General features: G+C 38.9%; 53 protein-coding genes and 1 tRNA gene (2 of these 54 only partly in view). 36 read left to right on the top strand and 18 right to left on the bottom strand.

The annotated features are described in order from the left end of the window. Both LU635_RS07300 and LU635_RS07295 read right to left on the bottom strand, forming a co-directional pair. Positions 1-525, bottom strand: the start of a protein-coding gene (locus LU635_RS07300) for a beta-N-acetylhexosaminidase (protein ID WP_240097691.1). Its footprint begins 1,044 nt before the window's first position; only the first 525 of its 1,569 coding nucleotides appear in the window; the start codon lies at positions 523-525; the stop codon falls past the left edge of the window. Positions 526-536: 11 nt separating this feature from the next. Continuing rightward, the gene (locus LU635_RS07295) at positions 537-1,787 is read right to left on the bottom strand and encodes a sugar MFS transporter (RefSeq protein WP_240097689.1); all 1,251 of its coding nucleotides are present in this window, start codon (positions 1,785-1,787) and stop codon (positions 537-539) included. A 289-nt stretch (positions 1,788-2,076) separates the two neighbouring features. Between LU635_RS07295 and lepA the strand changes: the two genes are divergently transcribed. After that, positions 2,077-3,873 carry a translation elongation factor 4 gene (lepA, locus tag LU635_RS07290; RefSeq protein ID WP_240097687.1) on the top strand — a complete coding sequence of 599 codons (1,797 nt, stop codon included), beginning with the start codon at positions 2,077-2,079 and terminating at the stop codon, positions 3,871-3,873. A 126-nt stretch (positions 3,874-3,999) separates the two neighbouring features. Next, entirely contained in the window at positions 4,000-4,758 is a 759-nt protein-coding gene (locus LU635_RS07285; protein WP_240097685.1) for a YebC/PmpR family DNA-binding transcriptional regulator, read from the top strand. Positions 4,759-4,760: 2 nt separating this feature from the next. On the opposite strand, the gene LU635_RS07280 is transcribed toward LU635_RS07285, so the two are convergent. Then, positions 4,761-6,629, bottom strand: coding sequence for a cation:proton antiporter (locus LU635_RS07280; RefSeq protein WP_240097683.1), 1,869 nt, complete (start codon positions 6,627-6,629; stop codon positions 4,761-4,763). 165 nt (positions 6,630-6,794) lie between these two features. On the opposite strand from LU635_RS07280, the gene LU635_RS07275 reads away from it, so the two are divergent. The 6 genes from LU635_RS07275 to LU635_RS07250 all read left to right on the top strand — a co-directional run bounded on the left by LU635_RS07275 (position 6,795) and on the right by LU635_RS07250 (position 14,162). Beyond that, on the top strand, positions 6,795-7,658 hold the full coding sequence (locus tag LU635_RS07275; protein ID WP_240097681.1) for an MBL fold metallo-hydrolase: 864 nt from the start codon (positions 6,795-6,797) through the stop codon (positions 7,656-7,658). 7 nt (positions 7,659-7,665) lie between these two features. Beyond that, a complete protein-coding gene (locus tag LU635_RS07270; protein WP_240097679.1) occupies positions 7,666-9,351 on the top strand; it encodes a S8 family peptidase in 1,686 nt (561 codons plus the stop codon). Between the two features lie 7 nt (positions 9,352-9,358). Further along, a complete protein-coding gene (locus LU635_RS07265; RefSeq protein WP_240097677.1) occupies positions 9,359-11,245 on the top strand; it encodes a M1 family metallopeptidase in 1,887 nt (628 codons plus the stop codon). A gap of 80 nt (positions 11,246-11,325) precedes the next feature. Beyond that, the gene (rnpA, locus tag LU635_RS07260; protein WP_240097675.1) at positions 11,326-11,694 is read left to right on the top strand and encodes a ribonuclease P protein component; all 369 of its coding nucleotides are present in this window, start codon (positions 11,326-11,328) and stop codon (positions 11,692-11,694) included. Between the two features lie 3 nt (positions 11,695-11,697). Beyond that, positions 11,698-13,332: a S41 family peptidase gene (locus LU635_RS07255; protein WP_240097673.1), complete on the top strand. Its 1,635-nt coding sequence runs from the start codon at positions 11,698-11,700 to the stop codon at positions 13,330-13,332. 11 nt (positions 13,333-13,343) lie between these two features. Then, on the top strand, positions 13,344-14,162 hold the full coding sequence (locus tag LU635_RS07250) for a sterol desaturase family protein (RefSeq protein WP_240097671.1): 819 nt from the start codon (positions 13,344-13,346) through the stop codon (positions 14,160-14,162). Here the strand turns inward: LU635_RS07250 and LU635_RS07245 are convergent. From LU635_RS07245 to LU635_RS07235, 3 genes are all read right to left on the bottom strand, one after another. Then, positions 14,159-14,608 (bottom strand): GNAT family N-acetyltransferase, encoded by a 450-nt coding sequence (locus tag LU635_RS07245; RefSeq protein ID WP_240097669.1) that lies wholly within the window; start codon positions 14,606-14,608, stop codon positions 14,159-14,161. The two genes, LU635_RS07250 and LU635_RS07245, sit on opposite strands and share 4 nt — an antisense overlap. 7 nt (positions 14,609-14,615) lie before the next feature. Then, the gene (gene rpiB / locus LU635_RS07240) at positions 14,616-15,056 is read right to left on the bottom strand and encodes a ribose 5-phosphate isomerase B (RefSeq protein ID WP_240097667.1); all 441 of its coding nucleotides are present in this window, start codon (positions 15,054-15,056) and stop codon (positions 14,616-14,618) included. A gap of 515 nt (positions 15,057-15,571) precedes the next feature. Further along, the gene (locus LU635_RS07235) at positions 15,572-15,814 is read right to left on the bottom strand and encodes a DUF2007 domain-containing protein (protein ID WP_240097665.1); all 243 of its coding nucleotides are present in this window, start codon (positions 15,812-15,814) and stop codon (positions 15,572-15,574) included. 421 nt (positions 15,815-16,235) lie between these two features. Between LU635_RS07235 and rnr the strand changes: the two genes are divergently transcribed. Together rnr and LU635_RS07225 are read left to right on the top strand one after the other, a co-directional pair. Continuing rightward, positions 16,236-18,434, top strand: coding sequence for a ribonuclease R (gene rnr / locus LU635_RS07230; protein ID WP_240097663.1), 2,199 nt, complete (start codon positions 16,236-16,238; stop codon positions 18,432-18,434). A gap of 105 nt (positions 18,435-18,539) precedes the next feature. Continuing rightward, complete coding sequence (locus LU635_RS07225; RefSeq protein ID WP_240097662.1) at positions 18,540-19,286, top strand: LysE family translocator; 747 nt, start codon at positions 18,540-18,542, stop codon at positions 19,284-19,286. Positions 19,287-19,320: 34 nt separating this feature from the next. Here LU635_RS07225 and LU635_RS07220 read toward each other — a convergent pair. From LU635_RS07220 to LU635_RS07205, 4 genes are all read right to left on the bottom strand, one after another. Further along, a tRNA-Cys gene (locus tag LU635_RS07220) sits at positions 19,321-19,391 on the bottom strand. A gap of 51 nt (positions 19,392-19,442) precedes the next feature. After that, on the bottom strand, positions 19,443-19,799 hold the full coding sequence (gene folB / locus LU635_RS07215; RefSeq protein WP_240097661.1) for a dihydroneopterin aldolase: 357 nt from the start codon (positions 19,797-19,799) through the stop codon (positions 19,443-19,445). Between the two features lie 25 nt (positions 19,800-19,824). After that, positions 19,825-20,583: a DUF4397 domain-containing protein gene (locus LU635_RS07210; RefSeq protein WP_240097660.1), complete on the bottom strand. Its 759-nt coding sequence runs from the start codon at positions 20,581-20,583 to the stop codon at positions 19,825-19,827. Beyond that, entirely contained in the window at positions 20,573-21,865 is a 1,293-nt protein-coding gene (locus LU635_RS07205; protein ID WP_240097659.1) for an APC family permease, read from the bottom strand. The genes LU635_RS07210 and LU635_RS07205 overlap by 11 nt, the downstream gene beginning before the upstream one ends. 228 nt (positions 21,866-22,093) lie before the next feature. Here LU635_RS07205 and LU635_RS07200 point away from each other — a divergent pair, with 228 nt between their 5' ends. The 4 genes from LU635_RS07200 to LU635_RS07185 all read left to right on the top strand — a co-directional run bounded on the left by LU635_RS07200 (position 22,094) and on the right by LU635_RS07185 (position 24,868). After that, positions 22,094-23,773 (top strand): glutamine--tRNA ligase/YqeY domain fusion protein, encoded by a 1,680-nt coding sequence (locus LU635_RS07200; RefSeq protein WP_240097658.1) that lies wholly within the window; start codon positions 22,094-22,096, stop codon positions 23,771-23,773. 126 nt (positions 23,774-23,899) lie between these two features. After that, the gene (locus tag LU635_RS07195) at positions 23,900-24,274 is read left to right on the top strand and encodes a YtxH domain-containing protein (protein WP_240097657.1); all 375 of its coding nucleotides are present in this window, start codon (positions 23,900-23,902) and stop codon (positions 24,272-24,274) included. Between the two features lie 7 nt (positions 24,275-24,281). Then, complete coding sequence (locus LU635_RS07190) at positions 24,282-24,641, top strand: phage holin family protein (protein ID WP_240097656.1); 360 nt, start codon at positions 24,282-24,284, stop codon at positions 24,639-24,641. Then, positions 24,641-24,868, top strand: a complete 228-nt coding sequence (locus LU635_RS07185) for a DUF6327 family protein (RefSeq protein WP_240097655.1) — start codon at positions 24,641-24,643, stop codon at positions 24,866-24,868. The genes LU635_RS07190 and LU635_RS07185 overlap by 1 nt, the downstream gene beginning before the upstream one ends. Positions 24,869-24,918: 50 nt before the next feature. Here LU635_RS07185 and LU635_RS07180 read toward each other — a convergent pair whose 3' ends face one another. Further along, on the bottom strand, positions 24,919-25,881 hold the full coding sequence (locus tag LU635_RS07180) for an SPFH domain-containing protein (protein WP_240097653.1): 963 nt from the start codon (positions 25,879-25,881) through the stop codon (positions 24,919-24,921). A gap of 109 nt (positions 25,882-25,990) precedes the next feature. After that, positions 25,991-27,508 carry a glutamate--tRNA ligase gene (gene gltX, locus LU635_RS07175; RefSeq protein ID WP_240097651.1) on the bottom strand — a complete coding sequence of 506 codons (1,518 nt, stop codon included), beginning with the start codon at positions 27,506-27,508 and terminating at the stop codon, positions 25,991-25,993. A gap of 119 nt (positions 27,509-27,627) precedes the next feature. Here gltX and LU635_RS07170 point away from each other — a divergent pair, with 119 nt between their 5' ends. From LU635_RS07170 to LU635_RS07150, 5 genes are all read left to right on the top strand, one after another. Then, the gene (locus tag LU635_RS07170; protein ID WP_240097649.1) at positions 27,628-30,873 is read left to right on the top strand and encodes a DUF4175 family protein; all 3,246 of its coding nucleotides are present in this window, start codon (positions 27,628-27,630) and stop codon (positions 30,871-30,873) included. After that, positions 30,854-31,285: an rRNA maturation RNase YbeY gene (gene ybeY / locus LU635_RS07165; protein WP_240097647.1), complete on the top strand. Its 432-nt coding sequence runs from the start codon at positions 30,854-30,856 to the stop codon at positions 31,283-31,285. Before LU635_RS07170 ends, ybeY begins: the two co-directional genes overlap by 20 nt. A gap of 18 nt (positions 31,286-31,303) precedes the next feature. Beyond that, the gene (gene mnmG / locus LU635_RS07160; protein ID WP_240097644.1) at positions 31,304-33,175 is read left to right on the top strand and encodes a tRNA uridine-5-carboxymethylaminomethyl(34) synthesis enzyme MnmG; all 1,872 of its coding nucleotides are present in this window, start codon (positions 31,304-31,306) and stop codon (positions 33,173-33,175) included. Between the two features lie 87 nt (positions 33,176-33,262). Continuing rightward, entirely contained in the window at positions 33,263-34,078 is an 816-nt protein-coding gene (locus LU635_RS07155; RefSeq protein WP_240097642.1) for a class I SAM-dependent methyltransferase, read from the top strand. 213 nt (positions 34,079-34,291) lie between these two features. Then, entirely contained in the window at positions 34,292-34,855 is a 564-nt protein-coding gene (locus LU635_RS07150) for an OmpH/Skp family outer membrane protein (protein WP_240097640.1), read from the top strand. Between the two features lie 68 nt (positions 34,856-34,923). Here the strand turns inward: LU635_RS07150 and LU635_RS07145 are convergent, their stop codons facing one another. Beyond that, positions 34,924-35,319 carry a DoxX family protein gene (locus tag LU635_RS07145; protein ID WP_240097638.1) on the bottom strand — a complete coding sequence of 132 codons (396 nt, stop codon included), beginning with the start codon at positions 35,317-35,319 and terminating at the stop codon, positions 34,924-34,926. Between the two features lie 2 nt (positions 35,320-35,321). Next, on the bottom strand, positions 35,322-36,479 hold the full coding sequence (locus LU635_RS07140) for a DNA polymerase III subunit (RefSeq protein ID WP_240097636.1): 1,158 nt from the start codon (positions 36,477-36,479) through the stop codon (positions 35,322-35,324). A gap of 68 nt (positions 36,480-36,547) precedes the next feature. Here LU635_RS07140 and LU635_RS07135 point away from each other — a divergent pair, with 68 nt between their 5' ends. The 3 genes from LU635_RS07135 to LU635_RS07125 are packed head-to-tail and all read left to right on the top strand — an operon-like array spanning position 36,548 to position 40,369. Then, the gene (locus tag LU635_RS07135; protein WP_240097634.1) at positions 36,548-37,732 is read left to right on the top strand and encodes a phosphoglycerate kinase; all 1,185 of its coding nucleotides are present in this window, start codon (positions 36,548-36,550) and stop codon (positions 37,730-37,732) included. A 50-nt stretch (positions 37,733-37,782) separates the two neighbouring features. Then, positions 37,783-39,369 (top strand): lytic transglycosylase domain-containing protein, encoded by a 1,587-nt coding sequence (locus tag LU635_RS07130; RefSeq protein ID WP_240097632.1) that lies wholly within the window; start codon positions 37,783-37,785, stop codon positions 39,367-39,369. 22 nt (positions 39,370-39,391) lie between these two features. Then, complete coding sequence (locus LU635_RS07125) at positions 39,392-40,369, top strand: DUF4837 family protein (protein ID WP_240097630.1); 978 nt, start codon at positions 39,392-39,394, stop codon at positions 40,367-40,369. Positions 40,370-40,421: 52 nt separating this feature from the next. Here LU635_RS07125 and LU635_RS07120 read toward each other — a convergent pair whose 3' ends face one another. Further along, a complete protein-coding gene (locus LU635_RS07120; protein ID WP_240097628.1) occupies positions 40,422-40,631 on the bottom strand; it encodes a twin-arginine translocase TatA/TatE family subunit in 210 nt (69 codons plus the stop codon). 156 nt (positions 40,632-40,787) lie between these two features. Between LU635_RS07120 and LU635_RS07115 the strand changes: the two genes are divergently transcribed. The 7 genes from LU635_RS07115 to LU635_RS07085 are packed head-to-tail and all read left to right on the top strand — an operon-like array spanning position 40,788 to position 48,054. Next, the gene (locus LU635_RS07115) at positions 40,788-41,657 is read left to right on the top strand and encodes a M23 family metallopeptidase (RefSeq protein WP_240097626.1); all 870 of its coding nucleotides are present in this window, start codon (positions 40,788-40,790) and stop codon (positions 41,655-41,657) included. 3 nt (positions 41,658-41,660) lie between these two features. Then, positions 41,661-43,154: a GH3 auxin-responsive promoter family protein gene (locus tag LU635_RS07110; RefSeq protein ID WP_240097624.1), complete on the top strand. Its 1,494-nt coding sequence runs from the start codon at positions 41,661-41,663 to the stop codon at positions 43,152-43,154. A gap of 9 nt (positions 43,155-43,163) precedes the next feature. After that, a complete protein-coding gene (locus LU635_RS07105) occupies positions 43,164-44,849 on the top strand; it encodes a DUF6909 family protein (RefSeq protein ID WP_240097623.1) in 1,686 nt (561 codons plus the stop codon). 9 nt (positions 44,850-44,858) lie between these two features. Beyond that, a complete protein-coding gene (rfbC, locus tag LU635_RS07100) occupies positions 44,859-45,404 on the top strand; it encodes a dTDP-4-dehydrorhamnose 3,5-epimerase (protein WP_240097621.1) in 546 nt (181 codons plus the stop codon). Continuing rightward, positions 45,401-46,252 (top strand): dTDP-4-dehydrorhamnose reductase, encoded by an 852-nt coding sequence (gene rfbD / locus LU635_RS07095; protein ID WP_240097619.1) that lies wholly within the window; start codon positions 45,401-45,403, stop codon positions 46,250-46,252. The genes rfbC and rfbD overlap by 4 nt, the downstream gene beginning before the upstream one ends. A gap of 25 nt (positions 46,253-46,277) precedes the next feature. Then, a complete protein-coding gene (locus tag LU635_RS07090) occupies positions 46,278-47,267 on the top strand; it encodes a UDP-glucuronic acid decarboxylase family protein (RefSeq protein ID WP_240097617.1) in 990 nt (329 codons plus the stop codon). Position 47,268: 1 nt separating this feature from the next. Further along, positions 47,269-48,054, top strand: coding sequence for a glycosyltransferase family 2 protein (locus LU635_RS07085; RefSeq protein ID WP_240097615.1), 786 nt, complete (start codon positions 47,269-47,271; stop codon positions 48,052-48,054). Here the strand turns inward: LU635_RS07085 and LU635_RS07080 are convergent. Beyond that, positions 48,035-49,345, bottom strand: a complete 1,311-nt coding sequence (locus tag LU635_RS07080) for a phenylacetate--CoA ligase family protein (protein ID WP_240097613.1) — start codon at positions 49,343-49,345, stop codon at positions 48,035-48,037. The genes LU635_RS07085 and LU635_RS07080 overlap by 20 nt on opposite strands. Before the next feature lie 85 nt (positions 49,346-49,430). Here LU635_RS07080 and purD point away from each other — a divergent pair, with 85 nt between their 5' ends. Continuing rightward, entirely contained in the window at positions 49,431-50,705 is a 1,275-nt protein-coding gene (purD, locus tag LU635_RS07075; RefSeq protein WP_240097611.1) for a phosphoribosylamine--glycine ligase, read from the top strand. Here purD and LU635_RS07070 read toward each other — a convergent pair. Continuing rightward, positions 50,697-50,927 (bottom strand): DUF6341 family protein, encoded by a 231-nt coding sequence (locus tag LU635_RS07070; protein ID WP_240097609.1) that lies wholly within the window; start codon positions 50,925-50,927, stop codon positions 50,697-50,699. The two genes, purD and LU635_RS07070, sit on opposite strands and share 9 nt — an antisense overlap. Positions 50,928-50,970: 43 nt before the next feature. Here LU635_RS07070 and LU635_RS07065 point away from each other — a divergent pair, with 43 nt between their 5' ends. The 3 genes from LU635_RS07065 (at position 50,971) to LU635_RS07055 (ending at position 53,704) form a co-directional block, all read left to right on the top strand. Continuing rightward, positions 50,971-51,894, top strand: a complete 924-nt coding sequence (locus LU635_RS07065; protein ID WP_240097607.1) for a DUF6427 family protein — start codon at positions 50,971-50,973, stop codon at positions 51,892-51,894. 121 nt (positions 51,895-52,015) lie between these two features. Beyond that, on the top strand, positions 52,016-52,624 hold the full coding sequence (locus LU635_RS07060) for a DUF4254 domain-containing protein (protein WP_240097605.1): 609 nt from the start codon (positions 52,016-52,018) through the stop codon (positions 52,622-52,624). Positions 52,625-52,630: 6 nt separating this feature from the next. Beyond that, positions 52,631-53,704 carry a glycosyltransferase family 9 protein gene (locus tag LU635_RS07055; protein ID WP_240097602.1) on the top strand — a complete coding sequence of 358 codons (1,074 nt, stop codon included), beginning with the start codon at positions 52,631-52,633 and terminating at the stop codon, positions 53,702-53,704. Positions 53,705-53,718: 14 nt separating this feature from the next. Here LU635_RS07055 and LU635_RS07050 read toward each other — a convergent pair whose 3' ends face one another. Continuing rightward, the gene (locus LU635_RS07050) at positions 53,719-54,768 is read right to left on the bottom strand and encodes a ferredoxin--NADP reductase (RefSeq protein ID WP_240097600.1); all 1,050 of its coding nucleotides are present in this window, start codon (positions 54,766-54,768) and stop codon (positions 53,719-53,721) included. A gap of 95 nt (positions 54,769-54,863) precedes the next feature. On the opposite strand from LU635_RS07050, the gene LU635_RS07045 reads away from it, so the two are divergent. From LU635_RS07045 to porW, 3 genes are all read left to right on the top strand, one after another. Further along, a complete protein-coding gene (locus LU635_RS07045; protein ID WP_240097598.1) occupies positions 54,864-56,348 on the top strand; it encodes a DUF5687 family protein in 1,485 nt (494 codons plus the stop codon). Positions 56,349-56,357: 9 nt separating this feature from the next. Beyond that, the gene (locus tag LU635_RS07040) at positions 56,358-57,065 is read left to right on the top strand and encodes an ABC transporter ATP-binding protein (protein ID WP_240097596.1); all 708 of its coding nucleotides are present in this window, start codon (positions 56,358-56,360) and stop codon (positions 57,063-57,065) included. Between the two features lie 95 nt (positions 57,066-57,160). Then, positions 57,161-57,671 carry the beginning of a type IX secretion system periplasmic lipoprotein PorW/SprE gene (gene porW / locus LU635_RS07035; RefSeq protein ID WP_240097594.1) on the top strand. 2,033 nt of this gene lie beyond the right edge of the window, so only the first 511 of its 2,544 coding nucleotides appear in the window; its start codon is at positions 57,161-57,163; its stop codon lies beyond the right edge, outside the window.

Below are 57,671 nucleotides of genomic sequence, written 5' to 3'. Positions count from 1 at the left end.
AAAGAAGCTGCGAGCAATATCTATCATGGATCCTCTCCATCCAAAACGTGGTTTATCTTTTATCTCAACCTGCGGAAGTCTTATGGGATCTGAAATTTTTCTTTTTTCAATTTCAGAAGGCAGCATCTGCCTGAACGTTTGTATGGCATAAAATAAACCTGAGTTGGTAGCCGCCGTGAGATATACAGTATTTTCAGTGATTTTTAATTCATATCCTTCTTCTCCCAGACTTCCATGAAGTTCGTCTTTCAATTCAATTGAAAATCCCAGACAGTCTCCCCCGGTCATCATATAACTTTCCACATAAGTATTTGAAAGTAATTTCTGAAGCCAGGCCGCAGATTGTTTTGCGCCTGAATTATAACAAATAACCGCTCGTTCAGGTAATAAGAATGAACCTTCCTCCCAACTTATCTCAGTTGGATGAGGAATAATAGCGGGTTTGGAAACATTTGTTTTTTGTGCCACCAGAATCCCGTTAAAAAGGATAAAGATGGCCAGGAGTTGTATTTTTTGAATTTTCATAAAGTATAATTTTATCTGATTTTGTAACCTTTTGCTGCAAAAAACCATATATACAGATAGCAGGGAATCACAACTATATAAGCCATTTGTGGGTTCAGGTTATCGGCAAGTAATCCATAAATAAGAGGTATCACTGCCCCTCCTGAAAGTGCCATGATCAAGAAAGAAGATCCTATTTTTGTAAACCTGCCCAGACCATCAATAGCAAGTGGCCAGATAGCCGGGAAGACCAATGCGTTGGCAAGACCCAGTAAAGAAACACATAGTACAGATACCACTCCATCGGTTATAATTGCAGCAATCCCAAGAATAATTCCTAAGATTCCCGAAATCTTTAATGCTTTTTGCTGGGAAATATATTTTGGGATAGTTACAATACCTATCAGATAACCAACGATCATGGCTCCAAGTGTAATACTGGTAAAGAATTTAGCCGTGGCAAACTCAATATCCTGTGCAGCTCCGTAACTAATAACTGTATCCCCCGCTATTACTTCTACCCCTACATACAGGAACATTGCAAAGGTTCCTAAAAGTAAATGCGGAAATTGTAAGATACTGGTTTTGTCTTTATTGGCCGCTGCTAAAGTTTCATCTTCAGAATCGGTTTCTATTTCAGGCAGGGCTGAAAAATATATAAGCACGGCAAGTCCTATAAGAACTACAGTCATAATGATATATGGTGTAATAACCCTTCCGGATAAAGCGTCCAGTTCTTCGACTTTCTGAGCCGCACTCATTGTGTCCAGCCTCTCTACCAGTTCATCTGCATTTTTCAGGGCAATGGCACCCAGAACAATCGGTGCGATCACACCGGCAACTTTATTACAGATCCCCATTATACTGATACGCTTCGCCGCGCTTTCAATAGGTCCAAGTATGGTGATATATGGATTTGCAGCTGTTTGCAGGATGGCCAGTCCTGTTCCCTGGACAAAAAGTCCCAGAAGGAATAATATATAAGTACGGCTCATCGCTGCAGGAATGAAGATGAGGGTTCCCACCGCCATAACCAGTAAACCTGCAGACATCCCGTTCTTGAATCCGGTGAGCTTTAATACCCTCGAACTTGGAATGGCCATTACCAGGTAAGAAATATAAAATGCGAAAGCAACCAGGTAAGACTCAAAATTGTTTAGTTCACAGGCTATTTTTAAATAAGGGATCAATACTGAATTCAGCCAGGTAACGAATCCGAAAATGAAAAAAAGGATCCCGATAATTACGATAGACCTGCTGGTGTTTTTTGAAGTGGCTGCCATGATAAAATTTTCGTTTTATTTTAAACCTTATGCTATTACAAAAAGACTTAAATTTAGTTTTGGTAAACTTCCAATAATTAATACTATTTACAAAAAAAAGAAACTTTTTTATAATAAGTTATCACTTAATCCACTTTTTTAAATAAATAATATAGTATATTAAAATTTTTACCAAAAGTCCCAATAAAGACAACTTGTGCAAACTTTCTTTTTTAGAGTACTAAATAAACTATATTTGTACTCTTAAACTCGCCTGAATCGAGCAGGGAAATTGATTCAAAATTTGGAGATGAAGAATATTCGAAACTTTTGCATTATAGCTCATATTGACCACGGAAAAAGTACGCTGGCAGATCGACTTTTGGATTATACCGGATCTGTTACCGAAAGAGAAAAACAGGAGCAGCTGCTTGACAGTATGGACCTGGAAAGGGAACGTGGTATTACCATAAAAAGTCACGCCATTCAAATGGATTATATCCACGAAGGCGAAGAATACATACTAAATCTTATAGACACTCCCGGCCACGTGGATTTCTCGTATGAGGTATCACGATCCATTGCGGCCTGTGAAGGCGCATTGCTGGTAGTAGATGCTGCACAGAGCATCCAGGCACAAACCATTTCAAATCTTTACCTGGCTCTTGAAAATGACCTGGAAATCATTCCGGTTTTGAATAAAGTAGACCTTCCAAGTGCCAATCCAGAAGAAGTTACCGATGATATTGTAGACCTTTTAGGCTGTGATCCTTCAGAAGTAATCCCGGCAAGTGCGAAGACAGGACTGGGGATCAAAGAAATTCTGGATGCTATTATAAACCGGATTCCGCCACCTAGTGGAAAAGTAGATGCTCCATTACGAGCGCTGATATTTGACTCTGTTTATAACCCTTTCAGAGGTGTTGAAACATTTTTCCGAGTCATCAACGGATCCATTAAGAAGGGACAGCATATCAAATTCGTGAATACCGATAAGAATTACTATGCTGATGAAGTTGGGACACTTAAATTGAAACAACTTCCGAAGAAAGAGATAAAAACAGGAGATGTGGGTTACCTCATTACGGGAATTAAGGATGCTCGAGAAGTAAAGGTGGGTGATACCATAACCGGGGCCGATAATCCTACCACAGAAGCTGTTGCAGGTTTTGAAGATGTAAAACCAATGGTTTTTGCCGGAATCTACCCTGTGGATACCGAAGATTATGAAGAACTTAGAGCATCGATGGAAAAACTTCAGCTTAATGATGCTTCGCTTGTATTTACTCCTGAAAGTTCCGCGGCCCTTGGATTTGGTTTCAGATGTGGGTTCCTGGGGATGCTTCACCTAGAGATCATTCAGGAAAGACTTGAGCGTGAATTCGATATGACTGTTATTACCACAGTTCCTAACGTGTCTTATCATGCCTATACCAATAAGAATCCTGATGAAGTGATTCTGGTGAATAATCCTTCAGATCTTCCTGAACCCTCCACATTAAACAGGGTTGAGGAGCCTTATATCAAAGCAACCATAATTACCAAAGCCGACTATGTAGGAAATGTAATGTCGTTATGTATTGAAAAAAGAGGGGAGATCACAAATCAGACTTATCTAACTACTGAAAGGGTTGAGCTTACTTTTGATATGCCGCTGGCAGAGATAGTATTCGACTTTTATGATCGACTAAAAACCGTTTCCCGGGGTTACGCTTCCTTCGATTACACTCCTATCGGAATGCGTACTTCCAAGCTTGTAAAGGTAGATGTTCTGCTTAACGCAAATAAAGTGGATGCCCTTTCCGCCCTCCTGCACGTTGATAATGCCTATGACATTGGAAAGAAAATGTGTGAGAAGCTAAAAGAGCTTATTCCAAGGCAGCAGTTCGATATTCCTATCCAGGCAGCAATTGGAGCTAAGATCATCGCAAGGGAGACCGTAAAAGCACTTAGAAAGGATGTTACCGCAAAATGTTACGGAGGGGATATCTCCCGTAAGAGAAAGCTTCTGGAAAAACAGAAAAAAGGTAAGAAGCGTATGCGTCAGGTTGGAAATGTGGAGATTCCGCAGGAAGCATTTATGGCGGTCCTTAAATTGAACGATTAAACTATAAGAGATTCAGTCTTATTTTATCAAGTTTTTAACCTCAGGGATGCAGAATTTCTGGGGTTTTCTTTTGTTCTTCAAATTCTTATTTTTGTAATTCTCACGTATAAATTCTAAAGAAATAACATGGCCGGACATAGTAAATGGGCAAATATTAAGCATAGAAAGGGAGCTCAGGATAAAAAAAGGGCAAAACAATTTACAAGGGCGATCAAGGAGATCACCGTAGCCGTTAAAGAAGGAGGAGGTCCCGATCCTGAAGCCAATCCAGCTCTTAGAAATGCCATTCAAAATGCCAAGGGTGTGAACATGCCTAAAGACACTATTGAACGTGCTGTGAAAAAGGCTAGCGGTGCCGATGCTGATAGTTATGAAACAGTAACATTTGAAGGTTACGGCCCCAACGGAATCGCAATCTTTGTTGAATGTACTACTGATAATACCAACCGGACGGTGGCTTCGGTAAGATCAATTTTTTCAAAAAATGGCGGAAACCTGGGCACAAACGGTTCTCTGGAATTCCTTTTTGATAAAAAAGGTGTTTTCGTGATTGAAAGAGAAAAAATTGAAATGGATCTTGAAGAGTTCGAACTGGAACTTATTGAAGGCGGGGCCAACAAGATTGAAAAGGATGATGAGTTCATTACTGTCTTTACTGAATTTACCGACTTTGGACTCATGTCTTCAAAGCTGGAAGAGCTTAATATAGAACCAAAGAATTCTGAAGTCCAGAGGATTCCTCTGAACACGGTGGAATTACCTGTTGACGACGCAAAGAAAATACTAGATCTGGTTGAAAAGTTCGAAGAAGACGATGATGTTCAAAACGTGTATCACAACCTTGAGATCACTGATGAACTGATCACAAGAATGGAAGCCGAATAAGATTAATCGGCTCCTATATTTTCTTCTATATTCTCTTTTTCCTCGCTATCTCCTGGTTCCATTTGTTTACCCAGATAGACCATCATATAGCCTTCCTCTATATCTACTTCGATACTATTGGAGGGGATAATACTTAATTCTCCTTCTGTGTTCTTTACAAAAAGAGGGATAATATCGGGATCGGTTTTACTTATTTCTATAAGGCCTTCATAATGCTCTTTTGAATTCAACTGAATTTCATGAATCGAAGGATATTTTCTGGCCAGGTTGGTGAGTTTGATATAATCATCTGTCTGCGAGAACAACCCTTCTTTAGGATTATTTTCAGGATCGTACATCTCGTCCGGAGAAACCACTCTGAAAGAACCATTTTCGCCAAAATGTTTACGGAATTTATCTATCGCATTGAGGTTTACCTCGGTATTCCCTGTCATAGCCATCAAATAACCTACATCACTAAGTTCTATATTATTAATAAGATCATCAGAATATACGTTCTCCTGAATAGCATCCAAGCCAAGCTCCTTGGCCTTTCTAATGTTAGCTCCGTTGCTATCTACCAGTACCACGTGCCTGTTATTCTTTTTTAGGTAAGAGGCGATTAATCGGGAAATCGTGGAGGCTCCAATGATGAGGATTCCCTGAGAATTTTTCAGGAATACGCCAACAAGCTGCGCCACATATCTTGCAGTAGTAGCATTTAGTAAAACGGTACCCAACACTATCATGAAAACGAGAGGAGTAATATATTCTGCCCCTTCCACACCCTGATTGGCCAGTTCAAGACCAAAAAGCGAGGCGATACCCGCTGCAACGATACCCCGGGGTCCAACCCAACTTATAAACAGTTTTTCATTTGTTTTGAGGGATGAGCCTATACTACTCACAAATACGCCAAGTGGACGAATAATGAACACAACCGCAGCAAATAATATGATGGCATTCACATTATAAACCAGTAAGAGATCTTCGATGTTTATATTGGCTGCCAGTAAAATAAACAGAATTGAAATCAAAAGAACGCTCAGAGATTCCTTAAAATAAAGTAGTTCTTTAAGATTTGGAAGGTTGGTATTACCCATCACCATACCCATTACCACCACAGCAAGTAATCCGCTTTCATGGGCAAATAGGTCCGAAAGAACAAATACCCCAAGCACAGTGGCCAGCGTAAGGACGTTCAGAAGATAATGCGGAATAACATTCTTTTTTATGGCAAAAGCCAGGGCATGAGCGAAAGTAAAGCCAAAAGTAAAGCCAAATAGCACGATCTTACCAAACTCTATCAATGCAGTTGAGGTAAATTCAGTTCCGGTACCTGCACTTATAAACTCGAACATCAAAACGGCTACAAGAGCTCCAATAGGATCAATAAGAATACCTTCCCATTTTAGAATGGCAGAAACATCCTTTTTTAAAGGGATATTCCGAAGTATAGGGGTAATAACGGTAGGACCGGTAACTATAACCAGTGCGGCAAAAAGAAAGGCTATCTGCCAGCTAAGATCAAAGATGAAATGAGCTGCTATCCCTGCTCCAATAAAGGTTACAATAACGGCTATAGTGATAAGTTTGACTATAACCGGACCTACATTGAGAATTTCACCCTTTCTTAAGGTGAGCCCTCCTTCAAAAAGTATTATTCCAATAGCGAGAGAAACGAAATAAAAGAGGCTGTCACCGGGAAATAGTCCGGAACTTCCATTCCATATTGGCTCAATAAGTTTCGAGCCGTCTTCGGTAAAAAGAGTGGAGATTGGGCCCACAGCCAAACCTACCAGGATCAAAGGCAGGATTGCCGGGATCTTAAATCTCCATGCCAGCCATTGCGCAAGTATCCCTAAAATTATTATTCCCGCTAATTCGATCATACACGTGTGCTTTACTTATAAAAGCTAAAAATATTAAAAATGTTTTACTCTGAAAGCTTATTATGCCAAGCCTTTCAATAAAAATATCCTGTTAAATGAATTGAAAATAATTAGAAATCGCTTTTAGATTTTCTATTTTGCAGGGGAATTTTTAAAAATTTCACCATGACACTTTATCCCGTTGAAGCCGGAAACTTCAAACTGGATGGAGGTGCAATGTTTGGCGTTGTACCTAAAAGCCTGTGGAACAGGACCAATCCGGCCGATTCTAATAATATGATCGATATTGCAGCGCGTTGTTTACTAATAGAAGAGGGCGATAAACTGATCCTGATTGACACCGGAATGGGAGATAAGCAAAGTGAAAAGTTCTTTAGCTATTACTATCCCTGGGGCGATCATAGCATCGATAAATCCCTGAAAAAATATGGATTCCATCGTGATGAGATTACCGATTTGTTCATGACCCATCTTCACTTTGACCATTGTGGTGGAAGTATTCAGTGGAATAAAGACCGAACCGGTTATGAACCTGCCTTTAAGAATGCCCGTTTCTGGAGCAATGAGGAACACTGGCTCTGGGCGACCCAGCCTAACGAACGCGAAAAAGCCTCTTTTCTAAAAGAGAACATCATTCCTATGGAGCAAAGCGGAAAGCTTCATTTCCTGGAGAGAGAGAAAGATGAAGTCTTTTCCGAAAATAAAGAGCTTGGCTTTGGCGTGCTATTTGTTGACGGACATACCGATAAACAAATGATCCCACACATAGATTACAAAGGTAAAAAGCTGGTCTTTATGGCCGATCTGCTTCCAACGGCAGGTCATATTCCTTTACCTTATGTGATGGGTTACGATACGAGGCCCCTGCTTACACTCCCGGAAAAAAAGAAATTTCTGGAAACTGCGGCTAATGATAATTATTACCTGTTTTTGGAGCACGATGCCCATAACGAGATTATAACTCTAAAACACACAGAAAAAGGAATAAGACTTGATAAAACCCATACTTTTAACGAGATATTTAATTAACAGAAATATGAAAATCCCATTTTTTAAAGCGTTTTTATCAGTATTAGCCGCGGGAATCCTTACCTCCTGCAGCAGTACTTCACCAAAAATAGTTTCAACCCCTATAGAGAATATAGATTCTATTCCGCTCAAGATTACAGATCTTTCTGAAACCGAGCTCAAAGGCTGGGGCGGAGCAGATCTTACAAAAGATACCATCCCTGGAATGAGCGTTGAAAAAGCCTATAGCGAAATCATTAAAAACAAAAAACCTTCTCCTGTGATCGTCGGGGTGATAGATAGTGGTGTGGATATCGCCCATGAAGACCTTAAAAGTGTTATCTGGACCAATGCAGATGAAATTCCTGGAAATGGAAAGGATGATGATAATAATGGGTACATAGATGATATACATGGCTGGAATTTTCTTGGTGATGCAGTTGAAGAGAACATGGAGTATACCCGTATCTACAAAAGGCTTAAACCAAAATATGAGGGCAAACCTGAAAGCAGCATCAGCACTGCAAACAGGGAAGAATATAATCTTTACCTGGCGGCAAAAGCAGAATATGAGAAGGAATATAATGAAACTGTTCAGACAAGGGATCAGTACCTACAGATTAAAGAACAGTTAACGGCTGCCCACAATGCTGTTTCAGCAGAATTGGGTACCGAAGACTATACCAAGGAACAGCTTTCAGATTTTAAACCTGAAACCCAACAGCTTCAGCAGTATAAATCCATGCTCACCCAAATTCAGTACAATGTGAATGAAAATATTCCCGAGGCGCTTGAAGAACTTGAGGAAGCCATAGAATACTATGCCGGAAGACTGGATACTCATTTCAATATGGAATTGGACGGAAGGGCTAAAACTGGTGATGATCCATATGATATCGCAGACAGAAATTATGGAAACAATGAGGTTTCGGGACCAGAGCCTGATAAAGAAAATATAAAGCATGGTACACATGTTGCGGGTATCATAGCTGCCGACCGTTCCAATAATATTGGAATAAAAGGGGTATCGAATAATGCCAGGATTATGGCAATAAGAGCTGTTCCGGATGGGGACGAGTATGATAAGGATATTGCGTTAGCCATAAGGTATGCCGTAGATAATGGTGCAAAAGTGATTAATGCCAGTTTTGGTAAGTATTTTTCAACTAATCCGGAATGGGTAATTGATGCTATAAAATATGCAGCAGAGAAGGATGTCCTTATTGTGAGAGCGGCTGGTAATGAAGGCCTCAATCTTGATGAGAAAAGAGTATATCCAAACGATCAGGATCCACAGAATACTCTGGAAGTGGCCGATAATTTTCTAAGCGTTGGAGCACTGAATTATGAGTACGGTTCCGGGCTGGTAGCAGATTTTTCAAATTATGGAAAATTAAATGTTGACGTTTTTGCTCCGGGAACCAAGATCTGGTCTACAACGCCAAATAATGAATATGACTATCTGCAGGGTACTTCTATGGCTGCTCCGGCGGTAAGTGGAATTGCAGCTATAATCAGGGGATATTATCCCACGCTTACAGCGGCTCAGGTAAAACAGATCATTATGGATAGCGGACTTACAACTAATGCATCTGTGATCGTTGGAGGTGACGGCAACGATACACAGAAATTTAAGGAATTATCAACTTCCGGAAAGATGGCAAACCTTTACAATGCATTAATTTTAGCCGACCAAATCGCAAAAAACAAATAAAATTAAAATGAAGAGAATACTTTTTAGCTTATTAATTATTTCAACCGGGCTTTTAAATGCTCAGAATAACACTTCCTACTGGCAGCAACATGTAGACTACAAAATGGATGTAGATATGAATGTTGAAAACTTCCGGTATACAGGAACTCAGGAACTCACTTATACGAACAATTCACCGGACACCCTTAATCGGGTTTTCTATCACCTGTATTTTAATGCATTCCAGCCGGAAAGTGAAATGAATGCAAGACTAACAAGCGTACCCGATCCTGATGCCAGGATGACCATGAATAAAGGTACAAAGGAAAACCCTGAGATAGTTAGTAGAATTTCGGAGCTTAGTCCGGCCCAGATTGGTTATTTAAGAGTAAATTCCTTAACACAGGATGGTAAAGAACTACAATATGAAGAGGTTGGTACCGTGCTGGAAGTGGAACTTGCGGAACCAATTCTTCCCGGTGAAAAAACTACTTTTAATATGCAATTTGAAGGTCAGGTACCTGAGCAGATAAGAAGATCCGGGAGAAACAGCACTGAAGGAATTGCCCTTTCCATGAGTCAGTGGTATCCTAAATTAGCTGAATATGATTTTGAAGGTTGGCATGCAGACCCTTATATAGCCCGTGAATTTCATGGTGTTTGGGGAGATTTTGATGTAAAGATCACGATCGATAAAGATTATATTCTTGGAAGTACGGGATATCTTCAGAACCCACAGGAGATTGGTTATGGATATGAACAAGAAGGAACCAAAGTAAAAAGAAAAGGAGATAAGTTAACCTGGCATTTCGTGGCTCCAAAGGTTCACGATTTTACCTGGGCAGCCGATCCTGAATATATACACGATAAACTGGTTGCTGAAGATGGAACTGTCCTTCATTTCCTTTATAAGAATAAAGAAGAACTTAAAGAAAACTGGAAGAAACTTCAGCCAAAAACCGCTGAATTACTTGCTTTCTTTAATGAACATATAGGGCCGTATCCATGGGATCAGTACTCAGTAGTTCAGGGTGGCGACGGCGGAATGGAATATGCCATGCTTACACTTATCACCGGTGAGCGTTCTTTTGGAAGCCTCGTTGGGGTCACCGCCCATGAGATGGCCCATGCCTGGTTCCAGCATTTGATGGCTACCAACGAAAGCAAACATGAATGGATGGATGAAGGTTTCACTTCTTATATTTCCAACGAAGCTGAAAATGTGATAATGGGCTCTTCTAGTCCAAATCCTCACACTAACTCCTATAGAGGCTATTATTACCTCGCTAGATCGGGTAGAGAACAACCCCAAACAACCCATGCCGATCGTTATGCTATGAATGGCCTGTATGGAGCCTCGGCATATTCAAAAGGAGCGGTATTTCTTGCTCAGTTGGAATATGTGATAGGAGAGGAGAACCTTGCCAAAACCCTGAATCGTTATTATGATGAATGGAAATTCAAACATCCCACTCCCAATGATTTTATCAGAATTGCCGAAAAGGTTTCAGGAGCTGAACTTGACTGGTATTTGACTGACTGGACGCAAACTACCAATACTATTGATTATGCGATTGATTCTGTTGAAGAAAAAGGAGAAACTACGACGGTAATTCTTCAGAGAAAAGGTTTAATGCCAATGCCTGTTGAAGTTGATGTTACCTATGCAAATGGATCTGAAGAAACATTTTACATTCCTTTACAAATGATGAGATGGGAAAAGCCTGCTGAAGAAGAAGTAAAATGGACAGTGAAAGACGACTGGGCATGGGGATTCCCAACCTATCAGCTTGAAATTCCGGTTGCAAAAGAGAGCATATCAAGAATAGTAATTGATAAATCTCAATTGATGGCAGATATCAACAGGGATAATAATAGCTGGGATAAGTCTGGAGAAGAGGATTCCAGCAACTAAAATCAGATTTTACACAATTTTTAAAACCCTTTCCGTAATGAAAGGGTTTTTTTATTTAACAGGATGCTTACTTTTGACTTATGGACCAAAGATTCGGAAGATCCCAAAAACTTAAGAGCAAGAAGCTGATTGAACGGCTTTTTACGGAAGGGAAAAGCATTAAATCCTTTCCTCTTAAACTTATTTATCTTCCGGTTGAAAATTCTGAAAATATAGAGCTTAAAACCGGGGTTTCCGTTCCAAAGAAACTGGTAAAAACCGCAGTCAAAAGAAACAGAATTAAGCGTATGATGCGGGAAGTTTTCAGAAAAAATAAGTACCTTGTTAACAAAGACTTATCTTCTTCACATGCATTCATGTTCATCTATATTTCCCGTGACGAAATGGACTACGAAAAACTGGAAGCGAGCATGATAAGGATTATGGAGAAATTCAGGGAAAAATACTAAGCCATGAAAAAAAGAATTAACAGAATGATCATCCTTCCGGTTATTCTAATCGGGATATTTATTGGAACTGTAAGTTTCAAATCAGATTTCTTTGAGATCGCCAAGCAGATAGAGATTTTTACTACGCTTTTCAAGGAGATCAATATGAACTATGTAGATGAGACCAATCCGGCTGCTTTAATGGATACTGCTATAAAATCCATGCTCACCGATCTGGATCCATATACCAACTACTGGAACGAGCAGGATGTGGAAGCGGCACGCATCAATTCTGCAGGAGAATATACTGGAATAGGAGCTCTTGTAAAAACAGGCCCTAAAGCAATCACCGTGGTGGAAGCCTATAAGGATTATCCTGCCGATAAAGCCGGTTTAAAGGCCGGAGATGAAATAATTAAAATTGGAAATATAAGTGTGGCCGATTTTGAAGAAGACGCAGGAGAACTGCTAAATGGAGCTCCAGACAGTAATATAAGCATCACTTATCGCCGCCAGGGCGAAATAAGAACAACTTCCTTGAAAAGAAGTTCGGTAGAGCTCAATGCAGTTCCGTATTATAAATTACTGGATGATAATTCCGGTTATATAGTACTTTCGCGGTTCAATGCCAAAGCTTCAACGGAAGTGGCCAGAGCCCTGAAAGATCTGAAGAATCAGGGTGCAAATAAGATCATTCTGGATCTTAGGGGAAATCCCGGGGGCCTGCTGAATGAAGCGATTAACGTAAGCAATATTTTCATTCCGGAGGGAGAGCTTATCGTAACTACAAAATCTTCGATAGAAAAATACAATCGTGAATATTTTACCAAAAAAGAACCTATAGACACCAAAATTCCTCTTTCGGTTCTGGTGAATGGAAGAAGTGCCTCAGCGAGTGAGATCGTGGCCGGTGCAATACAGGATCTTGACAGGGGAGTGATTGTGGGTGCTAGAAGTTTTGGTAAAGGCCTCGTTCAAAGACCAAGGGAACTAGCTTATGGAACCCAGCTTAAGATTACTATTTCCAGGTATTACACTCCCAGCGGAAGATGTATTCAGGCCCTGGATTACAGAAGAAGAGATGAAGAAGGAAAAGCCGTAAGGACCAAGGTGGAAGATTACAATGAATTCACTACCCGGAATGGCAGAAAGGTATATGACGGTGGCGGAATTCTTCCTGATGTGAAACTGGAAACTTCAGAATTCAGTGACATCACTCAGGCCTTGTTAATGCAGGATGCGATATTTAACTACGCCACTAAATATTATTATTCCCATGAACTTTCAGAGCCCGGTGATTTTAATTTCACCGATACAGATTTCAACGATTTCAAGGATTATGTTAATAAGTCAGGTTTTGAATATCAAACCGCTACTGAAAGAGAATTGAATGAAATGCTGGAAAAGGCTGAGGATGAAAAACTAAGAGCAAGAATATCTTCTGAAATAAACAATATTAAGACTGAAATAAACAATTATAAAAGGCAGGAACTGGATAGTAAAAAACCTGAGATAATGAGTTTATTAACAGATGAGATCATAAAACGCTATTTCTATAAAGAAGGATTGTATGAGTATTATACAGAGAATAATCCCGAAATTGAAAGAGCTAAATCTATTCTTAATAATCCTTCAGAATATTCTAAAATACTTAATTAGTAAAATTTTAAATGGAAGCCTTTCTTTCATTTTTTGAGCATATGGCCGCCTGGCAAAAAGTTGCATGGATTTCTTTAGTTCTTGGCGGATTCTGGATCCTTGAAGGATATTACGCTCTGGTGAAATTCAAATACAACAAATGGGTCCATGCAAGAACCAATTTTATATTCCTGGGATTTGTAATGTTGATAAACCTGTTATTTGGAATCCTTACTGCCGGTATTTTTATCTGGACAGATAATTCTCAATTCGGTATTTTACAACTTTTAGAATTACCTATTTGGGCCGAGCTTATTCTGGCAGTAATAGCACTTGATCTTACCGCTCAGTATTTTGTACACTTTTTACTGCATAAGGTAAATTGGATGTGGAGACTGCATTTGGTACATCACAGCGATACTTATGTAGATGCCACCACAGGAACCAGGCATCATCCCTTCGATTTTATTATTCGTGAAACTTTTGCTTTAATTGCAGTGATAATTATGGGAATGCCGGTCGCTTTTTATTTATTCTACCGCATTCTTAGTGTTTTTTTCACCTATTTTACTCACGCGAATATCAGACTTCCGCTGAAGATAGATAAGCTGCTTAGTTATCTGATAGTTACCCCGAATATGCATAAGTTCCATCATCATTATCAGTTACCCTGGACCGACAGTAATTATGGGAACATACTGAGTATCTGGGACCGGTTATTTGGAACTTTTGTTTATGATAAGACCGAAAATATCCGCTACGGAATTGATATAGTAGAGGATGAGACTGCAGATGATATAGGCTATCAGTTAACAATCCCATTTAAGCGATCTATAAAAACAAAGAATTAGGCCTTTATCATGGCAATATGAGGAATACCATCTTCCAGGTATCCTTCCCCGGTAGTCTTATAACCATGGGATTCATAGAATCTGATAAGATATTGCTGGGCAGAAAGTTTTATTAGGGAAGTATTATAATGATCTGAAATTGCCTTAGCTGATGCTTTCATTATTTCATGTCCATAGCCATGTTTTCTATCAGCAGCCCTTACCACGACCCGGCCAATCGCAGCCTCCTCAAAGTAGTATCCGGGTTTGAAACATCTGGTATAGGCAACTATTTCTTCATTCCTCTTTCCAATCACATGAAGGGCATCAAAATCCTTTCCGTCTATATCCTGGTAGACACAGTCCTGTTCCACCACAAAGACTTCAGATCGCAATTGTAAAACATGATAAAGTTCGGTAGGGTTCAATTCACTGAAACCTTTAACTTCGATCTTTAACTTATTCATAAGCTTATTAACAATACTTTTTTGCCGGAATCTTGTCTACTCTGCGTTGGTGACGACCTCCTTCAAATTCAGTATTAACAAATGCCTCGAGCATCTCCACAGCCAGATCTTTAGCTACAAACCTTGCCGGAATACTCAAAATATTGGCGTTATTGTGTTCCCTGGCCAGTTTGGCGATCTCCACATTCCAGCAAAGTGCAGAGCGTACACCCTGATGTTTATTTGCAGTCATATTTGCACCATTTCCGCTACCGCAGATAATAACGCCAAAATCGGCTCTACCGTTTTCAACATCTTCTGCAACAGGATGCACAAAATCCGGATAATCAACACTATCAGCAGAATTTGTACCGTGGTTTATTGTGCTATGGCCCATAGACTCCAGCTTTTTCTGAATCATTTCTTTGTATCCGGTACCCGCGTGATCGTTTCCAATTGAGATTTTCATGATTTATATTATTTGTAGCAAAGGTAAAAAAAGCGGCTATTAACCAGCTTATTTTTGATTGTTAATTACTTTATAGAATACCTTAATATTCAGACTATTAAAATTGACAGCTAATTGTGAAAAACATCTGATGATTTAATTGAAAATAAATTTTGTTTTTAAGAAATTTATAACAATACGCTCCCTGTGTTGAATAATCCAAATTATAAGTACCGATTTTTTTAGATAGTTATGAGCACTTAAAAACAGGTTATCGACAAATGTTTATTTCTAAGTTTTTAATAAAGATCATTAAAACAATATTATGAACTTTTGTTAAGTAAATCTTAAAAATCGAAGAATATCAAGTAGTTAAGAATTAACTACTCTGTTGATAAACTGTTATCAAAAACTCACAACTGAAATTCCTAATCTTCTTCAATAAAATTGTTCTACAAATTAACACCCCATCATATAACATCATTTAAATTTTTTAAAAAAGAAGAAATGATAAATATGATATATAATGTTTATAACTATACTATTCTCAAGTGGGATGATTTGTCATTAAGAGAATCAATAATTTCTTTTGCCTTTTTAAAATCTAATGGGTGTACCATAAGGCGAATTCCACCGAAGGCGAAGGATGATAAGGGAAGCAGGCCTACAAGTGTCTCGTTTTGGAAATAATGGCGTATAGCGGCCTCTTCGAACTTTAATTTAAGAACGAAATATTCATGGTGATAGGTGAAGGTGGCAAGACATTTATAATCTTTCATGACCTGGAATAAGTATCTTAAAGATAGACCTTATTCTTGAATTGTTAAAAGAATTTTTTCAGAAGACTTAAACGTTTCTATAGGAAAAATCTCAGTTTTCTTATTGAGAGTTTTATTGATATAAGCAACAAAGAAGATCACCCCGAATAGAAATATCAGGAAAAACATGACCGAGTATTTTGTGGCTTTACCAACTTTCATGATCATAGTGTAAATATAGGGGGGAAGTAGCTGGGGAATGTTACTTCTAAATTAAGAAAAAATTAAGAATTAACTATAATGTTTTCAAAAAAAGTAAAAAAAATATCTTTTGTGTTAAATTGATAGTTCATACAGAGAATCTTTCCCCTTAACAAAACTTTAAAATGAAAAAGTTCATGTCTGATTATAATGGCGTAATTTTATCGTATACTAATTGAGAATGAATAAAAAGAAAAAAACTAAGAATAAAATACAGGGTAATCTTTCCAAAAGTATAATAGATATACTTCGTAAAAATCCCGGGAAAACTTATAATTACAAACAAATAGCTTCTGTTCTTGGGGTTGATGATGCGAGCAGCAGGAATCAGATTATTAAGAAACTTGCCCAGCTGGCAGCTAAAGACCAGATAGAACAGGTAGATCGCGGGAAATTCAAGATAGAAGGAAGTAAGAATTATTATACAGGCGTACTTGATCTAACCACCAAGGGTTATGGTTACGTTATGGTTCCAGAGCTTGCCGATGATATTTTTATTGCCAATAAAGATCTTAATTCGGGTTTTGACGGGGACACCGTAGATATTTATGTTTATAACCGGAGAAGACGGAAACGTTCTGAGGGTGAGGTTACAAAGATTGTTAAGCGCAAGAGAACCGAATTTGTAGGTACACTTCAGCAGAAAAAGGATTTTGGTTTTGTGGTTATAGACGATAAATCCATGTATACCGATTTCTTTGTATCCGGGAATAAGCTAAATGGGGCTAAAGATGGGGATAAGGTAGTTGTTGAATTTGAAGAATGGCCCGAAAAGGCCGACTCACCTTTTGGCAGGATAACCAGGGTGCTTGGAACTCCTGGAGAACATCATACCGAAATACATTCTATCCTCGCACAGTATGGGTTACCTCATGATTTCCCTGAAGAGGTAGAGGAATTTGCCAATAAACTGGATACTTCTATCGATGAAAAAGAGATCAGTAAAAGAAGGGATATGAGAGATATCCTGACGTTTACGATAGATCCCAAGGATGCCAAGGATTTTGATGACGCCTTAAGTTTCCAGACTCTAAAGAATGGAAATTATGAGATAGGAATACATATAGCCGATGTCTCACACTATGTTAAGCCCGGAACCCTACTTGATAATGAGGCTTTTGAGCGTGCCACTTCCGTATATTTAGTAGACAGGGTCGTTCCTATGTTGCCTGAAATACTTTCTAACAATGCCTGTTCATTAAGACCCAATGAAGAAAAATTTACTTTTTCAGCAGTTTTTGAAATAGACGATAAAGCAAATGTCAAGAATCAATGGTTTGGACGAACGGTTACTTATTCTGATGAAAGGTTTTCTTATGAAGAGGCCCAGCATATCATAGAGACCGGGACAGGAACCATCCCTGATGATATTTCCATTAGAAAACATTCTTACACCGTAAGAGGGGCTATGGTTGAAGCTATTATAACCCTTAACCGACTTGCCAAAAAGATGCGTTCAGAACGAATGCGTGATGGTGCTATTTCTTTCGATAAAGTGGAGGTTAAGTTTAATCTGAATGAAGATAACAACCCGGTTGGAGTATTTTTTAAAACCGCGAAAGATGCAAATAAGCTTATTGAAGAATTCATGCTACTGGCAAACAGAAAAGTGGCTGAATTCATAGGCAAGCAAAAACCTAAAAAAACCTTTGTTTACAGGTGTCATGATGAACCTGATGATGAGAAACTGGCAGCATTGCAGAATATTGTTGGAAGGTTTGGACATACACTTAATTTAAAAGACCGGCAAACCACTACTTCTTCTTTAAATAAATTACTGGAAGATGTGCAGGGTAGAAAGGAGCAGAATATGGTTGATACCCTCGCTATACGTACCATGAGCAAAGCTTATTACGGGATCGAGAATATTGGCCATTATGGACTTGCTTTCGGGTATTATACACATTTCACTTCGCCTATAAGAAGATATCCGGATGTTATGGTACACAGGCTTCTTCAACACTATTTAGACAAAAATGAATCTGCCAGTGAAGAGGAATACGAAAATAAATGTCATCACAGCAGTGAAATGGAAAATCTCGCCTCAAATGCTGAAAGGGATTCTATTAAATACATGCAGGTGAAATTTATGCAGGATCATGAAGATGAAGAATTCCTTGGTGTTATTTCCGGAGTGACCGAATGGGGTATATTCGTTGAGATCGTTGAAAATAAATGCGAGGGAATGATACGCCTGAGAGATCTCAGAAATGATCATTATGAATACAATCCTGAGGAATTTGCGGTGACGGGCAGAAAAACCGGTCAGACTTACACACTCGGCGATGAAGTGTATGTAAAAGTGAAGAATGCTGATCTTATTAAAAGACATCTTGATTTTACCTTATTAGGAAGCAGGGAAGAAGTTGAAGCTAATTGATATTTCACTGAAATAAACTTTAAAAAATACCGGCCAATCACCGGCGGGGGCGCAGATCCTTGAAAAAAGATCAAAAAGTTTACATTTGCAATACAACTTAACTGTATGTTACAGGACGTTTTAGCAGGTATGCCCCTGGGTTTATTTTTGGCTTTTTTACTTGGGCCTGTTTTTTTTGTATTGCTGGAAACCGCGGCCATCAAGGGCTTTAGAGCGGCTATTTCATTTGATATGGGCGTTATCCTGGCTGATATTGTCTTTCTCCTAATAGCCTATTTCAGTACAACTAAACTCCTGGAGCGTTTAAAAGATGATCCCGCGCTTTTTATTTTCGGGGGAATGATACTTGCCACTTACGGAGTAATGAGCTTTTTGCAAACAAAAAAGGTTTTGCAGACCGAAGATGAAACTCCGGAAATAAGGAAACTTGGAAAGAGCGACTATTTCGGATTGTTTGCAAAGGGTTTCCTGCTCAATTTTATCAATATAGGTGTTCTGGGCTTCTGGCTTGGAGTTATCATCGTATTTGGCCCTAAAATGGATATGGACATGGATAGGATAAGTATCTTTTTTAGTGCTGTTCTAATAACCTACCTGATTATTGATGTTGCCAAGATCCTTCTGGCAAAGAAACTGAACCGAAAACTTACTCCAAACCGTATTTATTTTATGAAAAAAGGCATTAGCCTTTTAATGATCCTGTTTGGTTGCGTCCTGATATCACAGGGAGCCTTCCCGAGCCAGGTTAACGAAATTAAAGATCAGATAGAGGAGATAACTCCTAATGATTCTCTCATGGGTAAACTTGATAATTTTGTGAACCATAAGGAAAAGGAAACCGGAGAAAAATAAAAAAGCTTCCCGGTTCAGGAAGCTTTCTTTTTTGAGGCATCGAGCGGATTCGAACCGCTGTACAAGGTTTTGCAGACCTCTGCCTAGCCACTCGGCCACGATGCCCTTTTACAGGATGGCAAATGTAATAAAAATTTTAAGTTTCAAAACTAAAATCTATCGGGATTTGGTGCGGCTTACCGTGACCATCGCGACATTTCCACCAATAGGAGGATTGATTTTTGAAACTTCTACTTTTGCTTTCTGAACCATGATTAGTTCTTTCATGATGCGTTTCAGTATCCTTTCAGCAACATTTTCAAGTAGTTTGGAACGAATTGCCATTTCCTCCTTTACAATTTTATTTAGATGAACATAATCTATGGTATCTGCTAATTTATCAGTCTTAGCTGAATGTGAAAGATCCCCATAAACTTTAAGGTCTACGCGATACTCACTTCCAATTTTACTCTCTTCGTCAAGGCATCCGTGATAAGAAAAGACCCTTATATTTTTTAATTTAATTACTCCCACAATAATTTTTTTGCTAAAATATTCTTTAAAATTCTTTTTTTGGAGTTTCTCCTACTACAACTTTCAAACTATCAATATACTTTTCTTCGTTTCCAATTAAGAAGAAGGTATATAAATAATCCGGTTTTATGTTTAATTCCTTAGTTGAGACTTCAACCTTATCGCCTTTTAATTTCCAAACCAGGATTTGAGGCTTTGGAGAAACTGTAAAATTCTTGGTTATTCTTGGATAGGTCAAAGAAGAAAGATCAGTTGATTTTGAGTCTTTTGTTTCTGCTGTTGCATTTACCTTTTCTACTCCGGCCGCCAGATGTATCCATCTTATTTTAGCCTCATTTTTTCCACACTCAAATTCATCATTAAGGATACGCATTTGGGGTAAATTTCCATTTGGATAAATAGCTTCTTCACCTTCAACTATTTCATGGAGTTTCATTTTTGTTGTTTTTTGATTCTTTTTCTGATCTTGCTGAGGAAAACCATTCATTACCAGGGTATAAATTCCATCTGTACCAATACCTATCTTTTTCTTTAATACTAAATTTTCATTATAAATTACCTCAACCTCATAGATACCTGAGCTTATTGTTTCATATTCTGTCAGGTCTCCATAGTTCAAATTTTTGCTGAGAATAATTTTATCTTTCTTTTTGAATTTTAATTCAACTGATTCTTTTGCAAACAGGAACTGGCCAATTCTCAAATGGGATGGTTTTTGGGTGTTCGATGAACATCCAAATATGATTAAAATTATAACCGAAAGGAGAAATGATTTAATCTTCATCTTGCTTGGATTTTTCAGTTTTATTTTCTCGTTTTCTGAGTAAATAAGGCCTACCAAGTATTATAAGCATAACTATTGCTAATATTCCACCCAGGGCAATCGGTTTTGAAATAACCAATCTAAAAATTAGAGCCAGCCCTACTAAAATTCCCAGTATAAGACCCACTACTGGTATCCATTTTCTTTTATCAGATTCTCTGTAGGCTATCCAGTTTACTATACCAAATGTGAATAAAAAGGCCAGACTTGCTGCTTCAACCAGAGAACTAAGTGAACCAATAATAGCCAGTAAACCTGCCAATATTCCTATGGTTATAATAGACCTGTCTGGTACATCATTATTATTTGTGTGATTGAACCAGGAAGGAAGTTCATTTTGCGAGGCTATTCTTTTTGCCAGGTTAGCCGTTGAAAAAAGAGTTGAGTTTATTGCGGCAGCGGTAGCGAATCCTGCAGCGACGGTCATTACAATTAATCCGGTTATTCCAAAAGCTGATTCCGCTGCTATTGTTAATGCAATTTCTTTAAAACTGATCAGCGAAATGGCTCCTCCAAGCATAGTTGCACCTAGAGCTACAACAGCATATAGCAGGACAACAAAAATGACTGCACTCATCAATGTTGGCATAAAACTTTTCTCGGGATCTTTAATCTTATCGTATTCGTATGTCAATAATTGAAAACCTTCGTAAGCCATAAATATTGCTGCCCCACCAAACAGGCTTGACCACATTGGCCTTGGGCTGATACCTGCTGTAAGTTGTGAAACATCCCAGTTTACAATTCCATAAATTCCCAGTGCCAATAATACCAGTAAATTGACGGAAACTATTATCATCTCAACATTGGTAAGTTTGCCCACTCCTGCAAGGTTCAGTAAAATAAGTCCTATTACGATACCTGCGGCAAGTAAACGCATAAGGAGAGGATTACCATGAAAAGCAAAAGATAAATAATGTCCAAATGCATAGGCGTATACCGAAATGGTGAGTATGTATCCTATAATTAACAGCCAGCTAAGGTTACCAGCCATTTTTTTGTCATTCACTTTTTCCAGAAAGACAAATGCTCCACCTTCTTCATGAAATTTGTTAGTTAAAAATACATAGCTGTAAGCTGAGGGGATCGCTATTAAACCTGTTAAAATAAAGGCCAGCCATGACCATTGTGCAGATACAGCTATTACTACTCCAAGTACTGTATATATTCCGCCACCAACCATTCCTCCGGCTGCCAGGGCCCATACTGATAATGGTTTTAATTTAGAAGATTTTTCAGCCATTGAAGCTTATAGCTGTATTTAATAGAATTAATTTTTGATTCATCACAGGAAATTTACCTGAATTCAGTTCAAGTTACTAAATCGAAAATTTTTTCGGTGATTTCAGAAATAGGTTTAGGTTTATTTTAACTGGAAACCGGGGAATGTTTTTAAATAGGAAGCTTTCTGATGCATTAGTATGCGGACGACTTAAAATTTGATAAATTTGCCTCTTATTATAAAACAGTTATGGCCGAAGGAAAAAAGTCGCTCAATTTTATTGAGCAAATCATAGAGGAAGATCTGCAAAAAGATTATAAAAAGGAAGACCTTAAGTTCCGTTTTCCCCCGGAACCCAATGGCTATCTTCATATTGGTCATGCATCTTCCATCTGTCTTAATTTTGGGCTGGGAGAGAGGTATGGTGCTCCTGTGAACCTTAGATTTGATGATACCAATCCTATCAAAGAAGAACAGGAATATGTTGATGCCATTAAAAGGGATGTAGAATGGTTAGGCTTTAAGTGGGCAGAAGAGTGTTATGCTTCAGATTATTTTCAGCAGCTGTATGACTGGGCGGTTGAAATGATAAAGAATGGCGATGCTTATGTAGACAGCCAGACTTCGGAGGAAATAGCTGAACAGAAAGGAACTCCAACTAATCCGGGAACAGAAAGCCCTTATAGAAACCGATCTGTTGAAGAGAATCTGGAGCTGTTTGAGAAGATGAAGAGTGGCGATACTCCCGAAAGAGGTCACGTTTTAAGAGCAAAGATCGATATGTCGGCACCTAATATGCTGATGAGGGATCCGGTTATGTACAGATGTTTACATAAAAGTCATCACCGAACCAAAGATAACTGGAAGATCTATCCAATGTATGATTGGGCGCATGGTCAAAGTGATTTTATCGAAGGTGTGTCTCATTCATTCTGTACCCTGGAATTCCTTCCGCATAGGGAATTATATAACTGGTTTATTGAAAAAGTTAGTAAAGCTGGTGATTTTGAACCAAAGCAGAGGGAATTTGCAAGAAGGAATCTCAGCCATACCGTTGTGAGTAAAAGGAAATTACTCCAGCTGGTTGAAAAAGGTTTCGTGGATTCCTGGGATGATCCAAGAATGCCTACTATATCCGGCCTAAGAAGACGTGGATATACACCAGAATCTATTAGAAAGTTTGCCGATTCCATTGGGGTAGGTAAACGAGAAAATTTAATAGATGTTGCACATCTTGAGTTTTGTGCAAGGGAAGATCTGAATAAGGTAGCACCTCGCGTGATGGGTGTTTTGGATCCTGTAAAACTTGTGATTACCAATTATCCAGAAGGAGAAGAGGAATGGCTGGATGCCGAAAACAATCCTGAAGACGAGTCGGCAGGAAGCAGAAGAATTCCTTTTTCTCGAGAATTGTATATTGAAAGAGAGGATTTCAAAGAAAGTGCAAACAGAAAGTTTTTCAGACTAACCCTTGGAAAAGAAGTTCGTTTAAAGAATGCTTATATCATCAAAGGTGAAGATGTGATTAAGGATGATGATGGTAATATTACCGAGATACATTGTACTTACGATCCTAAAAGCAAAAGCGGCAGCGGAACAGAGGAGTCATTGAGAAAGGTAAAAGGCACTCTACACTGGGTATCTGTAAAACACGCCATAGAAGCGGAGGTAAGGCTTTATGATCGTTTATTTACTGAAGAAACACCCGATGGGGTTAAAGACAGGGATTATCTGGATTTTGTTAATCCTGAATCTTTGAAAATTGTAACAGGATTTCTTGAACCTGGTTTAAAAGATGCAAAAGAAGGAGATAAGGTACAGTTCCAGCGGATTGGATATTTTTGTGTAGACAGGGATTCAACATCGGCAAAACCTGTGTTCAATAGGACTGTAACACTTCGTGATTCCTGGGCCAAAATCAAAAATTAATGAAACTTTCTGATTGCTTTAAGAATAATTTAGCATAGGATTTTAACATATTAACCGGTTATTAACAAGCAAAGGCTTTGGCTTCCTTTATCTTTGATTGAATAATAACTTAAAATTCAAAAACTTATGGCAAATACAGGTAATACCCTTTTAGCATTAATTACAGGAGCGGCAATAGGTGCCGGAATAGGACTTTTATATGCTCCGGACAGCGGTGATAACACCAGGAAAAAGCTTAAAAAGGATGCTCAGGAAGCTCAGAATAAACTGAACAAACGTTATCATGAGACTTCATCAAATTTGAGCGAAAAGGCCAAAAAAGCAAGAGTGGATTTTGAGCAGAGACTTGAAGAGACCTTATCTTCAGCAAGTCATAAGGCAGATGATATTTTGGCAGCAATGGAAACCAAACTTGAGGATTTACGAAAACAAAATGCTAAATTGCAAAAAGATAAACCAGGCAAGTCATCTGGCAATAAACCAGATAAGGCCGTAGTATAATCTTTTTATGGCATTTGAAAAATTATCCAGAAGTATTCATGATCTAAACGATAATATTCAGGCTTACATTCACAGTAATTCCGAATATTATAAACTGAAGGCCTTTAAAAATGGAATGAAGGGAGCTACTTCCCTTGTTCGTTTCCTGGTCCTTGGATTCTTATTGAGTACAGCGGGGATTATGCTTTCTTTTGCCCTTGCGATTGTTATTAGTGAAGCTATAGGCGTTCCTAGTTCGGGATATTTCATAGTGGGTGGGTTCTACCTGCTTATCTTTGTTCTTATTTTCATATTTGGAAAAGAACCAATTGAAAAACTTGTACTAAGGAAATTCTCAAAAGCAGTGTTTAACGATAAAGAAGAGTAATGAGAATATATTCCTCCTTTGAAGAAATAGACAAGGATCTGCAGATCCTAAGGTTACAGACTGAAATAGACAAGGAAGAGATCAAGCTGAGCCTGGATCAGGCCAAGGAAGGTTTATCCCCTGTTTCTCTTATTGGGAGCACTATTGGTTCTATTCTTCAGAAGGCCCTGGTGCTAAAGGCAGTTTCAAAGATCTTTGGAGTGAAAAGGGTTGTCACGAAAACATAAATAGAGAAAGAATATCAAAAAAATAAAAAAGCCCCATCAGGGGCTTTTTTTTAGCTATCTCCGTTATTGCGTTTCTTTTTACCTTTATCAGTCTGTTTTCTGTTCTGCTCTTTCATAGCCTCTCCAATCTGGTTGGAGGCCGTGAAAGAAGCTACCATATTATTCAACATATCACTACCGGCCTGAGGTGAATTCGGTAATAGAATGAGATTTGTATTCGTTTCTTCTCCAATAGCCTGGAGGGTATCATAATGCTGGGTAACAACTATAAGGGCTGAAGCTTCCTGGGAATTGATCCCAACATTGTTAAGTACATCTACACTTTCCTCAAGTCCTCGAGCTATTTCGCGACGTTGATCGGCGATACCCTGTCCCTGAAGTCTTTTGCTTTCTGCTTCGGCGCGAGCCTTGGCCACGATCTTTATCCTGTCGGCTTCAGCATCATATTCGGCAGCTACTTTTTCTCGTTCAGCGGCATTGATACGATTCATGGCGGCTTTTACCTGAACATCAGGGTCTATATCTGTAACTAGGGTTTTAATAATGTCATAACCATAGTCTTCCATAGCTTCATTCAGTTCACGGTTCACCGCAATAGCTATGTCGTCTTTCCTTTCAAAAACATCGTCTAACTTCATTTTAGGCACTTCTGCGCGCACAACATCAAATACGTAGGCAGTAATCTGGTCATGTGGACTTTCAAGCCTATAGAAGGCATCGTAGACGTTATTTTTTATCACCTGGAACTGAACTGATATTTTCAGTTTTACAAACACATTATCCTTGGTTTTGGTTTCTACCAGCACGTCCAGTTGCTGAACCTTTAAGTTGATCCTTCCCGCAACCTGATCTATGACCGGGAATTTTAATTGGAGACCCGAACTTCTGATACTGGTGAATTTTCCAAATCTTTCGATAACGGCGGAAGTTTGTTGTTTTACGATAAAGATTCCAGAGAAAATCACGATAAGGCTTATTATCCCCAGTAGCGGCAATAAAATTAAATTGAGCATAATTGTGAATTAAATTAGGCTTCAATTTAAGAATAAAAGCCTTAAGCCTTATAAAAATAAACCCGGATAATATTTTTATTATCCGGGTTTATACTGGAAAAATATAAGCTTAATCAAGTGTACCTATAGCAGTTTCAATTCGCTTTAAGGTTTCTTCCTTACCCACGAATTCTGCAATTTTATAGAGGTCGGGTCCCTGTAAGGCACCCACCAGGGCTATCCTTAGTGGCATCATAATCTTACCGAATCCTATTTCTTTACTTTTTATCCATGTCTTAACTTCGTTTTGAAGCTTTTCAGCTTGGAAATCATCCTGGGATTTTAAAACTTCACTAAGCTCTTTCATAAGATCATTTGTACCTTCTTTCCAAGCTTTTTTGGAGTCTTTAGGATCGTATGAAGTAGGGGACATAAAAAAGAAATAGCCCTGGTTCCAGAAGTCCTCTACAAATACAACCCTTTCCTTGATAAGCTTAACAACCTCATACACATAATCGCTCTCTGCTTCAATATCCTGTTTTTTAAGGAACTTCTGAAACTCTTCCGTTAGAAACTTATTATCGGCCTGCTGAATGTAATGCTGCTGAAACCATTTTGTTTTTTCAGGATCGAATTTTGCGCCTCCTTTATGCACTCTTTCCAGCTCGAATGCCCTGGTGAGTTCTTCCAGTTCAAAGAATTCCTGCTCGGTACCTGGATTCCAGCCAAGAAAAGCCAGCATGTTTACCACCGCTTCAGGAAAATATCCTTCTTCCCTGTAACCGGCTGAAATCTCACCTGATTTAGGATCTTTCCATTCCAAAGGAAATACCGGGAATCCCATTTTTTCACCATCCCTTTTGCTAAGTTTTCCTTTTCCCTGAGGTTTAAGTATAAGTGGAAGATGTGCAAATTTAGGCACATCCCAACCAAATGCCCTGTAAAGCATATAATGTAGTGCCAATGAAGGTAACCATTCTTCACCTCGAATAACATGAGTGATTTCCATCAAATGGTCATCTACAATATTCGCCAGATGATAGGTAGGCATCCCGTCACTTTTAAAGAGGACTTTATCATCAAGGATATTAGTATCTATTTCCATTTCTCCCCGTATCACATCCTTTAAATGGAGGGTTTCATCTTTTGGAGATTTAAAACGTATTACGTAAGCTTCTTCGGTATCCAGTTTTTCCTGAACTTCTTCCTTAGAAAGGGATATGGAATTCTTAAGTTTTTCGCGATTATGCCAGTTATAGATAAAGGTCTTGCCCTTTTCTTCGTGATCTTTTCTATGTGCATCCAACTCATCAGCGGTATCAAAAGCATAATAGGCATTTCCAGATTCTACTAGCTTTTCAGCATATTCCCTGTATTTGTCCTTACGTTCACTTTGTCTGTATGGTCCATAACCTTTTTCTTTTCCCGGGCCTTCGTCAAATGGAATTCCACACCAGTTAAGGGATTCTATAATATAATCTTCGGCTCCTTCCACAAAACGATTCTGGTCTGTATCCTCAATTCTCAGTACGAAATCTCCGTTATGCTTTTTAGCAAACAGATAGTTATACAAAGCTGTTCTTACACCACCAATGTGCAACGGACCTGTGGGGCTGGGAGCAAATCTTACTCTTACTTTAGAAGACATATTTTGTTGATTTTTGATGGCAAAGATACAACCTTCTTGTAGCAATCCTAAACCTGATACATGGCATTGGGTATGAGAACGAATTTTATTGTATTTTTAAGGAAACATTGCTGTTGAAAATGGAGAATTTCGGATTGGTGCAGGAGAAACTTGAGGCTTTTATAAAAAAGTATTATCTCAATTTAATACTTAAAGGCAGCCTATTGTTTCTTGCAACCGGGCTGCTGTATTTTTTGATCGTTGTTGGCCTTGAATATTTCTTATGGTTATCTACCACAGGTAGAAGTATACTTTTCTGGCTTTTTATCGCTGTTGAATTGATCCTCCTATTTAAATTTATAGGAATCCCTTTACTGAAGCTCCTAAAATTATCGAAAGGGATTAATGAGTTTCAGGCATCGGAAATCATAGGAAGGTATTTTCCGGAAGTGAATGATAAACTCACCAACCTTCTTCAGCTTAAGCATAATGCCAGGCAATCTGAATTATTGCTGGCTAGTATAGATCAGCGGTCAAGAGAACTTACTCCGGTTCCATTTACAAATGCAATAGATCTTAAAAAGAACAAACGGTATCTTCGTTATATTGTATTTCCTGTGCTAATAATCCTGGGGCTTATAATTGCCGGAAAGGCCGATTTTATAACTCAAAGTTTCAGTCGGCTCTCAGATTATAATACCGTTTATCTGAAACCTGCCCCCTTCAGTTTTGTAGTCCGGAATAATGATTTAAAAGCCAGAGAAGGGGAGGACTTTAAACTTCAGATCAGGACCATTGGAGATTATAATCCGGAAACAGTTCAGGTTCTGTATAATGATGCTGAAAGTTTTATGAAACAAACAGCTCCGGGCGTCTTTGAATATACTTTTACGGACCTATCAGAGAATGTTGAATTTAAATTTCTATCTAACGAGGTTAGTTCCGGTGATTACCTTCTTGAAGTGATCAGGGTTCCGAAATTATTGAATTTCGAGATGGATCTAAATTATCCTGGTTATACGGGTTTGAAGGATGAGGTAATTTCAGGAACCGGAAATATTACCGTACCTGAAGGCACCGCAATTAAATGGAATTTTAGAACCCGGAATACAAAAAACATCAATTTTAAAATAGCAGATTCTGTTTACAGGGTGCAAACTGAAAATGGGGTTTCAGCGTTTGAGAAAACAGTCAATTCTAATCTGCCATATTCCGTAAGTGCCTCGAATGAGCTTGTTAAGGATTTTGAAAATCTTGAATATGCAGTGAAAGTGATCAAGGATGATTACCCTGAGATCCAGGTTATTGGTCAAAAAGACTCCTTAGATATTGATATTCAGTATTTTAAAGGGGATGTTTCAGACGATTACGGTTTAAGCCGATTACAATTGGCATATTTTCCTGAAAACGATAATGAAAAAGTAGAGACCATTGACATTCCGGTATCAAAGGAAAGTTTTGATGAATTTCATTTCAGTTTTCCCGGCACTATTCAGCTTGAAGCCGGACTCAATTATTTGTTCTACTTCAGGGTCTTTGATAACGATGCGGTTAACGGAGCAAAATCTGCGAGATCTGAAACTTTTTCATATAGGAAAAAGACCGAAGAAGAGATTGTTGAAGAGAAGCTTCAGGAACAAAATGATGCCATAGAAAATATAAGTGAACGTCTTAAGGATTATGAAAAATCTGATGAAGAACTTGAAGAGTTGTCCAGGCTGGAAAAAGAAAAAGAAGAACTGAATTATAACGAAAGAAAGAAACTTGAAGAATTTTTGATGAGACAGAAGAAGCAGAATGAGATGATGAAGAATTATTCTGAAAAGCTTGAAAAGAGCCTTCAGAAAAATGAGTCCCCAGAACCTTCTTCCATGAAAGAAGAGTTGCAAAAGAGACTCGAGAATAATGAAAAGCGACTTGAAGAAAATGAATCTTTATTGAAGGAACTGGAGAAATATTCAGAAAAAATACAAAAGGAGGATCTCGGAAAAAAACTTGAGGAACTTTCCAAACAGAATAAAAATAATCAGAGAAACCTCGAACAACTACTCGAATTGACCAAGCGATATTATGTTGAGGAAAAAAAACAAAAATTGGCCAGGGATCTTGAAAAGCTTTCTGAGGAGCAGGAGGATATTTCAAAAAATGAACAAGAGAATACAAAAGAGAACCAGGAAAAACTAAATAAGAGATTTGATAAATTCAGGGAGCAGATGGATGAGCTTGATAAGGAAAATAAAAACCTTAAAGAGCCTCAGGAACTGGGAAGGGAAGAGGTAGATGAAGAGAGTATTCAAAAAGACCAAAAAGAAGCAACTGAAAAGTTGGAGGAAAACCAAAAATCAGATGCTAAGAAAAAACAGGAAGATGCTTCTAAGAAAATGAAAGAGATGAGCGCTCAGATGCAACAAATGTCTATGCAAATGAAGGGGGAACAATTGGAAGCCGATGCTGAAACCCTAAGACAGATCCTTGATAATTTGATTGTATTCTCATTCGAGCAGGAAGATCTTTTGAATGATTTTAAACAAATACGGCAGAATAATCCAAAGTACGCTTCAAGGTTAAAAGAACAGAGTAATCTAAGGGAGAATTTTAGGCATGTTGATGATAGTCTTTATTCACTGGCTCTTCGAAATCCGATGATAAATGAGGCCATTACTCAAAAACTTACTGATATAGAATTCGATATTGAAAAGGCAATAGAAAGGCTTTCTGAAAATGAAATTCCCCAGGGAACTGCCAGTCAGCAATATGTGGTTACCGGTGCCAATGATCTTGCAAATCTGCTTGATAACATACTTTCTTCCATGCAGCAGATGATGGCAAATCCTCAATCTGGTCAGGGGAATGGAGGGGAAGAATTTCAGTTACAGGACATAATTAAGGAGCAAAAGGAAATTATGGAGCAAATGGAGAAAGGAACCGATGGTCAGCCCGGGCCGGAGTCCGATGGCCAGCCGAAGGAAGGGGAAGGAAACAATGGTGAGTTGTATGAAATCTATAAAGAGCAGCAAATGCTCAGAATGCAAATGGAGAGATTGCTTGAAAAGAATGGCCTTGAGAATGGTGATAACCCGGTGGATGAAATGAAGCAAATTGAAGAACAATTGCTGGATAAGGGTTTTGATCCGGAAACAGTGAAGAGGATGCAACAATTGCAATATGAACTCCTTGAATTCGAAAAGGCACATAAACTTCAGGGTTCAAGTGAAAAAAGGAAATCAGAAACCAATGAGCAGGACTACAAGAACACACTTCAGAATCAGATTGATAAGGCGAAAGAATATTTTAATTCCACTGAAATTTTAAACAGACAAATCTTACCTTTGCGCCAAATTTACAGAGAAAAGGTTAAGGAGTATTTTGGAAAAGGGAGAGATTAATTTCTTTAGTGAGAACGAATTTGTTCTTAAAGATGTAAATAAATATCGTGAATGGATAGAGGATGTTATCCTTTCAGAGAATAAATATATTGGCGATATTAATTATATCTTTTGTGATGACCAGTATCTGCATGAGATCAATTTAAAATACCTTTCCCATGACACCTATACCGATATTATTAGTTTTGATAATACAGTAGGAAATACATTACAAGGCGATATTTTTATCAGTACGGAGCGGGTAGCTGAAAATGCAGCTTCTTTTAATGTTGATTTTGAAGAGGAGTTAAAACGCGTAATTATCCATGGTGTTTTACATTTTTGTGGATACTCGGATAAAAATGAAAGGGATAGTGCATTGATGCGACGCAAGGAGGAAGAAAAAATTAAATTGTTCCACGTGGAACAATAGACAAAATTTAAATTGGATATGTTCGAAAAGCAGTATGATATAATTGTGGTTGGAGCAGGGCATGCCGGAAGTGAGGCTGCGGCTGCGGCTGCAAATATGGGTAGCAAGACACTTCTTATTACTATGAATCTCCAGAATATAGCTCAGATGAGTTGTAACCCGGCTATGGGGGGCATTGCGAAAGGGCAGATAGTAAGAGAGATTGATGCAATGGGAGGTTACAGTGGAATTGTTAGTGATACCAGTGCTATCCAGTTTAAAATGCTTAACAAATCAAAGGGTCCTGCCATGTGGAGTCCCCGGGTTCAGAGTGACCGGATGAGGTTCGCTGAAGACTGGAGAATGAAGCTTGAGCAGACTCCAAATCTTGATTTTTACCAGGAAATGGTTGCCGGACTCATTATTAAAAATGATAAGGTTGTTGGTGTTCGAACTTCACTGGGTTTGGAGGTTTTAGGTAAAACAGTTATCTGTACTAACGGAACCTTTTTAAATGGGCTTATCCATATTGGGGACAAACAATTTGGAGGTGGTAGAGCGGGTGAAAGAGCTGCTACGGGAATCACAAAGGATCTCATCGATGTTGGTTTTGAGGCAGGGCGTATGAAAACCGGAACTCCCCCTCGGGTTGATGGTCGGTCTTTGGACTATTCAAAAATGATCGAGCAACCTGGTGATGACATTCCTGGTAAATTTTCATTCTCTGATGAAACCCGGCCGCTTTCAAAACAAAGGTCCTGTCATATGACATATACCTCTAATGAGGTTCATGATATTTTACGGGAGGGTTTTGAAAGGTCACCGATGTTTAATGGGAGAATTAAAAGCATAGGACCGCGATATTGCCCTTCTATTGAAGATAAAATAAATCGTTTTGCAGATAAGGACAGGCATCAGCTTTTTGTTGAACCTGAAGGCTGGAATACGGTGGAAGTATATGTGAATGGATTTTCTACTTCTCTACCGGAAGATGTCCAATTTAAAGCCTTAAAATCTGTAGATGGTTTCGAAAACGTGAAATTCTTCAGACCTGGCTATGCGATCGAATATGACTATTTTCCACCAACCCAATTAAAACATACTTTGGAGACAAAGCTGGTTGAGGGTTTATATTTTGCCGGACAAATTAATGGAACTACTGGTTACGAAGAAGCGGCTTGCCAGGGATTGATGGCAGGTATAAATGCTGCCCTGAAAGTTCAGGAAAGAGATGAATTTATTCTAAAGAGAAACGAGGCTTATATAGGAGTTCTTATTGATGATCTTATAACTAAAGGAACGGAAGAACCTTACAGGATGTTTACTTCCCGTGCCGAATACAGAACTTTATTAAGGCAGGATAATGCCGATTTTAGGTTAACAGAGAGATCTTATAGTTTAGGGCTTGCTTCAGAAGAACGAATGAGAAAAATGGATCTGAAAAAAGAGAAGTCATTTAAATTTGTTCAATTTTTAAAAGATCTTAGCGTTGTTCCTGAGGAAGCGAATCCGGTATTGGAGGAAAAGAATTCTTCTCCAATGAAACAAAGCGATAAAGTTTTTAAAGTCTTTTCAAGACCTCAGATCACCATGGACGATATTAAGAATTTTTCAGGTGTTGAGGAATTTATCGCAGAGGAAGAACTTGACGAGGAAATGATCGAACAAACCGAGATCCAGGTAAAATATTCGGGATATATAGAGAAGGAGAAAAATAATGCCGATAAGCTTAATCGCCTTGAGGATATTCGTATCCCTTCTAATTTTGATTATGCAAAAATTAAATCCATGTCCTACGAGGCTCGTGAAAAATTGAAAAAAGTTCAACCCGCTACCGTATCGCAAGCTTCAAGAATTAGCGGTGTTAGTCCGAACGATATTTCTGTTTTACTAGTTTATATGGGTCGCTAAATTATATATGTTCCACGTGGAACAAATCACTTTTTATTTTTGATTACAACAACAAAAATTAATCCGGAGAAAAAAGGAAGTCAGAAAATGATTTGTAAAGATCATTTGGTTAGCGGGGAAAAATTTGAAATTTTATCTCACGAACCGGGTATTTTAAAAACTCATCCTGTTCCCGATGAACTGGAAAATTATTATGAAAGTGAGGAATATATTTCTCACCGGGATTCTTCAAAAAGTCTTTGGGATAAAATTTATCAGGGGGTGAAATCCCATATGCTTTCTCAAAAAGCTAAATGGATAAGAAGTGAAATTAAGCAGGGAAATATTTTAGATGTTGGAGCGGGAACTGGTGAATTTCTGAATAAGATGAACTCCTTTCTTTGGAAAGTAGAAGGAGTGGAACCAAATAGAATTGCAAGAGATCTGGCCATCTTAAAAGGACTCGATTTAAAGTCTGACCTTTCCTTGATCAGGGACAGTAAATATGATGTGATTAGTCTTTGGCATGTTCTGGAACATATTCCAGATTATGAAAAGAAAATAGATCAGTTTTATGATCTGCTCAGGGAAAATGGAATATTGGTTATAGCGGTCCCTAATTTCAATTCTTATGATTGTAAATATTATAATCACAATTGGGCGGCCTGGGATGTTCCCAGACACCTGTGGCATTTTTCCAGAGCCGGTATTCAACAAAAATTATCAGAAAAGGGTTTTTTATTGTTGAAGGAAATACCTCTCAAATTTGATTCCTTTTATGTAAGTCTGTTAAGTGAGAAAAATATGCCTGGAAATACAAATCTGGCAAATGCATTTTTGCGCGGTCTTATTTCTAATCTAAAAGCTGAAAAGGACGGAGAGTATTCTTCCATTGCTTATTTCTTTCAGAAAAAGCCTAAATAATCGATATAAGACAGTATACGGAGATATCCTTCCCTTTAATGAGTAATAACCCTTTGTTTATTTAAAAACGCCTTAAAACGCTTAAAATGGAATAGATTTTCAATAAATTATATTTATTTGGAATCTTTTATTGATTAGTAATACTTATATTAATCAAATTAGGGCTTTAGTGCAAAAAATAGTTTTTACATTTGCCATTCAAAATGACAAATTATGATTAAAAGATTTATTGGAATTGCCGCAGTTGCAATTATGTTGGTTTCATGTAATGAGCAAAAAACTGCTTATGTGGATACCACGGTTTTAATTCAGGAATATAAGGAGATGAAAGAGGTGGAAGCTGAATTCACTTCTAAATCAGATTCTGTTAGACAACAACTGGATTCTGTAGCCCGTGTCTTCCAGCAGGAGGTACAGGAATACCAGTCTCAAATGAACTCAATGTCTCAGTCTGCTCGCCAGGAGAAAGAAAGAGAATTGATGCAGAAACAACAAATGATTCAGCAACAACAGCAAATGCAAAGCAATCGACTAAGAGAAGAGAGCAATGTTGTGATGGATTCTCTTGTAAACAAGGTTAAGGATTATGTGAAAGCTTATGGAGAGGAGAATAATTACACTTACATTTTTGGCTCAAATGAAAGCGCCAATATTATGTATGCTGAAGAAGGTCTGGATATAACCCAGGAAATCCTAAATGAACTTAATGAAGAATACGGTGGTGGCGAAGTTGATGATGAAGTAGAGGAAGAAATTGAAGAAGAAACCGAAGAGTAAATAGAAAGTAATTCTATAAAAAAAGCTTCAGAAATTTCTGAAGCTTTTTTTGTTGGTACTGGTCTTACTTAACTTAGTATATAGACACCAAAAATACATACTATAAAATACCCGGTCAAGGTAAATGCACCGGCATAATCTTTAGCAATGCGCTGTCCAAAAAGCAACATTAATAAGGTGATGCAGGATAGTACGCAAGCATACAAAGCCCAGGCTGATGCATCATAAGCCAGTAACCAGATTATACCCAGGATAGCCAGAAATCCGGTTATGATTTCCAGTATCATTACTATCGCAACCATCAGTGGAACCGTTCCTCCTAAAAAAGTACCAGAGAAATGTTCCTTAAGCCACCCTGTATTTCCCTTCCAGTCGGCAGCTTTATCTATACCAGACTGCATAAAGGTGATCAGAATAAATAATAAGATCAGAATTTCAGTGATATTAGTCGTTAGGTTTTGCATGGTTAAGCGGCTTTTTTATGTAAAAATCGGGTTAGTTTAATTGACAGGTCGGTCAGAATTATTTTTGCATTTCCATTACGCTCTATGTGATAGATGGCATTTTCGAGTGCTTCTGTAATTTCCATGATGTTATTCCCATGAACAAAAGGAGCAAAGTTCTCAAGTTTGAAATTTTCAGCAGTTGGCTCCAAGTATACCAGGTTACTGGTTTTATAGTTCATTAAAAGTGACTGCCTGAAAAAATCTATACAGTATAAAAGAAAGCTTTTTTGAGTTTCCCGTCCAAGCGCGGCGATTTCTTCACTCCAGGAAATAAGCTCAAGCACTGTGGATTTATTGCCTTTGGCCTTAAAGGCACTTCTTACCCAACTTATGAACCACGCCTCAAATTGTTCGTCCCCCGCATTCTTCTGCAGAATATGCAGGGCTTTGGTATAACTGCCCCCGGCCTGATGAGCTATTTTTCTGGCCAGAGACGGGTCGCAACTCTCTTTTTTAGCCAGCGCTTCAGCAATATCAGCCTCGCTTAAAGGAGGGAAATGCAGGCTCTGGCATCGGGATTTTATGGTCTGAATGAGCTGCTCCTCGTTTTCTGCTATTAAGAGAAAAACAGTATTATTCGGTGGTTCTTCAATCAATTTCAGCAATTTGTTGGCAGCTTCCATATTCATCTTTTCGGCCATCCAGATGATCATTACCTTGAAGCCACCCTCATAGGCTTTAAGCGATAAAGATTTAACGATATCCTGTGCTTCGTCTACCCCGATACGACCCTGTTTATTCTCAATTCCCAAACTCTGATACCAGTCATATAAACTGCCATATGGATTTACTTTCAAAAAAGTTCTCCATTCTTCAAGAAAATGGGAAGAAACAGGGTGGCTTTTTATTTTGTCATTGGTAGCAACCGGAAAGGCAAAATGAAGATCTGGATGTGAGAAGTTTCGAAACTTCATATTACAGCTTCGAGTCTCTTCGTTATTATTTTCACCTCCTGAATTTTTACATAAAATATACCGGGCATAAGCTATCGCCATAGGCAGAGTACCACTTCCCGGATTTCCCGTAAAAAGTTGTGCATGAGGGATCCTCTTTCTGTCGGCCGTAGTCGTGAGGTGATTTTTTATATGCGGAAGGCCAATTACATCATTAAAAAGCATAGGCAAATATAAAATTATATAGGCTTTATTATCTTCGGAAAAATTTATATTTGTAAGAAAGCAAACCTATGAAAACAATAGACGATTACAATTTTAATAATAAAAGGGCATTAATAAGAGTGGATTTTAATGTTCCGCTAAATGAAGAGATGGAAGTGAGTGATGCAAACCGCATCGAAGCAGCAAAGCCAACAATTATTAAAATCCTTGAAGATGGAGGAAGTGTTGTTCTAATGTCACACCTTGGAAGACCCAAGGGAAAAGAAAGTAAATACTCTCTTCAGCATATTGTAGATAAGGTTTCCGAGGTCATTGGAGTAGAAGTGAAATTCGTTGAGGACTGTATTGGTGAAGATGTTGAAAATGCGGCAAATAATCTTCAGCCAGGTGAGATCCTATTAATAGAAAATCTTCGTTTTCATGATGAAGAAAAAGAGGGAGATGAAGATTTTGCCAAAAAACTTTCCAGACTGGGGGATATTTATGTGAATGATGCTTTTGGTACCGCTCACAGGGCACACGCTTCAACAACAGTTGTCGCCAAATTTTTTGAAGATAAATGCTTTGGTTACCTGTTAGCTAAAGAGATAAAGAGTCTGGATAAGGTTCTTCATAGTAAGGAAAAGCCTGTGACTGCTGTTCTTGGTGGGGCAAAGGTTTCTACAAAAATAACCGTTATTGACAATATTCTTGATAAGATTGACCATCTTATCATTGGTGGTGGAATGACCTATACTTTTATTAAGGCTCAGGGAGGGAAGATAGGAAATTCTCTTGTTGAAGAAGATAAACAGGAACTTGCTCTTGAAATTCTTAAAAAAGCCAAGGAAAAAGGCGTGGAGGTTCACCTTCCCGTAGATTCTGTGATTGCCGACAGCTTCTCAGAACAGGCAAGTACACAAACAGAAAGTGTAGATAATATTCCTGATGGCTGGATGGGACTTGATGTAGGCCCAGAAACCATTCAGAACTTTGCCAGAGTGATAAAGGATTCCAGAATAATTCTTTGGAATGGTCCTTTAGGAGTATTCGAAATGGATACTTTTGCAAAAGGAACTATAGAGTTAGGAGAGGCGATAGCCGAGGCTACTAAAAATGGGGCATTCTCCCTTGTAGGTGGTGGAGATTCTGTGGCAGCCGTTAAAAAATTCGGGTTTGAAGACAAGGTGAGTTATGTTTCTACCGGTGGTGGAGCTATGCTTGAAATGCTTGAAGGAAAATCTTTACCGGGTATTGAGGCAATTAACAAGTAAAAGAGGTACGAAGTTTGTTGTTTTTTCGTTCGTTATTGTAAAATGAATTTATGCTGAAACGAAAATTTTTAATGTTGGTGTTCCTTGCTGGACTGACGGGCTTCGCACAGGAGAAAGAGACAAATGAACGGGTAGAGAAAGCGAATTTCAGGGTTCAGATCTTTCAGAAAGGGGACAACACAAATATTAAACTTGCCCAGCCAGATCCTGAGTTCAGGGATAAATTGCCTATTTCTGCGGCAATAAGAGATTCTTCTAAGGTAGCTTTAAAAGATCTTCCAAAGGCCAGGACCATAGATTCCTTATGGAAACTGGAGCTGACTAATTCAGACTTGTTTGAGACCATGCAGAAAAGCATTCATGAACAGGACTATGAGGAGGTGGTATATGACGAGCTACCTACCGATACTCTTAAAGCCAGGCTGGCCAGACTGAATGCCAGAACACCCTTCAATATAGAATACAATCCCATACTGGAAAGTGTTATAAAGTCTTATCTAAAGAGGAACAAGCAGGGCATGGAACGCCTTATGGCTTTAAGTAGCTATTATTTCCCCCTGTTTGAACAGGAACTTGATAAATACGACATACCACTGGAGATCAAATATCTCTCCATAGTTGAGTCGGCGCTTAATCCAAGGGCAAAGTCCAGGGTAGGGGCTACGGGTCTATGGCAATTTATGTTTACCACCGGAAAGATGCATGGGCTGGATGTGAGCTCTTACGTAGATGAACGTATGGATCCGGCCAGATCTACTGAGGCTGCTGCTCAGTACCTTGCAAGTCTTTATAAAGTGTTTGGCGACTGGGATCTCGTTCTGGCTTCATATAATTCCGGTCCGGGCAATGTCTCCAAAGCGATAAGAAGAAGTGGCGGTGCGACCGATTACTGGCATCTACGAAGATATCTTCCACGTGAAACTGCTGGTTATGTTCCTGCCTTCCTGGCCACGCTTTATCTGTTTGAGTATGCTGACGAACACAAATTCCAGCCTAAAAGACCTGATGTTGTTTATTTTGAAACCGATACTGTTCAGGTTAAACAACTTCTTACTTTTGATCAAATTTCAAAAGTTACGGGGGTTGACGATGAAATGCTTCGGTTCCTGAACCCCAGTTATAAACTAAATATTATTCCTTTTGTAGATGATGAGAAGTACAGCCTTAGACTGCCTAAAGTTGCTGTTGGGAAGTTTGTGAATAATGAAAATGCCATTTATAATTTTGCTGAAAACGAACTAAAGGAGGAGAAGGAGAAACTGCCACGGTATGTTGAAACGGAAGATCGAATTAGGTACAGGGTAAGAAAAGGGGATTTTCTTGGAAAAATTGCAGAAAGATATGGAGTAGGCGTGAGTAGTATCAAACGATGGAATAACCTTAGAAGTAATAATATCAGGATAGGCCAGTATCTTACTATATATCCTAGAAAACCGGTAGATGTTGTATCAAACGAAAATTCTTCAAAATCAGACAAAAGCTCAAATCCTAAAGTATATACCGTGAGAAAAGGGGATTCCCTTTGGAGTATTTCGAAAAAGTTTCCAGGTGTTACGGTACAAAATTTGAGGGTCTGGAATGATATGAACACAAATAGTCTTAAACCTGGTATGAAACTCAAGGTTTCTAAGGGCTAAGATTATAATCAAAACCGAAAAAATGAAACGTAGCTTAAGCCTGCTAGCCATCCTTATTGTATTGATTTCCTGTAATAATGAAAAACGCAATCGCAATGACCGCATTCTAAGCGATTCTTCGGGAAATATTAACCAGTTAACAGTAGTAATAGAAAATGACCTTTGGGAAGGAGAAGTAGGAGAAGCTATTCGGGATAACCTGGCCGCCCCGGTAGACGGACTTCCACAGGATGAACCTTTATTTAGTTTAAGTCAGATTCCGCCGGAAACATTCACAGGATTCGTGAGAAATAGCCGCATCTTCTTAAAGATAGAAGAAGGCCAAAAAGGAATGGATCTTATTTCAGATGAATTCGCAAGACCTCAAACCGGAATTGTGTTACAGGGTAGTGGTTCAGAAGAAATTATAGATGTGATCAATAATCAATCTGATTCTATTATCAAGATCCTGAAAAAGACCGAACTAAAAGAAAAACAGCGTAGAATAAGGAAGTCTCTAAAAAAGGATGAGTCTCTTCAGGAGAAATTTGGGCTTAAACTTAATTTTCCTTCTGCCTACCGGTACGCCAAGGAAGAAGATGATTTTGTCTGGATAAGAAAAGAGATCCCAAAAGGGAATATGGAAATCCTTGTTTATGAGGTGCCAATAAGCAAGATAGAAAATGATTCCAGCGTTATTGCAAATATTACTAAAATGAGGGATTCCATAGGGAAGGTACAAATCCCGGGACCTGTTGAAGGTTCTTATATGATCACCGAAAAGGCTTATGCACCCTATCTATTCGAAACCAAAATAGATGGAAAGTTTGCTTATGAAACAAGAGGTACATGGGAAGTACAAAATGCTTTTATGGCCGGTCCTTTTGTGAATTATGCGATTAAGGACGAGGCTAATAACAGGTTTCTGATACTCGAAGGCTTTGTTTTTTCACCTTCACGAGGCAAGCGCGATAATATTTTTGAACTGGATGCGATTCTCCAGTCGGCAAAGATCAAATAACTAAAAAACCCAACTGGAAAGTTGGGTTTTATTTTTTATATAAGTTAGGAGATTATTTATTCTCTCCGGGAACTTTATTACTGTCATCGGGAGTTGCTCCTTTATCATCATCTTTGGAAGCATCTTTGAATTCTTTGATACCACTTCCAAGACCTCTCATCAATTCAGGAATTTTACGTCCCCCAAAAAGCAACAATATCACCACTACAATTAAAATAATCTGCGGCGCTCCTATAGCCAAAGGCAAAATAAATGTATTCATGTCTTTTAATTTAGTTTTACAAACTTAATAAGAATTAAGTAATATATACGTTAAGAAGGCAATAAATTGCCAACCTGAAAAGACCTGATCATTAACTTTAAACTGTTATTCTGAGGGAATTTATTTAATTTATCTTTGTAAAATCTAAGTACAGCTATGGCTACAGATAAAAAGAATAAAAAGAAGTTCGCAAAAAAACTGCTTCATAAGTATAGAATGGTGATTCTAAATGAAGATACCTTTGAAGAACGGTTTTCATTTCGTCTCACCAGGCTTAATGTCTTTGTAGCTGTAGGTCTTTCAGCCATTTTTTTGATAGCTGCCACCACGGTTCTAATAGCATTTACTCCTCTTAGGGAATACATTCCCGGTTATTCCTCGGCTGAACTGAAAGAGGAAGCCGCCAGCCTGGCTTATAAGACAGATTCCCTACAGAATGTGATACGTCTTAACGACCAGTATCTTTCTTCCATAAAGAGAGCTCTAACGGGCGAATTTGATCTTGAGCGCCTTGACCGGGATTCCATTTTAAGTCAGCCGATATCAGATCAGGAATATGAAGAGATAAACCGGATAAAAGCCGATTCCTTACTCAGGGAAGAAGTGGCTCAGGAGGATAAGTACAATATCCTGCCTACTGCAACCGATAATATCAATTTTTCACTTTTTCCACCCGTCAAGGGTTCGGTTTCTGAACCCTATAGCATAAAAGACAGGCATTATGCCGTGGATATTGTGGTTTCCCGTAATGCCCCGGTAAAATCTGTCGCCGATGGAAGGGTGATCTTTGCTGAATGGACTGCCGAAACCGGTTATGTGATGATAATTGAACATAGTTACGGACTTCTTTCAGCATATAAGCATAATGCTTCCTTAGCCAAATCCCAGGGCGATATGGTGAGGGCAGGAGAGGTGATCGCTACCGCCGGATCTACCGGAGAACTCACAACCGGTCCCCATCTGCATTTTGAACTCTGGAACGAAGGTAATCCTGTAGATCCATCTGAATATATTGATTTTAACTAGTTTATGTCTATAAAGTCTTTTGTCGCTAAAATATTTGCCATTTATATCAGGAAGAAAATTAATAAATGGGCGAATGATCCACATCGAACCCAGGAAAAGGTTTTTAAAGAACTTATTGAAACAGCAAAGCATACCAGGTTCGGAAAAGATCATGATTTTCAGAATATAACTTCACATTCAGATTTTGTAAACAAGGTTCCGGTTAGGGACTATGAAGAACTACGCAGTTATATAGATAAAATGGTTGAAGGAGAGGAGGATGTGCTATGGCCTGGAAAACCTTTGTATTATGCGAAAACTTCCGGAACAACAAGTGGCGCCAAGTACATCCCGCTTACAAAAGAATCTATGCCTACGCACATCAATGCGGCCAGAAATGCCATTTTGTGCTATATAAATGATACCGGCAACTCCAGGTTCGTTGATGGGAAAATGATATTTCTGCAAGGTAGTCCTGAACTAAGCGAGAAGAACGGTGTTAAACTAGGCAGACTTTCAGGGATCGTTGCGCACTATGTTCCGGCTTATTTACAGCGAAACAGGATGCCAAGCTGGGAAACCAATTGCATTGAAGACTGGGAAACAAAGGTAGATGCCATTGTTGATGAAACCCTAAGGGAAGATATGTCTGTGATAAGCGGAATTCCTTCCTGGGTGCAAATGTACTTTGAAAGGCTTATAGATAAGACCGGAAAAAAGGTTGGCGAGATATTCCCTAATTTCGATCTTTTCATATACGGCGGAGTGAATTATGAACCTTACCGGTCAAAATTCGAGAATCTTATAGGCCGAAAAGTGGACAGCATTGAACTTTTTCCTGCTTCTGAAGGATTTTTTGCATTTCAGGATAAACAGGGTGAAAAAGGAATGTTGCTCCAACTGGACTCGGGAATGTTCTATGAATTCATAAAAGCTGATGAGTTCTATGATGAAAATCCCGGAAGACTTTTACTCCATGAGGTGGAGCAAGGTGTTAATTATGTAATGATAGTTTCTACCTCTGCCGGCCTTTGGTCCTATAATGTGGGGGATACCATCCAGTTCACGTCGCTTAAACCTTATAGAGTTATGGTTTCAGGGCGGATAAAGCATTTTATTTCAGCTTTTGGTGAACATGTGATAGCCAAGGAAGTAGAGGAAGCAATGCAGGAAGCGGTAAGAGAAACTGGAGCGGCCATCAGCGAATTTACCGTAGCTCCACAGATTAATCCGGAGGGCGATGAGCTTCCATATCATGAATGGTTCGTGGAATTTGAGCGGGAACCGGAAGATTTGAATAAATTTGCTGATATAGTCGACACATCTCTGCAAAAGCAGAATTCCTATTATTTCGACTTAATAAAAGGTCATATTCTCCAGAGGTTAAAGATCACCAGAATGCCGAGAAATGCATTTCAGGAGTATATGAAGTCAATAGGCAAACTTGGAGGGCAAAACAAGCTTCCAAGACTGTCTAATGACCGAAAAATAGCCGATAAACTATATGAGATTATATAAAAAACTACTATGTCTATATTGAACTTACAGGGGCGAACAAGAGCACAGGAGAGTTCCGGCGCTATTGAACGCATGTATATCACCATGAGGCATCTCTTTAACCGTGGGTTCTATAAACCCATGGGCGTTTCAGGCGAAACTTTAAGGGAATCACTTTTCACCCTGAGACCTGAGATTTATGGCTCCATAGCCGATGATAAGGCCGAACTTGAAGGACTACTGTATGTAATAGATAGACTGCCAAAAGGGATTGAAGAATGCCGTTTTATAAACCTTACCAGCGATGAAGGTTATGGGAATTCCCATTTCAAGCCTATAGTCCCGCCTAAAAGAAGAAGGAACTGTTACCGCATAGACGAGGAACAGATGAATATCGAGATCACTCGCGGGAGATCTGAGATTTATGATATTCTTACCCATCTTACTTTCCTCTTTATTGAATCCCATAAGATCATGAAAAGGGTCCTCATAGATGAAGATGGGAGCGTTAACCGTGACTGGGAAAAACTTGAACTTGCAGTTAGCCAGGAACAATTAAGCCAGGCGCAGCGAGAAGTGGCTTTAACTCATACAGCGAGTATCCTGGGCCGGACCTTTCATGAGTTAAGTCTTTTTTACCCTAAATTTTCGTCCCCCAATAATCCAGACCGCTTCCTAAGGCTCATCTGGTCTTTGGGAAGGATGGCTATTGCGGAAACCGTTAATAATGAAAAGCGCATTATCACCTTTAGTCCAGTATTAAGGGAACGTTTGGGGCATCATATACATGGAGAGAAATGGGCAAATGATATAAAAATGAAGCTTATACAGAACGATCTCATGGATAGACCTCTTCATATCATCAGTGCCAATATGCACAGTGTTATGAATACGCTTTATACACCATATGCGCTGAAGAACGAACTGAAAAAGAAGAAGATTCTTAATATTTATGAAGAACTCAGCGATAGTGCTAACGGCCCGTTAAGGAATAAAATAACGAAAGCCGCGCTGGATAAAGGGATGCTGTTTATTGAAGATAATAGCGGGACCAATATCGATGTTCAGATCTTTGATACTGCGCAACTGGAAGCAGGCTTTAAGAATACTAATTTCAAGAACCTGAGTCCGAAAGAAAAGCCTGTTATTATTGTAATGGACTATGCCTTTGGTGAACAGGCCTATGAAACCATGGATGAGCTTTTAAAGCCCTTAAGGCATAAGGATATGGAGTTCAAAATGAATGTGAAGTCTATTTCCATTATGGGGAAAGCGGGAATCCTGGAAGGTGGCAAGGGAGATATTATGATTCCCGATGCACACCTTTTTGAAGGAACCGCAGATAATTACCCATTCAAAAATGAACTCAAGAAAGCAGATCTGGAGGGGCATGGAATCAATGTCGTTGACGGGGCTATGATCACCGTACTTGGAACCTCACTGCAGAACAAGGATATCCTTAAGTTCTTCCATGAATCAACCTGGAACGTTTGCGGACTGGAGATGGAAGGAGCCCATTACCAGAAGGCGATCCAGGCAGCTTCAAGGTTAAGGGGGAGTATAGATGAAAACGTAAAGGTGAGATATGCCTATTATGCTTCAGATAACCCTCTTGAAACAGGTAGCACATTGGCTTCAGGAGGTCTGGGAACTTCAGGTGTTAAACCAACCTATCTCATAACCGAAAAGATTCTGGAGCAAATTTTTAATTCTTAAAATCAAAAAATGCAGGTAGAAGAAACGCCCTTAAAAGATTGTTTTCTTATAAAACCTAAAATATTTGAGGATCATCGGGGGATTTTCCTTGAGACCTATCATCGTAAACGCCTTGCTGAACTTACCGGGATAGATGCCGAATTTGTCCAGGATAACCAGTCGGTTTCCAGTTACGGTGTCCTTCGCGGATTACATTATCAGAAAGGAGAGTTCGCACAGACAAAAATTGTAAGAGTTATATTCGGAAAAGTTCTGGACGTGGTGGTAGATCTCCGACCCGATTCTCCAACTTTCAGGAAAACCTACTCGGCTATTCTGGATGATGAAAATCTCCACCAGCTATATGTTCCAAAAGGATTTGGCCATGGGTTCCTTACTCTTTCGGAAAAATCGGTCTTTGCTTATAAATGTGACGATTATTACAGGCCGGGTTCAGAGGGTGGTATCATTTACAATGATCCCGATCTGAATATCGACTGGAATTTCCCTGAAAATGAGATGATCCTTTCAGAAAAGGACCGGAATTTACCAACCTTTAAGGAAGCATTTCAATGAAAACTATTTTAGTGACCGGAGCTAATGGCCAGTTAGGGAAGTGTTTTCAGAAGCAGGCAAAGAAATATCCGAATTATAAATTTCTATTCTGTTCTTCCAGAGAGCTGGATATAACCGATAAGGAAAGTCTCCAAAGAATTTTCAGGGAACATAAGCCGGATTATTGCATTAATACAGCGGCTTATACGAATGTTGAAAAGGCAGAAAAGGAGAAGGAAAAAGCCTTTTTGGTGAATGCCGAAGCTGCCGGAAATGTTGCTGAGATTTGTAAACAACATGACACTACACTTTTCCATTTTTCGACCGATTATGTTTTCAACGGAAAAGCCTCAACGCCCTACGGGGAAACTGATGGGGTTGAACCCATTAATGTTTATGGAGCTTCAAAACTTAAAGGAGAAGAGAATATTCAGGCGATTTTTGACAAATATTTTATTTTCAGAACCTCCTGGCTTTATTCAGAATTCGGGCATAACTTTTTCAATACCATTCTGAGGAAAGCAGATGAAAATGCGGAACTTAACATCACTACTTCTCAGCTGGGAACTCCTACAAATGCTAATGATCTGGCAGAATTCGTGTTAAAGATTATCGATTCTGATTCCCGGCAATACGGGCTCTATCATTTCAGCAATCTCGGTGAGGCCACATGGTACGATTTCGCTGAAGAGATTCTGAATTATTCCGGAAAGATAGATCAGGTGAGTCTGAATAAAACGGGCTTCTTTAAGACGCTGGCCGAAAGACCGGAATACAGTGTGCTATCAAAGGAAAGGGCTCAAAGGAATTTCGGATTCCTAATTTTGGACTGGAAGGAAAGTCTGCATAGTCTTATTGATGAAAAATGATTACTTTTTAAGCAATTAAACTCTTATGGCTAAAAGAATACTTATTACCGGAGCTGCCGGATTTCTGGGATCTCATCTTTGTGACCGATTTATTAAAGAAGGTTTTGAAGTGATTGGTATGGATAACCTTATCACCGGTGATCTTAAGAACATTGAGCATCTTATAAGTAATGAGAAATTCGAATTTTACCATCACGATGTAACCAAATTTGTTCATGTGGCTGGTAAACTGGATTATATCCTTCATTTTGCATCTCCCGCTAGCCCCATCGATTACCTGAAGATCCCGATTCAAACCTTAAAGGTCGGCTCCCTCGGGACACTTCATTGTCTTGGGCTGGCAAAAGAAAAGAAAGCCAGGATACTTATTGCTTCAACTTCTGAGGTATACGGAGATCCGCAGGTTCATCCGCAAAATGAAGAATATTTCGGCAATGTTAATGCCATTGGTCCCAGAGGGGTATATGATGAAGCCAAAAGGTTTCAGGAGTCAATAACCATGGCCTATCATCGTTTTCACGGACTGGAAACCAGGATTGCCAGGATCTTTAATACCTACGGTCCACGAATGAGACTTAATGACGGGCGCGTAATACCTGCATTTATTGGTCAGGCATTAAGGGGCGAGGATCTTACGGTTTTTGGCGATGGCTCCCAAACCAGATCTTTCTGTTATGTGGATGATCAGGTGGAAGGGATTTACAGATTGCTTTTAAGTGATTATTCAGATCCGGTGAATATTGGCAATCCGGATGAGATAAGCATCCTTGATTTTGCAAAGGAGATCATTAAACTTACCGGAACCGATCAGAAAATTGTTTTTAAGGAACTTCCGCAGGATGACCCTATGAAAAGACAGCCGGATATTTCACGGGCCAAGGAGGTACTTCACTGGCAACCTAAAGTTTCCAGGCAGGAGGGGATGAAGATCACGTATGATTATTTTAGAAGTCTTAGTGAGGGCGAGCTTGAGAAAAGAGAGCATAAAGATTTCTCGAAACACATTCGAAGATAGTATGAAAGATTACGGACTTGTTTCAGTGATAATGCCGGCTTACAATTCGGAAGCCTTTATTTCTGAAGCTATTCAGTCTGTTATTGACCAGACATATCCAAACTGGGAGCTTCTGGTTATTGATGATGCATCTTCAGATTCTACCTTAAAGATCATTCAGAAATATTCCGAAACAGATAACCGCATCCGGATTTTTAATAATTCTGTCAATAAAGGGACATGTCAAACCCGCAACAAGGGGACTGAAGGCGCTACAGGTGATTTTATTGCTTTTCTTGATGCAGATGACCAATGGAAGCCTGAAAAGCTTCAAAAACAGCTTGAAATTCTTTCTCACCAAAATATAGCTGCCTGCTTTTCCAGTTATGATCTTATTTCAGAGAATGGAGAATCTTTAAACAAACGGGTTGAGGCACTTCCGGTACTCACTTATGAAAAGCTTCTGAAAGCAAATTATGTTGGGAATCTAACGGGAGTTTATAGTGCAAAGGTTTTGGGTAAGATATATTGCCCCGAGATTCGCAAACGACAGGATTGGGCATTATGGTTAAAAGTTATTGAAGAGGGTGGGCCCATGGAAGGTATTCGCGAATCTTTGGCTAACTACCGGATACGAAAAAACTCTATTTCCAATAACAAACTGGAAATGCTGAAATATAATTTCATGATATATAATCAGGTTTTGGATTACGGGTATTTAAGAAGCATCTGGAGAATACTCATCTTTCTGAACGAGCATTTATTTATAAAATCAAAACAGATTAAAACTATTTCAGCAGGGAAGTAAATTGTTTCAGTTTACCGCTGGGGCTACGTTTCAGGATATTTTTCCTTTTAAATGTGATATTCAGGTTTTTCCCTACATAGGTTCCTATTGCTGCAAGGATCTTATTTTTTTGTTCCTCTGAAAGTTCATTTTCACTAACGTATTCAATTTTGAAACTGTCAATTTCAGTCTGGATTATAACAAATTCCTTAATGTTTCCGCTGTCTTCAATAACCGTTTTGGTAACATAATAAAATGTAAGGCCCGGAACTACTTTACCATCAGGAAGCCTGGCGATATCGTTGGTTCTGCCGATCAGTTTTTCCAGAATAGGTTTTTTTAATGTACTTTCTTTTGAAAGGCAACCAGTATCCCCGATATCATACCTTATCATGGGATGTGCTTTGTTAAAAAGAGATGTGATCACAACCCTGCCTTCCTCTCCATAGGGAAGGATATTGTCATTTTCATCCAAAATTTCAATATACAAATCTTCAGAATTCACGATCCAGTGATTGTGGGCATCTTCAAAAGCGATGAGACCAACTTCGCTTGCTCCATATTCGTTGATAACCGGCACGCCAAGGGAGTTTTCAATAAGTTCTTTGTCCTTTTCAAAAAGCCGTTCAGAAGTAACAATACAGATCTTAAGGCTGGGGCAAAGCTCCTTTAGAACGATTCCCTTATCTTTTAAGAACCTCGCAAAAAGTACAATTGCACTGGTGTAACCATTTAAATAATCGAAATTGGAACTTCTGAAGCGTTTCAAAAATGCCTCCATTTTCTTCTCGCTTAGGTCAAAAATATTGAAGCGTCGCCGCAGGCTTATCCTGTCTTTCAGTCTCTCCTGGATATTTCCGTAGAAATCCAGCGGAATACCATAAAATCTGGCCTGAAGCGATTTGTTGAGATCTATATCATACCATTTATAACGATCCTGAAAACCAGCCCAACTCAGTGCGTGGGCAAAGCGGTTTTTGGCAAAAATAAAGGGATGGCCGCTACTCCCGGAGGTTTTTCCAATATAGGCGGTTTTGGTGTTATAAGTTGAACTTAGACGCTCCCTTAAAGGATGTTGAAGATCAGCCTTCTTCATGATAGGTACATTCTTCCAGTCATCAAAACCATCCCATATAAAGAATTCGCGGTAAAAAGAATTGTGTTGAATGTGATAATCAATGATCGAATTTCTGCGTTTCCGTTGATACGCGGCATATTCCTCTTCAGGGATTGCCTGGATAATTTCCAGGGTTTTTTGAGCCCTTTTGATAGGAAATTTATTGAGCTGCAGTGAAAGTTTGAACCAATCCAAGGGCAGTAGAGCTTTTTTAACGAATTTATTGGGGCTTCAATTTACAAACAATTATTTTTGAGGCAATAATTAAAATTAGACACAGATGAATATCCTTATCCTTGGTTCCGGTGGCCGTGAACATACTTTTGCTTACAAGATCGCTCAAAGCCCGAAATGTAAGAAGCTTTATGTTGCTCCCGGAAATGCAGGAACCTCTGCAATTGCTGAAAACCTTCAGGTAAACCCTATAGATTTTGCAGCTGTGGCAAATATGGCTTTGGAAAAGGATATACATATGATCGTTGTTGGACCTGAGGATCCGCTGGTTAAAGGAATCGTTGATTATTTTAAAAAGGATGAAAGACTGCAGGATATTCAGATCATTGGTCCTTCAGGCCGTGGCGCCTTACTCGAAGGAAGCAAGGAAAGAGCTAAGGAATTTATGGCGATGTATAACATTCCAACAGCCGCCTATGAAAGTTTTAGTTTTGAGAGTCTGCAGGCAGGTAAAAAATTTCTGGAAACCCTGCAACCTCCATACGTTCTAAAAGCCGATGGGCTTGCAGCCGGAAAAGGTGTACTGATTATTGACGATCTTGAGGAAGCCAAAAAGGAGCTTGAGAACATGCTTTCGGGAAAATTCGGTGCAGCTAGCAAAAAAGTGGTTATCGAAGAATTTCTGGATGGGATAGAGCTAAGTGTATTTGTGCTTACCGATGGGAAAAACTATAAGATCCTCCCAACTGCAAAAGATTACAAGAGGATAGGAGAAGGAGATATCGGCCTGAATACGGGCGGAATGGGAGCTGTATCACCGGTTCCATTTGCTGATAAGGATTTTATGAATAAGATCGAAGAACGTATTGTAAAACCAACGGTAAACGGACTTCAAACAGAAGAAATCGATTATAAAGGATTTGTTTTTATCGGTCTTATAAAAGTAGACGGCGAACCATATGTAATTGAATACAATGTACGAATGGGGGATCCTGAGACCGAAGTGGTGTTGCCGAGGATAAAATCCGATCTTGTTGATCTGCTTGAAAAAACCTGGACAGGTGAGCTGGACCAGATAGAGCTTGAACTGGATAAAAGAGCCGCGAGCACCATAGTGCTTGTTTCAGGTGGCTATCCTGAATCCTATGAAAAAGGAAAAATAATAAAAGGCTTAAAAGAAATCGACAGTTCTATCGTTTTCCATGCAGGGACTATGAATAATGAGGAAGGTGATATTGTTACCAGCGGGGGAAGGGTAATTGCCCTGACCTCTTTTGGAAAGGACTACAAGGAGGCACTAAAAAAATCTTACCAAAGTGCAGAAAAACTGCAATTTGATAAGATGTATTTTAGAAAAGATATAGGTTTTGATTTATCCTAAGAACGAGTGAGAAGTAGATTCTCTGTTCTCTTCATTGCGGTCGTTGAATTTCTGTAATTGCTTCATCCAGTAGAAGAACGCAAGAATGCCTACGATCATGAAAATCCAGTTAAGGATATTTGCAAGAAACCAGGAATCCAGTTCAAGTTCTCTTAAAGCATCAAGAGGATAAAAAAGTATGTTTTCAAAAAGCCAGGCTATTCCCTCAAAAAAATCTTTCATTGTTTGAACTTTGTTTGTGAATACAAAAATATAAAAAACGCCAATGCTAACAAGCTTTTTTAGCAAATCCAAACCTTTAAACCTTCTGGTGATCATTTTGTTGATTTGCGCTTTCTATATTGGCGTTAATTTCACCACCTGGGAAAATGGCTTTGACTGGGGTGAATTCTTCGAAAAGCTGACTGCACTTTTTGTGCTTATTCTAAGTTTAATGGTACTCAATTTCATTGCTAAAAAGAATGAACTCACCAAGCGTAGTGCCTATAAAACATTGTTATTTGCCGTTTTTGCCATTTCTTTTTTTCATCTGCTTGAGAATGAATCGGTAATTATTGCAAACCTGTGTATCCTTTTTGCTCTAAGGAGGATAATTAGTCTGAGATCCCACAAGTTTATTCAGAAAAAGATATTTGATGCCACCTTCTGGATAAGTATTGCTACTCTTTATCATTTTTGGTCAGGTCTTTTCTTTGCTGTAGTGTTTTTTGCGATCCTGAATTTCGCATCAAACTTTAGAAACTGGCTCATTCCTATTGTGGCATTTTCGGCGGTGGCCTCTCTAACGCTTACTTTTCACCTGCTGGTTTACGATCAGTTTTATACGTTTTCTGATTGGTTCCAGGCCAGTAATTTTGATTTCTCCCGGTATGGGGAACTTAAGGTTTTGATCCCTTTGAGTATAACTCTGGGGCTTCTTATCTGGACACTTTTCCAGTATTTTGCAGCTATCCAAAAAGCCAGCATTTCAAGGCGTCCAATCTTGAGTATGATATTATTCAGTCTTGTCGTAGCAGTAGCAGTAGCCTTATTTTCACCTACTAAGAACGGCAGCGAGCTTATCTTCTTTTTTGTACCCCTAAGCATTATTGCATCGAATTATTTTGAAAATAAAAAAGACAGGATTTTGAAGGAAATCATTCTTGCCACACTTATTCTAATGCCTTTCATAGTAGCCTTCTTTGTATAAATACTCAGGTTTACCATATACTTTCAGAGATACTCTTTTTAAAAATAATATCTTTGTATTCACTATAAATCAAGGCGGAAATCCGCCGGAACGAATTATTAAAACAAAGATATAATAGCAAATGTTTTCAGATAAAGCCAATACGATTTTCAGGGAGGTTATAGAGAAATATCACGAAAAAGATAATGTGGATCAGGAGTTTGTAAATCCTTACGATGCAGATAAGAATCTTCTGGAACACCTGTTATACAGAAAGTGCTGGATAGATACTGTTCAGTGGCACTATGAGGATATTATCAGGGATCAGAATATAGATCCTGAAGCCGCTCTAAAACTTAAAAGGCAGATCGACGCTTCCAATCAGGACCGTACCGATACGGTAGAATATATAGACAGTTATTTCCTGGAGAAATATAAGGATGTAAAGCCCAAACCGGATGCTAAAATCAACTCCGAAAGTCCTGCCTGGGCTATTGACCGACTTTCAATCCTTGCACTTAAGATCTATCATATGAACCAAGAGGCTAATCGCGACGATGCTTCACAGGAACATCAGATGAAATGTAAGACAAAACTGGATGTATTAATCGAACAGCGGGTAGATCTTTCTACAGCTATAGACCAGTTGCTGGAAGATATTTCAATCGGGGAGAAGTATATGAAGGTCTATAAACAAATGAAGATGTACAACGACGAAGAACTAAATCCTGTACTTCGTGGTAATAAGTAGATAATTATGGAAGGCTCAGGAAATTCCTTAGCTCAACCAAGTACTAAGGGGGCACATATACTTGTGATCCGTCTTTCAGCCATGGGAGACGTTGCGATGATGGTTCCCGTACTTAGTGTGCTTGTCCATACCTATCCTAATATTACGGTGACGGTTTTAACCCGGGGCTTTTTCACACCGCTCTTCAGTCATTTGCCAAATGTTCGTGTCTATGAAGCAGATATTAAGGGTGTCCATAGTGGAGTAATGGGACTCGGCACGCTAGCGAAGGAACTCAGGGATGAGGAAATAGATATGGTGGCCGATCTACATGATGTTTTACGCAGCAACATTCTTAAATCGGTCTTTTATTTATATGGAATTCCCTGCAAGCAGATAGATAAGGGTAGATCTGAAAAGAAAGCACTTACTAGGGAGAACAACAAAGAATTCAAGCAACTTAAATCCACACATCAGCGTTATGCCGATGTTTTTAATGAACTGGGCTTTCCCATTAACCTTTCCAACTATATTCCGCCTCAGAAAAGGAAATTAATACCTAAGGTTTATGAAGTGATAGGGAAAGACTCCCGCAAATGGCTGGGAATAGCACCCTTTGCACAGCATGATTCCAAGTGCTATCCTGCAGACCTAATGGAAAAAGTGATTGCTGAACTTTCCGGACGAGGAAGTATAAGGGTTATCCTTTTTGGGGGTGGAGATGAAGAAAGAGAGCAGCTGGAAATATGGGAGAATAAATACGATAATTGTATTAGTGTGGTTGGCAAGTTGAGGTTTGCTGAAGAGCTAAGTCTTATTTCAAATCTTGACGCGATGCTTTCTATGGACAGTGGTAATGCACATCTGGCTGCAATTTACGGGGTTCCAGTGATTAGTCTTTGGGGAGTAACCCACCCTTATACCGGATTCAAAGCTTTTAATCAGCCAATGGGGAATTGTCTACTGCCAGATCTGGATAAATACCCCAAGATACCAACTTCGGTATACGGCAATAAGGTTCCGGAGGGCTACGAAGATGTGATGCGCAGCATTCCCCCGGAAATGGTATTATTGAAAATTAATGAAGTTCTTAATAATTGATCCCTTCAGGGAGATTAAAGATCGTCAAAATCAAGTTTTAGCGTAGGAGTGGTTGGATGTGCCTGGCAGGTAAGCACGAAGCCTTCCTCTATCTCATCTTCTGTAAGGATCTGGTTCTTGCTCATCTCAGCTTTACCTTCTGTTATCCTGGCCATACAACTGCTGCATATTCCTCCCTGGCATGAATATGGAACATCAATATCATGTTCCAGTGCTTCATCCAGAACTACACTTTTGCGGTCCATTGAAAATGAGAACTCTTCCTCATCAATCATAATAGTCACATTAGTTTGCCCATCGGTATCACCTTCAATTTCCTTCTCTTCTTCTGAATTACTAAATAGTTCAAATAAGATCTGATCGTCTTTGACGCCATTTTCCTTCAGAACTTCAGAAACGTGATTGATCATCGCCTCAGGCCCGCAGAGGTAGAATTTGTCAAAAGGATGATCCTGGAATTTATTTTTCAGCACGTAATTCACAGTGCTGGTCTCTATACGACCAAAATGTGCATTTTCTTCTTTTGTCCTGCTGTAGACAAATTCGATGAATAGCCTATGTGGAAATTCTGACTGGAGCTTCAGTAATTCTTTAAAGAATATGGTGTCGTCAACAGACTTATTCCCATAGGTCAGCACAAATTTGCTGTGAGGCTCGTCCCTTAATACGGTTTTTATGATAGATAGAATGGGAGTGATACCACTTCCAGCCGCAAATGCAGCATAATTCTTTCTTCCTTCTCCTGGTTTTAAAATAAACTTTCCTTCCGGCGGATGCACTTCAAGAATATCTCCTGCAGCCAGCTTGTTATTGGCGATCACCGAAAATCTACCTCCTTCAACTTCTTTTACGGTCACCTTGAACTCATCAGAATTAGGAGCTGAACATAGTGAATAAGCCCTTCTTAATTCTTCACCATCTGCTTCAGTTTTTATAGTGATATACTGTCCGGCCGAAAAATTGAATTCTTCTTTCAAATTTTCCGGAATTTCAAAAGATATACTTACCGCCTGGGATGTTTCGCGAATTATTTCCTTTATTTTTAGCGGATAGAATTTGTTCATTTCTTGTTATTTGTGCGCAAAAATACAAAGTATGCCGATTTTTTAATCGTAACATCCTTTTAAATTTCTATACTTATAGAATAAACCGTGGTTTTATGTTTGGGAAATTTCTCTGGTTAGAGTGGAAATCCTTTTTGAGATCGGCTAGTTTTGGAAAAAGCCTGGGCCTGAAAATTCTTATGGCCTTTCTTGCCTTTTACTTTTCGGCGATGTTTCTTTTCTTCGGGTTTTCGCTTTATCCTTTGCTAAAGGAGTTTTACCCCGCGGGAGAACCCCTACAGGTGGTTAACAGATTCGCGCTGGTTTATTTCTGTTTTGAACTTATTTTCAGATTCATGCTCCAAACCCTCCCGGTGATAGACATTAAGCCCCTTATGATCCTGCCCGTCAAAAAAAGGAAGGTTGTTAATTTTGTACTGCTAAAATCCCTGTATTCTTTTTATAATATCCTTCCATTATTTCTAATTATTCCTTTTGGAATATTCTGTATAATTAAAGGTGATTATGGAAGCCTTAATATGCTGGGCTGGATGTTGGGAGTATACTCTGTCACTCTGTGCGTTAATTATATAAATTTCATTATAAAAAAACGTTTTACTGAAAATTTAAAGGCACTTATCCCTGTGGTGATCATCGGGATTGTTCTTGCGTTGTTGGATTATCTTGAAATTTTCCAGATTAGTGTTTACTTCGGAAGGCTTCTGGAATTTCTTGTAGAGAACCCCTATCTGGCAATAATACCTATGATCGCGCTACTTCTTCTTTACAAATGGAATCAGCTTAACCTTCAGGGAAAATTTTACCTGGATGCACATTTGAAGGGAAAAAGCAGGCAGGCCAATACCCGGGAATTTGGCTGGACAAAGAGGTTTGGAAGTATTGCGCCATTTCTTCAGCAGGACCTTAAACTTATTTGGAGAAATAAAAGACCAAAAACAACTATTTATCTTTCCCTGATATTCCTTGCTTACGGACTTATTTTCTATCCCAATGACAGCTACCAGGAAATGCCGGCATTTTTTGTGTTCGTGGGAATCTTCATCACAGGAATTTTCATGATCAATTTTGGACAGTTTGTGCCTTCATGGGATGCCTCATATTACCCTATGATCATGGCCCAGAATATTTCAATGCGGCAGTATCTGGCCTCAAAAATGGGGCTAATAACTTTTAGCGTCGTTGTCCTGGCTATCTTATCCACGCCCTATGTATATTTTGGATGGAATATTTTATTACTTAATATCGCCTGTGCTTTGTATAATATGGGCGTGAATGTTCCAATCCTGCTTTATGCAGGCTCTTTCAATAAAAAGATGATAGATCTGGATAAAAGTCCGTTTATGAACTACCAGGGTACCGGGGCTTCCCAATGGCTGGTAGGGCTTCCTTTATTACTGATCCCGATATTTTTCTTCTGGATTTTTAATAAGTTCATAAATTATGAAATTGCAGTAGGCTTTCTGGCCGGCCTTGGAATAATTGGGTTGATTATGCGACCGAGTCTGTTAACTTTTCTGGCACAAAGATATCGCCGCAGAAAGTATGTGATGTTACAGGGATTCAAACAAAAAGGAGAATAAAAGATTTATATGATAACCGCCACCAATCTTTCAAAAGTATATAATGGCACCAAGGTGCTTAACATTGAACATCTGGATATCCCTTCAGGACAGAATTTCGGCCTCGTTGGGAATAATGGTGCTGGGAAGACCACTTTTTTTAGCTTGTTGCTGGATCTTATTCAGCCTACTACGGGAAATATATTTAATAAAGATATAACTGTAAGCGAAAGCGAAGAGTGGAAGCCATTTACTTCTTCCTTTATCGATGAAAGTTTTCTTATCGGATATCTTACTCCTGAAGAGTATTTTTACTTCATAGGTGAATTAAGGAATAGAAACAAAGCCGATATTGATTCATTTCTTAACCAGTTTGAAGATCTTTTCAACGGCGAAATCATAGGTAGGAAAAAATACCTTCGCGACCTTTCCAAGGGAAACCAGAAAAAGGTTGGGATCGTTGGAGCTCTTATTGGCGATCCTGAAGTTGTGATCCTGGATGAACCCTTCGCTAACCTGGACCCAACCACGCAAATAAGGTTGAAGAAATTGCTGAAGGAACTTTCAAAAACCGGAACAACAGTACTTATCTCAAGTCACGATCTTATTCATGTTACTGAGGTTTGCGACCGTATCGTTGTTCTTGATAAAGGAGATATCGTTAGGGATATTGAGACTTCAGAAGCTACCCTTAACGAACTGGAAGAATATTTTTCCCGGGAAATTGCTGAAAGCTAAGGTAGCCACTTATTGGACTTTGCAAAAAGAAGTTTACTTTTACATACTAAACCAGTGGTATCAAAGTTATTCATGATACCCATAAATGGTTCATTTTGAATAAGATTACCCGTTTTGGCCTTTTTCTGTTACTTTCTGCAGCAATCTTTAGCTGTTCCAGAAAGAAAAATTCCTTTGTTAACAGGAATTATCACGCCATTACAGCAGAATATAACACACTTTATAACGGGCAGCTGGCACTGGAACAGGGCAGGGAAGAGATAAATCAGAATTATGCCGATAATTACTGGGACATACTACCGGTGGAACGTCTGGATGTGGATGACAAGATCCTGCTACCGGACAGCGTTAGAAATCAAAATTTTGGAAGGGCCGAAGAAAAGGCCGTAAAAGCAATTCAAAAGCATTCTATGCAGATTGGGGGTAAGGAGCGTAATCCTCAAATGGATGAAGCTTATCTGCTTCTTGGTAAAGCCAGGTATTTCGACCAGCGTTTTATTCCGGCTCTGGATGCATTCAATTATATACTTTACCGGTACCCGGCAAGCGACAATATAACCCATGCCCGTATCTGGAGGGAAAAGACCAATATAAGACTGGGCAATG

The organism is Christiangramia crocea, assembly GCF_022410465.1.
Lineage (GTDB): Bacteria > Bacteroidota > Bacteroidia > Flavobacteriales > Flavobacteriaceae > Christiangramia > Christiangramia crocea.
Note: the sequence above shows the minus strand (reverse complement) of the source record. Positions and strands in the feature narration are given on the sequence as shown.

What these genes read in the sequence shown, in the direction of transcription:
- LU635_RS07110 (WP_240097624.1), top strand. Translation starts at nt 41,661, where the DNA reads ATGTCTATAAAGTCTTTTGTCGCTAAAATATTTGCCATTTATATCAGG.
- LU635_RS07155 (WP_240097642.1), top strand. Translation starts at nt 33,263, where the DNA reads ATGATTTGTAAAGATCATTTGGTTAGCGGGGAAAAATTTGAAATTTTA.
- LU635_RS07170 (WP_240097649.1), top strand. Translation starts at nt 27,628, where the DNA reads ATGGAGAATTTCGGATTGGTGCAGGAGAAACTTGAGGCTTTTATAAAA.
- LU635_RS07090 (WP_240097617.1), top strand. Translation starts at nt 46,278, where the DNA reads ATGGCTAAAAGAATACTTATTACCGGAGCTGCCGGATTTCTGGGATCT.
- LU635_RS07115 (WP_240097626.1), top strand. Translation starts at nt 40,788, where the DNA reads ATGGCTACAGATAAAAAGAATAAAAAGAAGTTCGCAAAAAAACTGCTT.
- LU635_RS07225 (WP_240097662.1), top strand. Translation starts at nt 18,540, where the DNA reads ATGTTACAGGACGTTTTAGCAGGTATGCCCCTGGGTTTATTTTTGGCT.
- LU635_RS07180 (WP_240097653.1), bottom strand. Translation starts at nt 25,881, where the DNA reads ATGCTCAATTTAATTTTATTGCCGCTACTGGGGATAATAAGCCTTATC.
- LU635_RS07285 (WP_240097685.1), top strand. Translation starts at nt 4,000, where the DNA reads ATGGCCGGACATAGTAAATGGGCAAATATTAAGCATAGAAAGGGAGCT.
- LU635_RS07200 (WP_240097658.1), top strand. Translation starts at nt 22,094, where the DNA reads ATGGCCGAAGGAAAAAAGTCGCTCAATTTTATTGAGCAAATCATAGAG.
- LU635_RS07120 (WP_240097628.1), bottom strand. Translation starts at nt 40,631, where the DNA reads ATGAATACATTTATTTTGCCTTTGGCTATAGGAGCGCCGCAGATTATT.
- LU635_RS07245 (WP_240097669.1), bottom strand. Translation starts at nt 14,608, where the DNA reads ATGAATAAGTTAAAGATCGAAGTTAAAGGTTTCAGTGAATTGAACCCT.
- mnmG (WP_240097644.1), top strand. Translation starts at nt 31,304, where the DNA reads ATGTTCGAAAAGCAGTATGATATAATTGTGGTTGGAGCAGGGCATGCC.
- LU635_RS07235 (WP_240097665.1), bottom strand. Translation starts at nt 15,814, where the DNA reads ATGAAAGATTATAAATGTCTTGCCACCTTCACCTATCACCATGAATAT.
- LU635_RS07205 (WP_240097659.1), bottom strand. Translation starts at nt 21,865, where the DNA reads ATGGCTGAAAAATCTTCTAAATTAAAACCATTATCAGTATGGGCCCTG.
- LU635_RS07280 (WP_240097683.1), bottom strand. Translation starts at nt 6,629, where the DNA reads ATGATCGAATTAGCGGGAATAATAATTTTAGGGATACTTGCGCAATGG.
- LU635_RS07265 (WP_240097677.1), top strand. Translation starts at nt 9,359, where the DNA reads ATGAAGAGAATACTTTTTAGCTTATTAATTATTTCAACCGGGCTTTTA.
- LU635_RS07140 (WP_240097636.1), bottom strand. Translation starts at nt 36,479, where the DNA reads ATGCTTTTTAATGATGTAATTGGCCTTCCGCATATAAAAAATCACCTC.
- rnpA (WP_240097675.1), top strand. Translation starts at nt 11,326, where the DNA reads ATGGACCAAAGATTCGGAAGATCCCAAAAACTTAAGAGCAAGAAGCTG.
- LU635_RS07045 (WP_240097598.1), top strand. Translation starts at nt 54,864, where the DNA reads ATGTTTGGGAAATTTCTCTGGTTAGAGTGGAAATCCTTTTTGAGATCG.
- LU635_RS07040 (WP_240097596.1), top strand. Translation starts at nt 56,358, where the DNA reads ATGATAACCGCCACCAATCTTTCAAAAGTATATAATGGCACCAAGGTG.
- purD (WP_240097611.1), top strand. Translation starts at nt 49,431, where the DNA reads ATGAATATCCTTATCCTTGGTTCCGGTGGCCGTGAACATACTTTTGCT.
- LU635_RS07255 (WP_240097673.1), top strand. Translation starts at nt 11,698, where the DNA reads ATGAAAAAAAGAATTAACAGAATGATCATCCTTCCGGTTATTCTAATC.
- LU635_RS07210 (WP_240097660.1), bottom strand. Translation starts at nt 20,583, where the DNA reads ATGAAGATTAAATCATTTCTCCTTTCGGTTATAATTTTAATCATATTT.
- LU635_RS07085 (WP_240097615.1), top strand. Translation starts at nt 47,269, where the DNA reads ATGAAAGATTACGGACTTGTTTCAGTGATAATGCCGGCTTACAATTCG.
- LU635_RS07135 (WP_240097634.1), top strand. Translation starts at nt 36,548, where the DNA reads ATGAAAACAATAGACGATTACAATTTTAATAATAAAAGGGCATTAATA.
- LU635_RS07270 (WP_240097679.1), top strand. Translation starts at nt 7,666, where the DNA reads ATGAAAATCCCATTTTTTAAAGCGTTTTTATCAGTATTAGCCGCGGGA.
- rfbD (WP_240097619.1), top strand. Translation starts at nt 45,401, where the DNA reads ATGAAAACTATTTTAGTGACCGGAGCTAATGGCCAGTTAGGGAAGTGT.
- rpiB (WP_240097667.1), bottom strand. Translation starts at nt 15,056, where the DNA reads ATGAAAATCTCAATTGGAAACGATCACGCGGGTACCGGATACAAAGAA.
- rfbC (WP_240097621.1), top strand. Translation starts at nt 44,859, where the DNA reads ATGCAGGTAGAAGAAACGCCCTTAAAAGATTGTTTTCTTATAAAACCT.
- LU635_RS07070 (WP_240097609.1), bottom strand. Translation starts at nt 50,927, where the DNA reads ATGAAAGATTTTTTTGAGGGAATAGCCTGGCTTTTTGAAAACATACTT.
- LU635_RS07105 (WP_240097623.1), top strand. Translation starts at nt 43,164, where the DNA reads ATGTCTATATTGAACTTACAGGGGCGAACAAGAGCACAGGAGAGTTCC.
- LU635_RS07190 (WP_240097656.1), top strand. Translation starts at nt 24,282, where the DNA reads ATGGCATTTGAAAAATTATCCAGAAGTATTCATGATCTAAACGATAAT.
- LU635_RS07185 (WP_240097655.1), top strand. Translation starts at nt 24,641, where the DNA reads ATGAGAATATATTCCTCCTTTGAAGAAATAGACAAGGATCTGCAGATC.
- rnr (WP_240097663.1), top strand. Translation starts at nt 16,236, where the DNA reads ATGAATAAAAAGAAAAAAACTAAGAATAAAATACAGGGTAATCTTTCC.
- LU635_RS07125 (WP_240097630.1), top strand. Translation starts at nt 39,392, where the DNA reads ATGAAACGTAGCTTAAGCCTGCTAGCCATCCTTATTGTATTGATTTCC.
- LU635_RS07060 (WP_240097605.1), top strand. Translation starts at nt 52,016, where the DNA reads ATGTTTTCAGATAAAGCCAATACGATTTTCAGGGAGGTTATAGAGAAA.
- LU635_RS07130 (WP_240097632.1), top strand. Translation starts at nt 37,783, where the DNA reads ATGCTGAAACGAAAATTTTTAATGTTGGTGTTCCTTGCTGGACTGACG.
- LU635_RS07295 (WP_240097689.1), bottom strand. Translation starts at nt 1,787, where the DNA reads ATGGCAGCCACTTCAAAAAACACCAGCAGGTCTATCGTAATTATCGGG.
- LU635_RS07275 (WP_240097681.1), top strand. Translation starts at nt 6,795, where the DNA reads ATGACACTTTATCCCGTTGAAGCCGGAAACTTCAAACTGGATGGAGGT.
- LU635_RS07055 (WP_240097602.1), top strand. Translation starts at nt 52,631, where the DNA reads ATGGAAGGCTCAGGAAATTCCTTAGCTCAACCAAGTACTAAGGGGGCA.
- LU635_RS07065 (WP_240097607.1), top strand. Translation starts at nt 50,971, where the DNA reads ATGCTAACAAGCTTTTTTAGCAAATCCAAACCTTTAAACCTTCTGGTG.
- LU635_RS07050 (WP_240097600.1), bottom strand. Translation starts at nt 54,768, where the DNA reads ATGAACAAATTCTATCCGCTAAAAATAAAGGAAATAATTCGCGAAACA.
- LU635_RS07150 (WP_240097640.1), top strand. Translation starts at nt 34,292, where the DNA reads ATGATTAAAAGATTTATTGGAATTGCCGCAGTTGCAATTATGTTGGTT.
- lepA (WP_240097687.1), top strand. Translation starts at nt 2,077, where the DNA reads ATGAAGAATATTCGAAACTTTTGCATTATAGCTCATATTGACCACGGA.
- LU635_RS07195 (WP_240097657.1), top strand. Translation starts at nt 23,900, where the DNA reads ATGGCAAATACAGGTAATACCCTTTTAGCATTAATTACAGGAGCGGCA.
- gltX (WP_240097651.1), bottom strand. Translation starts at nt 27,508, where the DNA reads ATGTCTTCTAAAGTAAGAGTAAGATTTGCTCCCAGCCCCACAGGTCCG.
- LU635_RS07250 (WP_240097671.1), top strand. Translation starts at nt 13,344, where the DNA reads ATGGAAGCCTTTCTTTCATTTTTTGAGCATATGGCCGCCTGGCAAAAA.
- LU635_RS07145 (WP_240097638.1), bottom strand. Translation starts at nt 35,319, where the DNA reads ATGCAAAACCTAACGACTAATATCACTGAAATTCTGATCTTATTATTT.